Source organism: Pseudomonas sp. S2_B10 (assembly GCF_054668425.1).
In genome coordinates this window covers 1,088,827-1,143,825 of record NZ_CP162768.1, presented here as the reverse complement: position 1 = coordinate 1,143,825, position 54,999 = coordinate 1,088,827, and the positions used below count along the sequence as shown (strand labels likewise).

General features: G+C 60.1%; 57 protein-coding genes (2 of these 57 cut by a window edge). 27 read left to right on the top strand and 30 right to left on the bottom strand.

Annotated elements, in window-relative coordinates:
- Positions 1–149: the 3' portion of a GNAT family N-acetyltransferase gene (locus AB4O45_RS04980; RefSeq protein WP_016770879.1), read on the top strand. Its footprint begins 133 nt before the window's first position; 149 of the gene's 282 nt are visible here — the last part of the coding sequence; its start codon lies off the left edge, out of view; its stop codon occupies positions 147–149.
- 60 nt (positions 150–209) lie between these two features.
- Here the strand turns inward: AB4O45_RS04980 and AB4O45_RS04975 are convergent, their stop codons facing one another.
- Both AB4O45_RS04975 and AB4O45_RS04970 read right to left on the bottom strand, forming a co-directional pair.
- Positions 210–1,286: a 3-deoxy-7-phosphoheptulonate synthase gene (locus tag AB4O45_RS04975; protein ID WP_016770878.1), complete on the bottom strand. Its 1,077-nt coding sequence runs from the start codon at positions 1,284–1,286 to the stop codon at positions 210–212.
- Between the two features lie 129 nt (positions 1,287–1,415).
- Positions 1,416–1,859 (bottom strand): PilZ domain-containing protein, encoded by a 444-nt coding sequence (locus AB4O45_RS04970; protein WP_150637752.1) that lies wholly within the window; start codon positions 1,857–1,859, stop codon positions 1,416–1,418.
- On the opposite strand from AB4O45_RS04970, the gene AB4O45_RS04965 reads away from it, so the two are divergent.
- From AB4O45_RS04965 to cysB, 5 genes are all read left to right on the top strand, one after another.
- The gene (locus AB4O45_RS04965) at positions 1,858–2,244 is read left to right on the top strand and encodes a thioredoxin family protein (RefSeq protein ID WP_353187515.1); all 387 of its coding nucleotides are present in this window, start codon (positions 1,858–1,860) and stop codon (positions 2,242–2,244) included. The two genes, AB4O45_RS04970 and AB4O45_RS04965, sit on opposite strands and share 2 nt — an antisense overlap.
- Entirely contained in the window at positions 2,241–3,197 is a 957-nt protein-coding gene (locus AB4O45_RS04960) for a putative 2-dehydropantoate 2-reductase (protein WP_460094948.1), read from the top strand. Before AB4O45_RS04965 ends, AB4O45_RS04960 begins: the two co-directional genes overlap by 4 nt.
- Positions 3,198–3,219: 22 nt before the next feature.
- Positions 3,220–4,125, top strand: a complete 906-nt coding sequence (locus tag AB4O45_RS04955; protein ID WP_024013777.1) for a 5'-nucleotidase — start codon at positions 3,220–3,222, stop codon at positions 4,123–4,125.
- A gap of 97 nt (positions 4,126–4,222) precedes the next feature.
- Positions 4,223–4,726: a universal stress protein gene (locus AB4O45_RS04950; RefSeq protein ID WP_016770874.1), complete on the top strand. Its 504-nt coding sequence runs from the start codon at positions 4,223–4,225 to the stop codon at positions 4,724–4,726.
- Positions 4,727–4,839: 113 nt separating this feature from the next.
- Positions 4,840–5,814: an HTH-type transcriptional regulator CysB gene (gene cysB, locus AB4O45_RS04945; protein WP_423662694.1), complete on the top strand. Its 975-nt coding sequence runs from the start codon at positions 4,840–4,842 to the stop codon at positions 5,812–5,814.
- Positions 5,815–5,823: 9 nt separating this feature from the next.
- Here the strand turns inward: cysB and AB4O45_RS04940 are convergent, their stop codons facing one another.
- Entirely contained in the window at positions 5,824–6,306 is a 483-nt protein-coding gene (locus AB4O45_RS04940; RefSeq protein WP_041478411.1) for a GreA/GreB family elongation factor, read from the bottom strand.
- A gap of 2 nt (positions 6,307–6,308) precedes the next feature.
- Positions 6,309–6,722, bottom strand: coding sequence for a hypothetical protein (locus tag AB4O45_RS04935; protein ID WP_041478413.1), 414 nt, complete (start codon positions 6,720–6,722; stop codon positions 6,309–6,311).
- Between the two features lie 125 nt (positions 6,723–6,847).
- Here AB4O45_RS04935 and earP point away from each other — a divergent pair, with 125 nt between their 5' ends.
- Positions 6,848–7,990 carry an elongation factor P maturation arginine rhamnosyltransferase EarP gene (earP, locus tag AB4O45_RS04930; RefSeq protein WP_056788480.1) on the top strand — a complete coding sequence of 381 codons (1,143 nt, stop codon included), beginning with the start codon at positions 6,848–6,850 and terminating at the stop codon, positions 7,988–7,990.
- Positions 7,991–8,038: 48 nt separating this feature from the next.
- Positions 8,039–8,608, top strand: a complete 570-nt coding sequence (locus AB4O45_RS04925) for an elongation factor P (RefSeq protein WP_003226785.1) — start codon at positions 8,039–8,041, stop codon at positions 8,606–8,608.
- Between the two features lie 184 nt (positions 8,609–8,792).
- Here AB4O45_RS04925 and AB4O45_RS04920 read toward each other — a convergent pair whose 3' ends face one another.
- The 4 genes from AB4O45_RS04920 to AB4O45_RS04905 form a co-directional block, all read right to left on the bottom strand.
- Positions 8,793–9,803, bottom strand: coding sequence for an alpha/beta hydrolase (locus AB4O45_RS04920; protein ID WP_252886609.1), 1,011 nt, complete (start codon positions 9,801–9,803; stop codon positions 8,793–8,795).
- A gap of 37 nt (positions 9,804–9,840) precedes the next feature.
- A complete protein-coding gene (locus AB4O45_RS04915) occupies positions 9,841–10,260 on the bottom strand; it encodes an organic hydroperoxide resistance protein (protein WP_007940002.1) in 420 nt (139 codons plus the stop codon).
- A 328-nt stretch (positions 10,261–10,588) separates the two neighbouring features.
- Entirely contained in the window at positions 10,589–11,044 is a 456-nt protein-coding gene (locus AB4O45_RS04910) for a MarR family winged helix-turn-helix transcriptional regulator (RefSeq protein ID WP_042607887.1), read from the bottom strand.
- A gap of 75 nt (positions 11,045–11,119) precedes the next feature.
- A complete protein-coding gene (locus AB4O45_RS04905; protein ID WP_252886608.1) occupies positions 11,120–12,076 on the bottom strand; it encodes a LysR family transcriptional regulator in 957 nt (318 codons plus the stop codon).
- A 111-nt stretch (positions 12,077–12,187) separates the two neighbouring features.
- Between AB4O45_RS04905 and AB4O45_RS04900 the strand changes: the two genes are divergently transcribed.
- Positions 12,188–12,934 (top strand): sulfite exporter TauE/SafE family protein, encoded by a 747-nt coding sequence (locus tag AB4O45_RS04900; RefSeq protein WP_221264894.1) that lies wholly within the window; start codon positions 12,188–12,190, stop codon positions 12,932–12,934.
- On the opposite strand, the gene AB4O45_RS04895 is transcribed toward AB4O45_RS04900, so the two are convergent.
- Positions 12,924–13,778, bottom strand: coding sequence for a LysR substrate-binding domain-containing protein (locus tag AB4O45_RS04895; protein ID WP_174823892.1), 855 nt, complete (start codon positions 13,776–13,778; stop codon positions 12,924–12,926). The genes AB4O45_RS04900 and AB4O45_RS04895 overlap by 11 nt on opposite strands.
- Before the next feature lie 97 nt (positions 13,779–13,875).
- Between AB4O45_RS04895 and AB4O45_RS04890 the strand changes: the two genes are divergently transcribed.
- Together AB4O45_RS04890 and AB4O45_RS04885 are read left to right on the top strand one after the other, a co-directional pair.
- On the top strand, positions 13,876–14,097 hold the full coding sequence (locus tag AB4O45_RS04890) for a DUF1127 domain-containing protein (protein WP_024013770.1): 222 nt from the start codon (positions 13,876–13,878) through the stop codon (positions 14,095–14,097).
- 64 nt (positions 14,098–14,161) lie between these two features.
- Positions 14,162–15,388, top strand: a complete 1,227-nt coding sequence (locus AB4O45_RS04885) for a winged helix-turn-helix domain-containing protein (RefSeq protein ID WP_460161137.1) — start codon at positions 14,162–14,164, stop codon at positions 15,386–15,388.
- 89 nt (positions 15,389–15,477) lie between these two features.
- Here AB4O45_RS04885 and AB4O45_RS04880 read toward each other — a convergent pair whose 3' ends face one another.
- Positions 15,478–16,824 carry a class II 3-deoxy-7-phosphoheptulonate synthase gene (locus AB4O45_RS04880; RefSeq protein ID WP_095182202.1) on the bottom strand — a complete coding sequence of 449 codons (1,347 nt, stop codon included), beginning with the start codon at positions 16,822–16,824 and terminating at the stop codon, positions 15,478–15,480.
- A gap of 151 nt (positions 16,825–16,975) precedes the next feature.
- Between AB4O45_RS04880 and AB4O45_RS04875 the strand changes: the two genes are divergently transcribed.
- Complete coding sequence (locus tag AB4O45_RS04875) at positions 16,976–17,731, top strand: spermidine synthase (protein ID WP_056788491.1); 756 nt, start codon at positions 16,976–16,978, stop codon at positions 17,729–17,731.
- Between the two features lie 109 nt (positions 17,732–17,840).
- On the opposite strand, the gene AB4O45_RS04870 is transcribed toward AB4O45_RS04875, so the two are convergent.
- Positions 17,841–18,632 (bottom strand): crotonase/enoyl-CoA hydratase family protein, encoded by a 792-nt coding sequence (locus tag AB4O45_RS04870; RefSeq protein WP_056788494.1) that lies wholly within the window; start codon positions 18,630–18,632, stop codon positions 17,841–17,843.
- A 419-nt stretch (positions 18,633–19,051) separates the two neighbouring features.
- Between AB4O45_RS04870 and AB4O45_RS04865 the strand changes: the two genes are divergently transcribed.
- Positions 19,052–20,725: a DEAD/DEAH box helicase gene (locus AB4O45_RS04865; RefSeq protein ID WP_016770859.1), complete on the top strand. Its 1,674-nt coding sequence runs from the start codon at positions 19,052–19,054 to the stop codon at positions 20,723–20,725.
- A 116-nt stretch (positions 20,726–20,841) separates the two neighbouring features.
- On the opposite strand, the gene AB4O45_RS04860 is transcribed toward AB4O45_RS04865, so the two are convergent.
- Entirely contained in the window at positions 20,842–21,609 is a 768-nt protein-coding gene (locus AB4O45_RS04860) for a DODA-type extradiol aromatic ring-opening family dioxygenase (RefSeq protein WP_460161136.1), read from the bottom strand.
- 103 nt (positions 21,610–21,712) lie between these two features.
- Between AB4O45_RS04860 and AB4O45_RS04855 the strand changes: the two genes are divergently transcribed.
- Positions 21,713–22,366, top strand: coding sequence for a thiopurine S-methyltransferase (locus AB4O45_RS04855; protein WP_431078149.1), 654 nt, complete (start codon positions 21,713–21,715; stop codon positions 22,364–22,366).
- A 175-nt stretch (positions 22,367–22,541) separates the two neighbouring features.
- On the opposite strand, the gene htpX is transcribed toward AB4O45_RS04855, so the two are convergent.
- Entirely contained in the window at positions 22,542–23,429 is an 888-nt protein-coding gene (gene htpX / locus AB4O45_RS04850; RefSeq protein WP_007908619.1) for a protease HtpX, read from the bottom strand.
- A 302-nt stretch (positions 23,430–23,731) separates the two neighbouring features.
- A complete protein-coding gene (locus tag AB4O45_RS04845) occupies positions 23,732–24,943 on the bottom strand; it encodes a pyridoxal phosphate-dependent aminotransferase (RefSeq protein WP_016770856.1) in 1,212 nt (403 codons plus the stop codon).
- A gap of 224 nt (positions 24,944–25,167) precedes the next feature.
- Between AB4O45_RS04845 and msrB the strand changes: the two genes are divergently transcribed.
- The 3 genes from msrB (at position 25,168) to AB4O45_RS04830 (ending at position 26,605) form a co-directional block, all read left to right on the top strand.
- Complete coding sequence (gene msrB, locus AB4O45_RS04840; protein WP_353187508.1) at positions 25,168–25,563, top strand: peptide-methionine (R)-S-oxide reductase MsrB; 396 nt, start codon at positions 25,168–25,170, stop codon at positions 25,561–25,563.
- Between the two features lie 104 nt (positions 25,564–25,667).
- Positions 25,668–26,153, top strand: a complete 486-nt coding sequence (locus AB4O45_RS04835) for a glutathione peroxidase (RefSeq protein ID WP_016770854.1) — start codon at positions 25,668–25,670, stop codon at positions 26,151–26,153.
- On the top strand, positions 26,150–26,605 hold the full coding sequence (locus tag AB4O45_RS04830) for a MarR family winged helix-turn-helix transcriptional regulator (RefSeq protein ID WP_056788501.1): 456 nt from the start codon (positions 26,150–26,152) through the stop codon (positions 26,603–26,605). Before AB4O45_RS04835 ends, AB4O45_RS04830 begins: the two co-directional genes overlap by 4 nt.
- Here AB4O45_RS04830 and AB4O45_RS04825 read toward each other — a convergent pair.
- The gene (locus AB4O45_RS04825) at positions 26,592–28,913 is read right to left on the bottom strand and encodes a hybrid sensor histidine kinase/response regulator (RefSeq protein WP_460161135.1); all 2,322 of its coding nucleotides are present in this window, start codon (positions 28,911–28,913) and stop codon (positions 26,592–26,594) included. The two genes, AB4O45_RS04830 and AB4O45_RS04825, sit on opposite strands and share 14 nt — an antisense overlap.
- A 165-nt stretch (positions 28,914–29,078) precedes the next feature.
- On the opposite strand from AB4O45_RS04825, the gene AB4O45_RS04820 reads away from it, so the two are divergent.
- Together AB4O45_RS04820 and AB4O45_RS04815 are read left to right on the top strand one after the other, a co-directional pair.
- Positions 29,079–29,969 (top strand): ATP-binding protein, encoded by an 891-nt coding sequence (locus AB4O45_RS04820; protein ID WP_041478431.1) that lies wholly within the window; start codon positions 29,079–29,081, stop codon positions 29,967–29,969.
- A complete protein-coding gene (locus AB4O45_RS04815; RefSeq protein WP_016770850.1) occupies positions 29,966–30,448 on the top strand; it encodes a GAF domain-containing protein in 483 nt (160 codons plus the stop codon). The genes AB4O45_RS04820 and AB4O45_RS04815 overlap by 4 nt, the downstream gene beginning before the upstream one ends.
- Here AB4O45_RS04815 and AB4O45_RS04810 read toward each other — a convergent pair whose 3' ends face one another.
- The 8 genes from AB4O45_RS04810 to AB4O45_RS04775 all read right to left on the bottom strand — a co-directional run bounded on the left by AB4O45_RS04810 (position 30,449) and on the right by AB4O45_RS04775 (position 41,823).
- Complete coding sequence (locus AB4O45_RS04810; protein WP_460161134.1) at positions 30,449–33,394, bottom strand: HD domain-containing phosphohydrolase; 2,946 nt, start codon at positions 33,392–33,394, stop codon at positions 30,449–30,451. It lies immediately after the preceding gene.
- A 49-nt stretch (positions 33,395–33,443) separates the two neighbouring features.
- Positions 33,444–37,088 carry a transporter substrate-binding domain-containing protein gene (locus tag AB4O45_RS04805; RefSeq protein ID WP_460161133.1) on the bottom strand — a complete coding sequence of 1,215 codons (3,645 nt, stop codon included), beginning with the start codon at positions 37,086–37,088 and terminating at the stop codon, positions 33,444–33,446.
- 8 nt (positions 37,089–37,096) lie between these two features.
- The gene (locus tag AB4O45_RS04800; RefSeq protein ID WP_016770847.1) at positions 37,097–37,723 is read right to left on the bottom strand and encodes a response regulator transcription factor; all 627 of its coding nucleotides are present in this window, start codon (positions 37,721–37,723) and stop codon (positions 37,097–37,099) included.
- Positions 37,724–38,102: 379 nt separating this feature from the next.
- Positions 38,103–39,431 carry a deoxyguanosinetriphosphate triphosphohydrolase gene (locus tag AB4O45_RS04795; protein WP_016770846.1) on the bottom strand — a complete coding sequence of 443 codons (1,329 nt, stop codon included), beginning with the start codon at positions 39,429–39,431 and terminating at the stop codon, positions 38,103–38,105.
- 69 nt (positions 39,432–39,500) lie between these two features.
- Positions 39,501–40,664 (bottom strand): EAL domain-containing protein, encoded by a 1,164-nt coding sequence (locus AB4O45_RS04790; protein ID WP_041478435.1) that lies wholly within the window; start codon positions 40,662–40,664, stop codon positions 39,501–39,503.
- A 120-nt stretch (positions 40,665–40,784) separates the two neighbouring features.
- Positions 40,785–41,123, bottom strand: a complete 339-nt coding sequence (locus AB4O45_RS04785) for a hypothetical protein (RefSeq protein WP_016770844.1) — start codon at positions 41,121–41,123, stop codon at positions 40,785–40,787.
- Entirely contained in the window at positions 41,120–41,506 is a 387-nt protein-coding gene (locus AB4O45_RS04780) for a phage holin family protein (RefSeq protein WP_008079909.1), read from the bottom strand. The genes AB4O45_RS04785 and AB4O45_RS04780 overlap by 4 nt, the downstream gene beginning before the upstream one ends.
- Before the next feature lie 2 nt (positions 41,507–41,508).
- Positions 41,509–41,823 carry an ElaB/YgaM/YqjD family protein gene (locus AB4O45_RS04775; RefSeq protein WP_016770842.1) on the bottom strand — a complete coding sequence of 105 codons (315 nt, stop codon included), beginning with the start codon at positions 41,821–41,823 and terminating at the stop codon, positions 41,509–41,511.
- A gap of 300 nt (positions 41,824–42,123) precedes the next feature.
- Here AB4O45_RS04775 and AB4O45_RS04770 point away from each other — a divergent pair, with 300 nt between their 5' ends.
- A complete protein-coding gene (locus tag AB4O45_RS04770; protein ID WP_056788513.1) occupies positions 42,124–43,332 on the top strand; it encodes an ammonium transporter in 1,209 nt (402 codons plus the stop codon).
- On the opposite strand, the gene AB4O45_RS04765 is transcribed toward AB4O45_RS04770, so the two are convergent.
- Positions 43,329–45,041: a cation:proton antiporter gene (locus AB4O45_RS04765; protein WP_305381225.1), complete on the bottom strand. Its 1,713-nt coding sequence runs from the start codon at positions 45,039–45,041 to the stop codon at positions 43,329–43,331. The two genes, AB4O45_RS04770 and AB4O45_RS04765, sit on opposite strands and share 4 nt — an antisense overlap.
- Before the next feature lie 198 nt (positions 45,042–45,239).
- Here AB4O45_RS04765 and AB4O45_RS04760 point away from each other — a divergent pair, with 198 nt between their 5' ends.
- From AB4O45_RS04760 to AB4O45_RS04750, 3 genes are all read left to right on the top strand, one after another.
- Positions 45,240–45,476, top strand: a complete 237-nt coding sequence (locus tag AB4O45_RS04760) for a glutaredoxin family protein (RefSeq protein WP_016770838.1) — start codon at positions 45,240–45,242, stop codon at positions 45,474–45,476.
- A gap of 113 nt (positions 45,477–45,589) precedes the next feature.
- Positions 45,590–45,907: a hypothetical protein gene (locus AB4O45_RS04755; RefSeq protein WP_016770837.1), complete on the top strand. Its 318-nt coding sequence runs from the start codon at positions 45,590–45,592 to the stop codon at positions 45,905–45,907.
- A gap of 70 nt (positions 45,908–45,977) precedes the next feature.
- Positions 45,978–46,868 carry a pseudouridine synthase gene (locus AB4O45_RS04750; protein ID WP_305381223.1) on the top strand — a complete coding sequence of 297 codons (891 nt, stop codon included), beginning with the start codon at positions 45,978–45,980 and terminating at the stop codon, positions 46,866–46,868.
- An 82-nt stretch (positions 46,869–46,950) separates the two neighbouring features.
- Here AB4O45_RS04750 and AB4O45_RS04745 read toward each other — a convergent pair whose 3' ends face one another.
- Both AB4O45_RS04745 and mobA read right to left on the bottom strand, forming a co-directional pair.
- Entirely contained in the window at positions 46,951–47,172 is a 222-nt protein-coding gene (locus AB4O45_RS04745) for a YgdI/YgdR family lipoprotein (protein ID WP_016770600.1), read from the bottom strand.
- A 78-nt stretch (positions 47,173–47,250) separates the two neighbouring features.
- Positions 47,251–47,853: a molybdenum cofactor guanylyltransferase MobA gene (gene mobA / locus AB4O45_RS04740; RefSeq protein WP_041478442.1), complete on the bottom strand. Its 603-nt coding sequence runs from the start codon at positions 47,851–47,853 to the stop codon at positions 47,251–47,253.
- A gap of 81 nt (positions 47,854–47,934) precedes the next feature.
- Between mobA and moaB the strand changes: the two genes are divergently transcribed.
- Both moaB and AB4O45_RS04730 read left to right on the top strand, forming a co-directional pair.
- Positions 47,935–48,474, top strand: a complete 540-nt coding sequence (gene moaB / locus AB4O45_RS04735) for a molybdenum cofactor biosynthesis protein B (protein WP_016770598.1) — start codon at positions 47,935–47,937, stop codon at positions 48,472–48,474.
- The gene (locus AB4O45_RS04730) at positions 48,458–49,684 is read left to right on the top strand and encodes a molybdopterin molybdotransferase MoeA (protein WP_305381221.1); all 1,227 of its coding nucleotides are present in this window, start codon (positions 48,458–48,460) and stop codon (positions 49,682–49,684) included. The genes moaB and AB4O45_RS04730 overlap by 17 nt, the downstream gene beginning before the upstream one ends.
- A gap of 59 nt (positions 49,685–49,743) precedes the next feature.
- Here the strand turns inward: AB4O45_RS04730 and AB4O45_RS04725 are convergent, their stop codons facing one another.
- Positions 49,744–50,052 carry a hypothetical protein gene (locus AB4O45_RS04725; RefSeq protein WP_172834003.1) on the bottom strand — a complete coding sequence of 103 codons (309 nt, stop codon included), beginning with the start codon at positions 50,050–50,052 and terminating at the stop codon, positions 49,744–49,746.
- A gap of 315 nt (positions 50,053–50,367) precedes the next feature.
- Between AB4O45_RS04725 and yegS the strand changes: the two genes are divergently transcribed.
- Positions 50,368–51,285: a lipid kinase YegS gene (gene yegS / locus AB4O45_RS04720; protein ID WP_041478444.1), complete on the top strand. Its 918-nt coding sequence runs from the start codon at positions 50,368–50,370 to the stop codon at positions 51,283–51,285.
- Here the strand turns inward: yegS and AB4O45_RS04715 are convergent.
- The 3 genes from AB4O45_RS04715 to AB4O45_RS04705 form a co-directional block, all read right to left on the bottom strand.
- Entirely contained in the window at positions 51,269–51,928 is a 660-nt protein-coding gene (locus AB4O45_RS04715) for a response regulator (protein WP_041478445.1), read from the bottom strand. The two genes, yegS and AB4O45_RS04715, sit on opposite strands and share 17 nt — an antisense overlap.
- Positions 51,925–52,818: a sensor histidine kinase gene (locus tag AB4O45_RS04710; RefSeq protein ID WP_024013690.1), complete on the bottom strand. Its 894-nt coding sequence runs from the start codon at positions 52,816–52,818 to the stop codon at positions 51,925–51,927. The genes AB4O45_RS04715 and AB4O45_RS04710 overlap by 4 nt, the downstream gene beginning before the upstream one ends.
- Before the next feature lie 463 nt (positions 52,819–53,281).
- Positions 53,282–53,752 carry a hypothetical protein gene (locus tag AB4O45_RS04705; protein WP_150637816.1) on the bottom strand — a complete coding sequence of 157 codons (471 nt, stop codon included), beginning with the start codon at positions 53,750–53,752 and terminating at the stop codon, positions 53,282–53,284.
- Between the two features lie 454 nt (positions 53,753–54,206).
- Between AB4O45_RS04705 and AB4O45_RS04700 the strand changes: the two genes are divergently transcribed.
- On the top strand, positions 54,207–54,999 hold the 5' portion of the coding sequence (locus AB4O45_RS04700; RefSeq protein ID WP_150637783.1) for a chemotaxis protein CheV. 143 nt of this gene lie beyond the right edge of the window; only the first 793 of its 936 coding nucleotides appear in the window; it begins with the start codon at positions 54,207–54,209; the stop codon falls past the right edge of the window.

Genomic DNA, 54,999 nt, shown 5'->3' with positions numbered 1-54,999 from the left:
CCAATGCCCTGCGCGGCCGTGGCATTGCCGCAGCGCTGACCGAACGCGCGCTGCAATACGCCGAAGAAATGGGCTACACGGTGATCCCGTCATGCTCCTACGTCGAGCGCTATATGGAACGTCATCAGCGCCGCGCTGCGAAGATCTGAACCGCACACACAAAAACGCCGGACAATGTCCGGCGTTTTTTTATGCGCGTAAAACGCAGCTTACGTGCGCTGACGCTTCGGCAATACGTCCTTGAGCTTGGCGTGCATGCTGCGCAAGGTGTTTTCGGTGGCGGACCAATCGATGCAGGCATCGGTGATCGACACGCCGTATTGCAGGTCGGCGAGATCCTTTGGAATCGCCTGGCAGCCCCAGTTCAGGTGGCTTTCAACCATCAGGCCGATGATCGACTGGTTGCCTTCGAGGATCTGGTTGGCGACGTTCTCCATCACCAGCGGTTGCAGGGCCGGGTCCTTGTTGGAGTTGGCGTGGCTGCAGTCGACCATGATGTTCGGCTTGATCTTCGCCTTGTTCAGCGCCTGCTCGCAGAGCGCAACGCTGACCGAATCATAGTTCGGCTTGCCATTACCGCCGCGCAGCACCACGTGACCATAGGCGTTGCCCTTGGTGGTGACGATCGACACGCCACCTTCCTGGTTGATGCCGAGGAAACGGTGCGGGCTGGATACCGACTGCAAGGCGTTGATCGCCACGGTCAGGCCGCCGTCGGTGCCGTTCTTGAAGCCGACGGCCGAGGACAGGCCGGAAGCCATTTCGCGGTGAGTCTGCGATTCGGTGGTACGCGCGCCGATGGCCGACCAGCTGATCAGATCCTGCAGATACTGCGGGGAGATCGGGTCGAGGGCTTCGGTCGCGGTCGGCAGGCCTTTCTCGGCCAGGTCGAGCAGCAACTGACGACCGATGTGCAGACCGTCCTGGATCTTGAACGAGTCGTCCAGATACGGATCGTTGATCAGACCTTTCCAGCCGACAGTGGTACGCGGCTTCTCGAAATACACACGCATGACCAGATACAGGGTGTCGGAGACTTCCTCGGCGAGTACCTTGAGGCGATCGGCGTATTCGTGGGCAGCCTTGATGTCGTGAATCGAGCACGGGCCGATCACGACGAACAGACGGTGGTCGGTGCCATCGAGAATGTTGCGAATGACTTCGCGGCCCTTGGTGACGGTGCGCAGGGCGGCGTCGCTCAGGGGGATATCACGCTTGAGCTGATCGGGAGTGATCAGGGTCTCGTTAGAGGCGACGTTTAGGTCGTTGATCGGTAAATCAGCCATCGTTTACTCGTCAGGTCACGGGTGCCGGCCGCCAGCGATCCCCGCGCGGCGGAGCACAGCAGATTTAGCGCGTCGGGGGAGCCGAACCTTAGCGCGTCAGAGGCGGCTCGACAATGGGCAAACCGTGCTTTAGTCCAGCGCTGGCTGCGCAAAAGCCTTGCGCAGGTTGTCGTGGGAGAACTCTTCGGCATGCTCCTCGACCCATTGCAGGGCCAGCGCCTGACTATCCTGCAGATCGTCGTGGCTTTCCTGCATGCGCGAATAGCGTTCGATCTGACACACCTGCTCACCCATTCGCGCGCTGAACAGGGTCTGTTCGTCAGTGAAGGCGATGCCCACCAGATAGCCTTTTTTACGGCGCAGACACCAGGCCACGTAGCCCGGGCAACAGAAGTCGGCATTCAGCGTCGGCATGCGTACTTGCAGTGCAGTGCCGTGGCGCCAGGCGCGGTGGTAATTGCAAGCGATGCCGCCGAGGCTGATAGTGTGCAGCTGTTGTCTGGAAATGCATTCAGGCTTGAGTAACGTCAATTCAACCGGCACTTCGTCCGGATGAGGAATGAAACGTCCCATGAGCACAGACTCCCTGTGTCGGCCATCTGACATTGTTTCCCCCAGTATAGTGGTCGAATCCGAGCTGACTGACTTCGACGCCGACCAGCGGCTGCTGGCGATGCGCGGGGTTTCTCTGGTGATCTTTACCAGCGTCGGCTGCGCCAGTTGTCGTTATGCCCGCGAGGTGTTGCCGGGCATGCCGCTGGCGATCGATCGGCTGTGCTGGATTGACGCCGGCGACAATGGCGGGCTGGTCGAGCGTTATCAGGTGTTTCATTTGCCGGCGCTGTTTGTGGTGCGCGACGGCGAGTTCTTTGGCGCAGTGCACACTCGTCTGACGGTTGCCGAGGTCAATCAGGCTGTGGCGCAGGCGCTGGGTCGAATTGCAGAGGAGTTGCCATGAGCGAGACAGTCAGCAAACCGGTGGTGGGGATTATCGGCACCGGTGCAATCGGCGGATTCTACGGGGTGATGCTGGCGCGTGCCGGTTTCGACGTGCACTTTTTGTTGCGCAGCGAATTCTCGGCGGTGGCTGAGCGCGGTTTGCAGATCAACAGTGCGGTGCACGGGCCGTTGACGCTGAATCCGGCCAATGCCTATTCCGCTGCCGAAGACATGCCGCCCTGTGACTGGCTGCTGGTCGGCACCAAGACCACCAGCAACGCCGGTCTGGCCCCGGCGATCATTCAGGCCGCCAAGCCTGACGCCAAGGTGCTGTTGCTGCAGAACGGTCTGGATGTCGAAGACAGCCTGCGGCCACTGTTGCCGGATTCGCTGCATCTGCTCGGTGGTCTGTGCCTGATCTGCGTGCACCGCGAGGGGCCGGGGCAGATTACCCATCAGGCCCTTGGCGCGGTGAATGTCGGTTATCACAGCGGCTCGGCCATTGATGAAGTAGCGCGCATGGCGATCGTCGAGGAGGGCGCCGGACTGTTCCGTGCCGCCGGCATCGACTCGCAGGCGATGGCCAACCTGCATCAGGCGCGCTGGCAGAAACTGGTGTGGAATATTCCCTATAACGGACTTTCAGTATTGCTCGGCGCGGGAACGGAAGCGCTGATGGCCGATGCCGACAGCCGCCTGTCGATTCAGGCGTTGATGGCCGAAGTGGTGCTGGGCGCCAAGGCCTGTGGATACGAGATCCCGCCCGGCTATGCCGAGTACCTGTTCACCATGACGGAAAAAATGCCCGATTACTGGCCGAGCATGTACCACGACTTTGCACACAAACGCCCGCTGGAGCTGGAGGCGATTTACGCCCGGCCACTGGCGGCGGCGAAAGCGGCGGGCTGCGAGTTGCCGCGCATCGAGGCGCTGTATCGCCATTTGGGTTTTATCGACCGACGCAATACCTGAGTCGGTTGTTCTGGGGGAAGGCATGGCCAATAACATCGATGACAAACTGGTGCTGGCGATTTCCTCGCGCGCCTTGTTCGACCTGAGCGAAAGCCACAAGGTCTACCTGTCGAGCGGCGTCGAAGCCTATCGGCAATATCAGATCGAGCACGAGGACGAAATCCTCGCGCCGGGCGATGCGTTCCCGCTGGTGGAAAAACTCCTGAGCCTGAACAGCCGCCTCGGCCGCGCGCGGGTCGAGGTGATTCTGGTTTCCCGTAACAGCGCCGACACCGGGCTGCGCGTGTTCAATTCGATTCATCATTACGGTCTTGCTATTTCTCGTGCGGCGTTCGTCGGTGGGCGCAGTCCGTACCCTTATCTGAAAGCGTTTGGCTGCGACCTGTTTCTCTCGACCCACGCCGAAGACGTGCGTGCGGCGCTGGACGCCGGGTTCGCCGCCGCCACGATTCTGTCCGGTGGCGCGAGCCGTGCGGCCAGTGATGAATTACGTATTGCCTTCGACGGTGACGCGGTGATCTTTTCCGACGAGTCCGAGCGCGTCTATCAGTCCGGCGGCCTGGAAGCGTTTCAGGCCAAGGAACGCGAATCGGCACGCGAGCCATTGCGTGGTGGGCCGTTCAAGGGCTTCCTGGCAGCGCTCAATCTGTTGCAGCGCGAGTTTCCCGATGACGATTGCCCGATCCGCACGGCGCTGGTGACCGCCCGTTCGGCGCCGGCCCATGAGCGAGTGATTCGCACCTTGCGGGAATGGGATATCCGCCTCGATGAATCGCTGTTTCTCGGTGGCCTGACCAAATCGGCGTTCCTCGAAGCCTTCGCCGCTGACGTGTTCTTCGATGACCAGACCGGTCATTGCGAGCTGGCTCGCGAAGTGGTCGCCACCGGCCACGTGCCCCACGGCATCAGCAACGAACCGCCGATCTAGAGCCTTTTCATTCAGGACGTTGCGTCGCACGTCGTACTCGCCAAGGCACTGCTAAGCTGAATCAATCTCCGCCATCGTTGGCTCGCGAGGAGGTCCCATGATTCGCTCAATGCTGTATGCCACCGACCTCGGTCTGTACGCACCGTTCGTGATGCAGCATGCCCTGGCCTTGGCGCGCACCTTCAATGCCGATCTTTATGTAGTACACGCGGTGGAACCCATGGGCCTGTTCGCCGAGTCAGTGCTGCAAAGCTATCTCGACGAACAGGCATTGAACGAATTCCATAGTCAGGGTCTGAAAACAGTCATTGCCAATATCGAACAGCGGGTGCTCGACAGCTTTCGTGAAGAACTGGGGGACGACGGCGAACAGGATCTGCAGCGCATTCGCGCGGTGCGCGTGCTCCAGGGTGATCCGTCGCAGGTGATTCTCGACCAGGTGCACAAACTCTCGGTCGATCTGCTGATCGTCGGCAGTCACAGCCATGGTGTCGGTGCGGAAACACCGTTGGGGCGCACGGCGGCGCGGGTCCTGCAATTGGCCAAGGTGCCGGTCTATCTGGTGCCGCTGATGGAACGCCGGCGGCGTGAGGATCGCTGAAGCAGGAATAATGGCGTTTTGATAAAAAAGTTCTAGATTTATTCTTCGAACCATTAATATAGTTATATACCGTCGCTGATGCCCGTGGCGTCTACCTGCTTTGAGGGATTGATATGAAGCTTCAACAACTGCGCTACATCTGGGAAGTGGCGCACCACGACCTCAACGTTTCCGCTACCGCTCAAAGCCTGTACACCTCGCAACCGGGCATCAGTAAGCAGATCCGCCTGCTGGAAGACGAGCTGGGCGTCGAAGTCTTCGCCCGCAGCGGCAAGCACCTGACCCGCGTCACCCCGGCCGGCGAGCGCATCATCACCACCGCTGGCGAGATCCTGCGCAAAGTCGAAAGCATCAAGCAGATTGCCCAGGAATTCTCCAACGAGAAAAAGGGCACCCTGTCGATCGCCACCACCCACACCCAGGCGCGTTATGCGCTGCCGCCGGTGATCAGCAATTTCATCAAGCAATACCCGGACGTGGCCCTGCACATGCATCAGGGCTCGCCGATGCAGATCGCCGAAATGGCCGCTGACGGCACCGTCGATTTCGCCATTGCCACTGAAGCGCTGGAGCTGTTCGGCGATCTGGTGATGATGCCGTGCTACCGCTGGAACCGCTGCGTGGTCGTACCCCATGGCCACCCGCTGACCAAGCTGCCGAAGCTGACTCTCGAAGCGCTGGCCGAACACCCGATTGTTACTTACGTGTTCGGTTTCACCGGCCGTTCCAAGCTCGACGAAGCCTTCAGCCATCGTGGCCTGACGCCGAAAGTGGTGTTCACCGCTGCTGACGCCGACGTGATCAAAACCTACGTGCGTCTGGGGCTGGGCGTAGGCATCGTGGCTAAAATGGCCGTCGATACCAAACTCGATAACGACCTGGTGGTGCTGGATGCCAGCGAGCTGTTCGAGTCGAGCATCACCAAGATCGGTTTCCGTCGTGGCACCTTCCTGCGTGGCTTCATGTGCGACTTCATCGAGAAATTCGCCCCGCACCTGACCCGCGAAGTCATGGCCAAGGCCATTCAGTGCCACAACAAGCAAGAGCTCGAAGAGCTGTTCGACGGCGTCGAACTGCCCGTTCACTAAGCACCCGCTTCAGAGCACCTCGGTGACAGCAAACTGTTGCCGGGTGCCCGCCACCAGAATCTCCACCTGATCGCCCTCGAACTTGCCCAGCAGGCTTTTGCCCAGCGGCGAGCGCGGGGTGATGACGGTAACCGGCTGACCCACCACGTCGACTTTCAGCCCCGCCGCATCCGGCGCCAGAAACAGCCATTGCTCGCGACCCTTTTCGTCCTCCAGACCGAGCAGGGCGCCGACTTCGATGCCGCGATTTTCGTCGTAGGCACGCAACGTCAGGTTCTGGCACAGCGCCAGTGACTGACGAATCTCCTCAACCCGCTTCGCCTGACCCGCCGCCAGATATGACGCTTCCAGCCCCAGCGTGTCGTACTTGTTTTCGGCGATGTTTTCTTCGTGGGTCGCGGTTTCGTAAGCGGTTTGCGCAGCGCGTTCGGCGATGTCGAGGTCGATGCGCAGCTTGTCGAGAATCAACTGGTGGACGCTGTGTTTGTTCATGATCAATCGCAGAATTGCAAAACGTTGGCGCGGCTCTTTTCGGTCGGCGCGGTCTGGTCCTGCTGCAGCCAGAACTGGCATTTCGGGTTCGACGCATTGCGCGAATTGGCGCGCGCCTGGTCCAGTCGGGCCTGCTGTTCATTCTTGCGCAGGTTTTCTTCGTACTGTTGGAACAGCGGCGTTGGCGGCGGTGCGACGTCCGGCTGTGGCTCGACTGCAACTGGCGGATTGGCCAATTGCTGCACCGCTTGAGCCACCGGGGCCAATTGCTCGGGAAAGATGAAGCGCGATAGCAGCCAGCAGGTCAGCGCAATCGCCAGGAACCCCAGCCACAGGCCCAGCGCAATGCTGCCGGTCAGATGCAGCGCGCTAAGCTGAACAGGCAAGGGACGACGCGGATTCGGACGGTAGGGCATGGCGGCCTCCTGGCGGATGGTTGCGGGCAAGTGGCGATTGTCGCACGAAGATTAATCGCCGTCGGCTCTTCTGCGCGAGCGCATTTATGCGGACAATCGAGGTCTTTTGCCAACGGGAGAACGGCATGCCTGAAGCGAAACCCCGCTGGGACATTTTCTGCACCGTGGTCGATAACTTCGGTGACATCGGCGTGACCTGGCGCCTGGCCCGGCAACTGGTGGCCGAACATGCCTTGCCGGTGCGCCTGTGGGTGGATGATCTACGCGCGTTCGAGCGCCTCTGTCCTGAGATCGATGTCGATGTTGTGCAGCAATGGCAGCAGGGCGTCGAGGTGCGTCAGTGGCCGAGCGAATGGCCGCACGCCGAGGCGGCCGACGTAGTCATCGCCGCCTTCGCCTGTCAGTTGCCCACTGATTACATGGACAGCATGGCTGCGCGGGAAACGCCGCCGCTATGGCTCAACCTCGATTATCTCAGCGCCGAAGACTGGGTCACCGGCTGCCATGGCTTGCCGTCGGTGAAATACAAATCGGTGCAGAAGTTCTTCTTCTTTCCGGGCTTCAAGCCGGGCACCGGTGGCCTGCTGCGCGAATGCGGACTGCTCGAACAGCGTCGGCAGTTTCAGAAGGATCGGCCGGCTCAGCAACATTTCCTGCAAGACCTGGGTATTGATCCCGCGCCCGATGCGCAACTGATCTCGCTGTTTGCTTATGAAAATGCCGGGTTGGCCAGTTGGCTGGATGTGCTGGCGGCCGACGCACAGGCGACTCACCTGCTGGTACCGGAAGGGCGGATCCTCGGCGATGTGGCGCGCTGGCTGGGCGTGGAAACCTTGATGGTCGGTGCGATTCATGTGCGCGAGTCCCTGACCGTGCAAGTGCTGCCGTTCGTCCGTCAGGATCAATACGACCATCTGCTGTGGTGCTGCGATTTCAACGCGGTGCGCGGTGAAGACTCATTCGTGCGCGCGCAATGGGCGGGGCGGCCGATGCTCTGGCACATCTATCAGCAGGACGATGACATCCATCTGGACAAGCTCGACGCTTTCCTCGCGCTCTACACTCACGGCCTTTCCCCCGCTGCGGCGCAGGCGATGAACGGTCTGTGGCGAGCGTGGAGCGCCGGGCAACCGATCGGCGAGCACTGGCTGGCGGTGCGAAGTCATCGGCCGGAACTCGAGAAAAATGCCGAGGCATGGTGTCTGGAACAGGCCTTGCAGGCGGATCTTGCCACGGCGCTGGTACAGTTTTATGTAAATTGGATATGATACGCGGCCTAGATTTTTGTAAATCCCATCCAAATTCGGATATTCGCAATGAAAACTGGTAAAGAACTCAAACCCGGTACCGTGATCCGTATCGACAACGATCCTTGGCTGGTTCAGAAAGCTGAATTCACCAAGTCGGGCCGTAACAGCGCGATCATGAAGACCAAGCTGAAGAACCTGCTGACCGGTTACAAGACCGAAACCGTTTACGGTGCGGACGACAAACTGGACGACGTGATCCTGGATCGTAAAGAAGCCACCCTGTCGTTCATCAGCGGTGACACCTACACGTTCATGGACACCACTGACTACACCATGTACGAGCTGAACGCCGAAGACATCGAAAGCGTTCTGCCTTTCGTTGAAGAAGGCATGACCGACGTTTGCGAAGCCGTGTTCTTCGAAGAGCGTCTGGTTTCCGTAGAGCTGCCGACCACCATCGTGCGTCAGGTTGACTACACCGAAGGCTCCGCTCGCGGTGACACTTCCGGCAAGGTGATGAAGCCTGCCAAACTGAAGAACGGTACCGAGCTGTCGGTTGCCGACTTCATCGAAATCGGCGACATGATCGAGATCGATACCCGCGAAGGCGGTTCCTACAAAGGCCGTGCGAAATAAGCACTGCTTTTTGCGGAAAGAAAAAACCCGACCATTGAGTCGGGTTTTTTTGTGCCTGCGCTTTGAGTTTCACACCTGTCCCATGTGGGAGCGAGCCTGCTCGCGAATGCGGTGTGTCATTCAATGAAGCGCTGTCTGACGGGACGCTTTCGCGAGCAGGCTCGCTCCCACAATGGGACTGTGGTTATTTCAAGTGTTGCTTCAGTTCTTCAGACGCCTGCAACATCGCCGACCGCACCGCCGGTACATGGCTGACCACGTTGAGCAAACCGTAATCGTGAATCATGCCGTTGTAGCGCACCGACGTAACCGGTACTCCGGCTTCATCGAGTTTGCGTGCGTAAGCTTCACCTTCATCACGCAGCACGTCGGCGCTGGCAGTCTGCACCAGTGCAGGTGGCAGACCTTTGAGTTGCGCGGTGGTGGCGCGCAGCGGTGAAGCGTAGATCTCGTTACGCTGTTTGGCGTCGGTGGTGTAGTTGTCCCAGAACCACTTCATCATGTTGCGGGTGAGGAAGTGCCCTTCGGCGTACTGGTTGTACGAACCGGTGTCGAAGTTGGCATCGGTCACCGGCCACAGCAGTACCTGGAATTTGATCGCCGGGGTGCCCTTGTCCTTGGCCATCAGTGCAACCACTGCGGCCATGTTGCCGCCGACGCTGTTGCCGGCCACGGCCAGGCGCTTGCCATCGACGTTGATCTCTTTGCCGTGTTCCGCCACCCATTTGGTCGCAGCGTAGGCCTGGTTGATCGCCACCGGGTAATGCGCTTCCGGCGAAGGGGTGTAATTGACGAACACCGCCGCCGCACCCGAACCGACCACCAGATCGCGCACCAGACGTTCGTGAGTCGGGAAGTCCCCCAGCACCCAGCCGCCGCCGTGGAAGAACATGAACACCGGCAGCTCACCCTTGACCCCGGCCGGCCGGACGATGGTCAGGCTCAGCGGTTGACCATCGACCTGCACCGTTTTCTCGCTGACATCGGCTTTGGGCAACGTCAACTTGACCCCGGACTGCGCGCCGACCAGCACGGCGCGGGCATCCTTGGGCGACAGCTGCTCGATCGGCTTGCCGCTGCCTGAGTTCAGCGCATCGAGAAATGCCTGGGTGTTGTGTTCGACATCACCGGCGAAAGCGCTGTGTACCGACAGGGCGAGAAGGGTACCGGTCAAGACTTTGCTGAAAGTGTTCATGTTCATTTTTCCTTGTTCGGGCCGGGGGCTTGAGTGATTACACAGTCACGTGCAGACGGACATCGACGTTGCCACGGGTGGCGTTGGAGTACGGGCAGACCTGGTGAGCGGCGTCGACCAGCGACTGCGCATCGGCTTGTTCCAGACCTGGCAGGCTGATGTGCAAATCGATGTCCAGACCGAAACCGCCAGGGATCTGGCCGATGCCGACATGGGCGGTGATCGACGCGTCGTCGGGAATCTTGCGCTTGGTCTGGCTGGCGACGAATTTCAGTGCGCCGATGAAGCAGGCCGAGTAACCGGCAGCAAACAGTTGCTCAGGGTTGGTCGCCGCACCGCCAGCACCGCCAAGTTCTTTCGGAGTGGCCAGTTTGACGTCCAGTACGTTGTCGCTGGAGATCGCACGACCGTCACGGCCGCCAGTGGAAGTTGCGATTGCGGTGTAGAGAGTTTGCATGGTGTGAGCCTCATGGGTTGTGGTTATGTGCGCTAATTGTTTGCGCGCTAAGTAGGTGTGAAGAGAATGTATAGCGCTAATGTTTAGTGCGCAAGATAAATTTTTAATAAAAATCGCGTTCTGCTCAAGGGCATAGCGTGTAAGGGGCGGGTAAGGCCTGATTTAGAGCGCTTGACGAGGGAATTCAGGCGGGAAAAATATTTTTGTTGGCGCTGAAATCACTGTGGGAGCGAGCCTGCTCGCGAAGGCGGTGGAACATTCAACGACTCGCTGTCTGATCGGACGCTTTCGCGAGCAGGCTCGCTCCCACAGGGGAATGTAGCGGGGCTTAATTCAGGCTGTCTTGCAGATGTCCGCGCAGCGCTTGCAGCTCGGCCTGCAATTTCTGCAGACGTTCAAGGGTGAAGCCACTGGCGCCAAGAATGCACTGCGGCACGGTCTGCGCCTTGTCGCGCAAGGCTCGGCCCGCTGCGGTCAGTTCCACAATCACCACCCGCTCATCTTCGCGACTGCGGGTGCGGCTGAGCAGGCCTTCGGCTTCCAGACGCTTGAGCAATGGCGTCAGCGATCCCGGATCGGTCAGCAGGCGTGCGCTGATTTCTCCGACAGTCAGACCGTCCTTCTCCCACAGCACCATCATCGCCAGATATTGCGGATAGGTCAGGCCCAGCGCCTGCAACAGCGGCTTGTAGACCTTGGTCATCATCAGCGAGGTCGAGTGCAGGGCGAAGCACGCCTGATTGTCGAGCAGAAGGTCGTCGCAGTTGTCGCGTTCGGAAGTCATGTCAAAGCCTTGATCGTTGATCGTTTTTTAATCTAGCGCTCGAATCTTTAAGGCGCCAGATAAATATGTCCGGCCTCAGTGCCGGGCGAATTGCCGTTGCAACGCCAGATCCCACGGCGGCACCGGACTGAAGCGGGTTTTCAGATATTCCAGCAATAACCGACTGCGCGAATGGACCTGCTGTTCCATGCGCAGCGCGTAAATGCCGGTGGACTCCGGCGGCGGCAGGCCATTTTCGCAGAACAGTGGCACCAGTTCGCCACGCAGCAGGTATTCGCTGGCCAGCCAGGTCGGCAAGTGTGCGACGCCCAGACCCGCCGCCGCGCCACACGCCAGAGCTTCGGCATTGTTGGCGCTCAGGCGCACCCGCGATGGCCGGTGCAATTGCATTTGCCCGTCCACTTCGAATTTCCAGGCAAACGGCGGCGCAAGGCCCTCCCAGTCGAGCCCGTCGTGTTCACTCAACTGCTCCGGATGCTCGGGCACGCCACGCTGCTTCAAATAGTCAGGGCTGGCACAGGCCACGCGGACCATGCTCGCCAATGGCGTGGCGACCAGGCGCGAGTCAGCCAACTGGCCGGTACGCAGCACCAGATCGACCTTGCCCAGGCTGCTGCCGGCCATGTCGCTGAAGCTGTCGATCAGGTGCATCTGCACATCCAGTCCCGGATACAGCAGGAGAAAATCGGCAATCACCGGCGCCAGATGCCGGCGCCCGAAGGCTGCTGGCGCATCGATGCGGATCAGGCCTTCCGGTGCGCTGCTCAACGACACCGCTTCGGCACGTGCCAGTTGCAACTCGGCGATGATCCGTCGCGCCCGTTCGGCGAAGGCCAGGCCGGCCGAAGTCGGCAGCACGGCATGGGTGCTGCGTACGAACAGCTGACTGCCGACGGCACTTTCCAGGCTGTCGATGCGCCGGGCTACGGCGGAAGGTGTCAGCGGATGGCGGCGCGAAGCGGCAGAAAAGCTGCCACTCTCCAGCACATCGAGAAACAGGCCGAGCTGATCGGTCAATTGGTTGGGATTCATGGAAATCACGCTTGTGCAAAATCGGCATAGCCATTGTGCGTTGCTATGCGTTTCCCCGCTAGGCGCGAGTGCGTAGCATTGGCCGCCTGTCGTTAGAGGATTACCGTTGTGATGGATTTTCTGTTGTACCTGCTGTTCGGCGCCGCCCTTGGCACATTGGGCGGGATCTTTGGCATTGGCGGTGGCTTGATTGCGATTCCGTTGCTTGGCGTGTGGTTCGGGCTTGATCAGCAAATCGCCCAAGGCACGGCGCTGGTGATGGTTGTACCGAACGTGATGCTGGCGCTGTGGCGTTATCACCAGCGCAATCGCATCGAATTGCGCCATGCGCTGCCGCTGGCGGTGATGGGTTTCTGCTTTGCCTGGCTCGGCTCGATCTGGGCGGTGGGCATCGATGCGCAGACCATGCGCATCGGCTTTGTCGCCTTTCTGGTGGCGCTGTCGGCCTACAACCTGTTGAAGATGTTCGGCCCACGACCAGCGCCGACTGCCGAGATGCGCTATTCGTGGCCGTGGCTGGGCGTGCTCGGCGCCGCCTCGGGGACCATGGGCGGTCTGTTCGGCGTCGGCGGCGCCGTGGTCGCCACGCCGGTGTTGACCAGCCTGTTCGGCACCAGCCAAGTGGTTGCTCAGGGCTTGTCGCTGGCGCTGGCCCTGCCGAGCACTGGTGTAACTCTGGTGACCTACGCCGTGCACCATGAAGTCGACTGGATGATCGGTCTGCCTCTGGCGGTCGGTGGTCTGCTCAGCATCAGTTGGGGCGTGAAAGTTGCCCACGCCATGCCGGAAAAAATTCTGCGTGGGCTGTTTTGCGGCTTCCTCGTGCTGTGTGCGGTGATGCTCGCGTTTAAAGTTTGAAGCCCTCGACAATGTGTTCGGCCAGGCACTCGGTGATCGGCGACGGGTTGTTCAAGTTGCGGATCAGCATGATGCTCGCCTCGGGCAACAGCGGCAGATCTTCGGCGGCGCCAAGTATGCGCATGTCCGGGGTGATCAGGCTTTCCAGTTGCGCGGTGATCGCCAGCCCTGCGCTGACCACGGCCATCAGCGCCGACAGGCTGCTGCTGTTGTAGGCGATGCGGTAATCGCGGCCCATCGCGTCCAGCGCATTGCACGCCCACAGGCGGCAGAAACAATCACTGTTGAACATCGCCAGGGGCAGCGGCGTCTGTTCGTGGGCGCTGAAGTTCTGCGCCTCGGCCCAGACAAAGCGCTCCTTGCGCAGCAACTGGCCGATCTCGTTGCCCGGCTCACGGGTGACGATCGACAAATCCAGATCAGTGCGCTGCAACAGTTGTTTGGTCGATTCGCAATGCACCTCGATCTGGATCAGCGGATAGAACTGCGCAAACCGCGACAGGATTCCCGGCAGAAAACGCATCACATAATCATCCGGCGTACCGATGCGCACGGTGCCGACCATGTGCGGCTCGCGCAGGGTGTTGAACACCTCACTGTGCAGTTTGAGGATGCGCCGTGCATAACCGAGCAGCACCTGGCCTTCGGCCGTCAAGCGCACCTGGCGTCCATCGCGCTCGAACAGCTGGCGCTGCAACACGTCTTCTTCCAGGCGTTTCATCTGCATGCTCACCGCCGACTGGGTGCGGTTGACCATCTCGCCGGCACGGGTGAAACCGCCCTGATCGGCAATCGCGACGAAGGTGCGCAGGACATCGGTATCGATACTGGGGTAGGCGGACAATTGATGAATCTCCGTGATGCATGCCATCAGAAACATTCGTTGGATTGATCTTAGCGCTGGCGCGAGACTTGAGCCATCCACAGAAGGAGGCAATACGATGAAAGGTCAAAGAGAGTATGCAAGCGAAGAACAGCTGTCCGGCCACGGCCATATCGTGTCCGATCTGCTGCACAAATTCAGCCGCTGGTATGAGCTGCATCGTGAACGGGAAATGCTCGCCGGTCTGAGCGATGAGGCGCTGAAGGACATCGGCATCAGCCGCGCCGATGTCGAACACGAAACCGTGCGGCCGTTCTGGGACGACCCGATGCATAAATGATGAGGCTATCGCTACACAAACCCCTTTCAGGTGAGGTAGGTTGCGAGCAGACATGGAGAAATAAATGCCCGCGACAGTGTCCTTTTCCCTCAAACAGGCGCGACGTCTGGCGCTAGCTGCCCAAGGGTTCAACGGGCGCCAGCCGCCGAACGTCAATGCCAGTCATCTCAACCGACTGATCGAACGGCTGGGCCTGCTGCAAATCGATTCCGTCAATGCCGTGGTGCGCTCGCACTACCTGCCGCTGTTTTCCCGTCTCGGTTGCTATCCATCTGACTTGCTCGACCAGGCTGCCTGGAGTTCGGGCCGTCGGCGCACGCTGTTCGAATACTGGGGCCATGAAGCGTCGTTGCTGCCGCTGTCGATGTTTCCGTTGCTGCGCTGGCGCATGCAGCGGGCCAAGCGTGGCGAAGACATCTATCAGCAATTGGCGAGGTTTGGTCGCGAACAACAGGAAACCATCCGCCGCGTGCTGACTGCGGTTGAGGAGCGGGGCGCGCTTGGCGCCGGCAGTCTGTCGACCCGCGAAGACAAGGCCGGGCCATGGTGGGACTGGAGTGCCGAGAAACATGCGCTGGAATGGTTGTTCGCCGCCGGTGAGGTCACAGTGGCGGGGCGACGCGGTTTCGAGCGTTTGTACGATTTGCCCGAGCGGGTGATTCCGGCAGCGATTCTGCAGCAGCCCCAACCGGGTGAGGCCGAGGCGCAACGCAGTTTACTGTTGCATGCGGCGCAAGCGTTGGGCGTTGGTACGGAAAGAGACCTGCGTGATTACTTTCGCCTGAGCCCTGCGGATGCGCGGCCGCGTCTGGCTGAACTGGTTGAGGCGGGGCAATTGCAGATGTGCGAAGTCGCCGACTGGCGGCAGATCGCCTATTGCCTGCCGGAGCCCAAAGTGCCGCGCAAGGTCATTGCCAGTGCGCTGCTGTCGCCGTTCGACTCGCTGATCTGGGAGCGCAGCCGCACCGAGCGCCTGTTTGATTTCCGCTATCGCCTGGAAATCTACACACCGCAGCCCAAGCGCGTGTATGGCTATTACGTGCTGCCGTTTTTGCACAACGAGCGGATCGCCGCGCGGGTTGATCTGCGTGCCGAACGGGCGGCAGGGCAGTTGGCGGTGCATGCGGTGCATGAGGAAGAATCGGGACTGGACGAGGAGGGGATGCTGGCGCTGGCGCTGAATTTGCGGCGGATGGCGGGTTGGCTGGGTTTGGCGCGGGTGCAGTTGAATTGTCAGCGCGAGAGTGCGGGCCGGTTGCGGGGAGCATTGGCGCAGATGGAGGGGGCCTGAGCTGGCGCCTTCGCGAGCAGGCTCGCTCCCACAGGGAAACGCATTGCAAATGTGGGAGCGAGCCTGCTCGCGAAGGGAGGCGACGCGGTCTAACGGCGGACTTGCTTCAGGGTCTCGGCAATCAAAAACGCCAATTCCAGCGACTGATCGGCATTCATCCGTGGATCGCAGTGGGTGTGATAACGGTCGGACAAGCCATCCTCGGTAATCGGTCGGGCGCCGCCGATGCACTCGGTGACATTCTGCCCGGTCATCTCGATATGAATGCCGCCGGCATAACTGCCTTCCGCTTCGTGCACCTGGAAAAACTGCTTCACCTCGCCAAGGATCTGCGCGAAGTCACGGGTCTTGTAGCCGCTGCTGGCCTTGATGGTGTTGCCGTGCATCGGGTCGGAGCTCCACAGCACTTGCTTGCCTTCGCGCTGGACCGCGCGGATCAGTGCCGGTAGATGATCGCCGACCTTGTTCGCACCCATCCGCGCGATCAGGTTCAAACGCCCCGGATCGTTGTCCGGGTTGAGCACGTCGATCAGGCGGATAAGATCATCGGGGTCCATGCTCGGGCCGACCTTGACGCCGATCGGGTTGTTCACCCCGCGCAGGAATTCAACGTGCGCGCCGTCGAGCTGACGCGTGCGGTCGCCGATCCACAGCATGTGCGCCGAGCAATCGTAGTAATCGTTGGTCAGGCTGTCGCGGCGCACGAAGGCTTCTTCGTAGTTCAGCAGCAAGGCTTCGTGGGCGGTGAAGAAACTGGTTTCGCGCAGTTGCGGCGAGCTGTCCATGCCGCAGGCGCGCATGAATGCCAAAGTTTCATCGATGCGGTCGGCGAGATGGCTGTACTTCTCGGCCAGCGCCGAGTTGGCGATGAAATCCAGGTTCCACTTGTGCACTTGGTGCAGGTCGGCAAAACCGCCCTGAGCGAAAGCGCGTAACAGGTTCAAGGTCGCTGTGGACTGATGATAGGACTGCAGCAAACGCTCTGGATCCGGCACGCGGCTCTTTTCGTCGAAGCCGATGCCGTTGACGATGTCGCCGCGATAGGCCGGCAGGGTCACGCCGCCGATGGTTTCGTCGTTGGCCGAACGCGGCTTGGCGAACTGACCCGCCATGCGCCCGACCTTGACCACTGGGCAACCGGCAGCGAAGGTCATGACGATCGCCATCTGCAGCAACACTTTAAAGGTGTCGCGAATCTTCGCTGCGGAGAATTCAGCGAAGCTTTCCGCGCAATCGCCGCCCTGCAACAGAAACGCGCGACCCTGGGTAACTTCGGCGAACTGGCGGCGCAGCTCGCGCGCTTCGCCGGCGAACACCAGCGGCGGATAGCTGGCCAGGGTTTGCTCGACCTGGCGCAGGTGCGCGGCGTCGGGGTATTGCGGTTGTTGCTGGATCGGCAGGGCGCGCCAGCTGTCAGGGCTCCACGGTTGGCTCATCACGGTCTCGAAGTTCGTACGCAGGGAAGCGCCATGTTAGCAGCAATTAGTGCGTGACCTGCTCCCGCCCCATCGCCGACAATCGCCGCTTTGCCACGGCGCCACAGCGGTGCCATCGCGTCACCGCGCCCGGTGACCATCAGGAGACGAAATGACTGAGGAGCGCGTCGAGCATCTGCTCGCCGAAGTACAGGATGAGTTCGGCGTGATTCGCGTGCTGGAAGTGGCCGATTACCGCTTTCTCGAGTTCGGCGATGCGATCGAGCAGAGCTGCGTGTTCACTGCCGACCCGAGCTGGCTGGAGTACGACTACACCCGCGCCATGCTGATCGGTGCGCTGTGCCACGAGCAGCCGGAGAGCGCGCTGTTTCTCGGTTTGGGTGCGGGCACACTGACCCAGGCTTGCCTGAAGTTTCTGCCGCTCGAAGACGTCGAGGCCATCGAACTGCGCCCGGACGTGCCGCGCCTGGCCATTGAATACCTCGGTCTGGATGATGATCCGCGTTTGTACATCCGCGTCGGCGATGCGCTGGAATTGCTGCCGACTGCCGAGCCGGCGGATCTGATTTTCGTCGACCTCTATACCGATGTCGGCCCCGGGGTCGGGCATCTGGCCTGGAGTTTTCTCGGCGATTGTCAGAAGCGCCTGAATCCGGGCGGCTGGCTGGTGATCAACCAGTGGGCCACCGACGATGGCAAGCCACTGGGCGCGGCATTGTTGCGCGGCCTCTATCACCGGCATTACTGGGAATTGCCGGTGAAGGAGGGCAACGTGATTCTGATTATCCCGGCGGATCTCGATCAGGCGCTGGACATGCAGGCGCTGACCCAACGAGCCGAAGCGCTGGCGCCGCAGTTGGGGTACTCGTTGCAGTCGTTGATCAACGCGATTCGCCCGGCGACCTGAGCCGGCAGTACCGCCCCCTTCGCGAGCAGGCTCGCTCCCATATTTGAAATGCGTTCGACCTGTGGGAGCGAGCCTGCTCGCGAAAAGGCCCTGACAGGCAGCAGATTCTTCACACACCTTTGAAAATCCCTGGCCGCCGCTCCACCAGCGATCTCACCCCCTCCCTGGCATCTTCAGTGGCGAGCAACTTCTTCACCAGCGCCGGTAACGCCTGCGCCGCCGCTGTCTCACCCTCATAACGCGCCTGTCGCGCTGACATCAAGGTCGCCTGCACACCCAGCGGTGCTTGCCGGGCAATCCGTTCGGCCAGTTCGATCGCGCGGGGCAGCAAGTCTTCACTGGCCATCACTTCCTGGACCAAGCCCAGATGCAACGCATCGTGTGCATCAAACTCGTCGCCAGTGAGCAACCAGCGCATCGCATTGCCCCAGCCGGCAATCTGCTGGAAACGCAAAGTCGCCCCGCCAAACGGAAAAATCCCACGCTGCACTTCCATCTGCGCGAAGCGGGTATTGCTCGCGCACAGATTGATGTCCGCCGCCAGCATCAGCTCGATGCCGATAGTCAGGCAGTAACCCTGCGCGGCGACGATTACCGGCTTGCTCACCCGTGGCCCGACGAAAACGCCCCAGGGATCGCACCCGCCTGTCGGAACCTGCCAGCCTTCGGCCAGAGCCGCGCTGGCATTGACCAGATCAAGCCCGGCGGTGAAGTGCTCGCCGTGGCCGAACACCACGGCGACCCGCGCTTCGCGGTCGGCTTCGAACTCGCCGTAGGCCAGGCTCAGGTCGTTGAGCAGGTCGATATCGAAAGCGTTGCGCTTGGCCGCCCGATCGAGGCCGATCAAGTGCACATGACCACGACGTTCTCGGCTGACGCGGCCGGCGCAGGGCTGATTCATGGCTAAATCCTCAAGCGTGAAGGGCGGGTGCGCGGCGCTTTGCCGCAGGTCGGTGAACCGTTTAAGCGTCATCGCCCGCAGGGCCGGGCCTTTGCAAAATAGACCGTTGCGCGATTATCCGCAAAACCCCGTTACACGGCGGTGACACACGGATAAGGGCCACAAAAAAAGCTCCCTTTTCGGGCGAAATCCGGTATAGTGCGCGCCGGCCTTTAACCGGGCCGCGTTTAGGTAGCGCATTTCCCGAAGTCAGCTTCGGCTGCACGTCCGCATTGCGGGCTCTTCCTTGACGATTCATCTTCATTCATTCGTTTTCGCAAATCCCCGCCGACAAAGCTGCCAGGGCGACTCTTGAGTCTCAACACGGCATGCGCAGCTTTGGAGCATGGGTCTTTGCGGATGCACTTAGAGGCAGACCCATGACCCAGGAAACCGGCGGATTCGCCGCTTTTAATCTCAACCCGAATATTCTTGCAGCCGTCGCAGCGACTGGCTACGAAGAGCCTTCGGCGATTCAGCAGCAATCGATCCCGATCATCATGGCCGGCCAGGACATGATTGGCCAGGCGCAAACCGGTACCGGTAAAACCGCCGCGTTCGCACTGCCTATCCTGCACCGCATCGATCCTGCCAAGCGCGAACCGCAAGCCCTGATCCTGGCGCCAACCCGAGAGTTGGCGCTGCAAGTAGCAACCGCTTTTGAAACCTACGCCAAGCAAATGCCAGGCGTCACCGTCGTGGCTGTCTACGGCGGCGCGCCGATGGGCCCGCAACTCAAGGCAATCCGTAATGGCGCACAGATTGTTGTCGCTACTCCGGGTCGTCTGTGCGATCACTTGCGTCGCGACGAGAAAGTCCTGTCGACCGTGAACCATCTGGTTCTCGACGAAGCTGACGAAATGTTGAAGCTGGGCTTCATGGATGACCTGGAAGTCATCTTCAAGGCTCTGCCATCGACCCGCCAGACCGTGCTGTTCTCGGCGACCCTGCCGCAGTCGATCCGCGCCATTGCCGAACGCCATCTGCGCGATCCGCAACACGTCAAGATCCAGACCAAGACCCAGACCGTTACCGCGATCGAACAGGCTCACCTGTTGGTTCACGCTGACCAGAAAACCTCGGCCGTGCTCAGCCTGCTGGAAGTCGAAGACTTCGACGCCCTGATCATGTTCGTGCGCACCAAGCAAGCCACTCTGGACCTGGCCAGCGCCCTCGACGCCAAAGGCTACAAAGCCGCCGCGTTGAACGGTGACATCGCCCAGAACCAGCGTGAGCGCGTCATCGACTCGCTGAAAGATGGCCGTCTGGACATCGTTGTCGCCACCGACGTTGCTGCCCGTGGTCTGGACGTTCCGCGCATCACTCACGTGTTCAACGTTGACATGCCGTACGACCCGGAATCCTACGTGCACCGTATCGGCCGTACCGGCCGTGCCGGTCGCGAAGGTCGTGCACTGCTGCTGGTGACTCCACGTGAGCGCCGCATGCTGCAAGTGATCGAGCGCGTAACCGGTCAGAAAGTTGCCGAAGTGCGTCTGCCGGACGCTCAAGCCGTTCTCGATGCTCGCATCAAGAAACTGACCAACAGCCTGTCGCCGCTGGTTGCTGATGCCGAATCGACTCACGGTGAGCTGCTCGACCGCTTGACCGCCGACATCGGTTGCACCCCGCGTGCTCTGGCTGCTGCGCTGCTGCGCAAAGCCACCAATGGTCAAGCGCTGAACCTGGCCGCAATCGAGAAGGAACGTCCACTGGTGCCGAACAACGCACCGCGTGGCGACCGTCCTGAGCGTTCCGGTGATCGTCCTGATCGTGGTGACCGCGAGCGTCGTGCGCCAATGCCTTTGGGCGAAGGCCGTGCTCGTTGCCGTACCGCGCTGGGTGCGCGTGACGGTATCGCTGCGAAAAACCTGCTGGGCGCCATCCTCAACGAAGGCGGTCTGGCCCGTGAAGCGATCGGTCGCATCCAGGTGCGTGACAGCTTCAGCCTCGTCGAGCTGCCGGAAGAAGGTCTGGAAAAACTCCTGACCAAACTGAAGGACACTCGCGTGGCCGGTAAGCAGCTCAAGCTGCGTCGCTACCGCGAAGATTGATCCGCCCTCGGGCTGATTGATCGAACATAAAAAATCCCCGACTGGTTCGGGGATTTTTTTTGCCTGTTCATCGGGCGACACAACACCTTGTGGGAGCTGGCTTGCCAGCGATGACGTCAGCCGAAGCGATAAATATCCATACCCAGCGCCCCCATCGTGAAACCCTGATGCGCCACGCTGAAAACCCCGCCAGCACCGCGAGCAAAGAATAACGGCAACAAATGCTCATCACTCGGGTGACTACGCACGGCATTCGGCGCCTGCTGGCGATAATCATGCAGCGCCGTTTCATCGTCGGCCGCCAGCTTGTCGATCATCCAGTCACGAAAATCCCGCGCCCACGGTTCAATGCTTTCCGGGCCGGCATGCCAGTCCAGCTCGCGGAGGTTGTGGGTGATGCTGCCGGAGCCGATCAACAGAATGCCGTGTTCGCGCAGGCTCGCCAGTGCACGGCCAACTCGCGTCTGCAATGCCGGTCCGCCGCGACTCGGCAACGAGACTTGCACCACCGGAATATCGGCCTGCGGATACATCAAAGACAGTGGCACCCAAACACCATGATCGAACGGTCGTTGCGGATCGAGCCGAGCCGGCAATTCATGGGCGTTCAGCAGTTCAGCCACTTCGGCGGCCAGCTGCGCATTGCCCGGTGCCGGGTACTGCACTTCAAACAGCGCACGGGGGAAACCGCCGAAGTCGTGCCAGGTTTCCGGATGCGGGTGGCTGCTGACCAGCAGTTCCTGGCTTTCCCAGTGTGCAGAGACGATGACGATGGCTTTGGGACGCGGCAGTTCGGCGGCCAGTCGCGCCAGTGCCGGGCCGCTGGCACCGGGCTCCAGCGCCAGCATCGGTGAACCGTGGGAGATAAACAGGCTGGGCAACATGGACGGGCTCCTGAGCGCTAAGATGAACCATCTTCAGTCAGATCATCGATCTGAATCCAATATAAGTTTCTGCGGTTTTTCATCGGTTTTTCGGGAGTGATCCATGCAGCCTGAGTTTTGGTACAAGAAATGGGATTCGAACCAGATCGGCTTTCATCAGCCCGAGGCCAACCCGTATTTGCAGCGCTACTGGCCGGAGCTGGCGATTGCACCGTCGGCGCGTGTGCTGGTGCCGCTGTGCGGGAAGAGTCTGGATCTGCTCTGGCTTGCCGGGCAGGGACACCAGGTGATTGGGGTTGAGCTAGCGGAAAAGGCTGTCGAGGAGTTTTTCAGCGAACATCAGTTGCAACCGCAGATCAGCGAGCAGGGCGCATTCAAGGTTTATCGCAGTGTTGCGTTCGAATTGTGGTGCGGTGATTTTTTTGCGCTGACGGCCGAGGACGTCGCAGATTGTACTGCGCTGTATGACCGCGCCGCGCTGATTGCCTTGCCGGACGCGATGCGCCAGCGCTACGCGGCGCATTTGCAGCACTTGCTGGCGCCGGAGATGAAAGGGCTGGTGATTACCCTGGATTACGATCAGACGCAGATCCCGGGACCGCCGTTTGCGGTGAATGATGATGAGGCGCAGCGGTTGCTCGGCCAGGGTTGGCAGCTGGAGAAACTGGAAGAGCGAGATATTCTGGCTGAGAGCCCCAAGTTTCAGCAGGGCGGGGTTAAGTGGTTGGTGGAGCGGGTTTATCGGGTTTCTGCCTGATGGTTTTCTGTTAGCAGATCCGGCGTCTTCGCGAGCAGGCTCGCTCCCACAGGGGAATGCGTTTCAAAGGTGGGAGCGAGCCTGCTCGCGAATGGGACTTTGCTGACAACGCATGATCTGAAGATACAAAAAAAGGCCCGCATCACTGCGGGCCTTCTTTCTTATTGCGATCAAATCAACCGCGACGACGCAGTGCGTCAATACGCTCTTCCAGCGGCGGGTGGCTCATGAACATGCGGGCGAAGCCCTGTTTGATGCCACCGTTGATGCCGAAGGCGTTCAGGGTGTCGGGCATATGCACCGGCAGGCCCTGTTCGGCGCGCAGACGTTGCAGAGCACCAATCATCGCGCTGGTACCGGCCAGGCGGGCGCCGGCTTCGTCGGCACGGAATTCGCGCTTGCGCGAGAACCACATGACGATTGCGCTGGCGAGGATGCCCAGCACCAGTTCGGCGAAGATGGTCGCCACGTAATAGGCGATGCCCTGGCCTTCTTCGTTCTTGAAGATGACCTTGTCGACGAAGTTGCCGATGATCCGCGCGAAGAACATCACGAAGGTGTTCACCACGCCCTGGATCAGAGCCAGCGTGACCATGTCGCCGTTGGCGACGTGACCGATTTCGTGGGCCAGTACGGCTTTCACTTCATCGGGCGAGAATCGCTCGAGCAGGCCCTGGCTGACCGCGACCAGCGCGTCGTTCTTGTTCCAGCCGGTGGCGAAAGCATTCGCTTCGTAGGCCGGGAAAATCCCGACTTCAGGCATCTTGATCCCGGCTTCGCGGGACAATTGCTCGACCGTTTGCAGCAGCCATTGCTCATGACGAGTGCGTGGCTGGCTGATGATTTGCGTACCGGTGCTCATCTTCGCCATCCACTTGGAGATGAACAGCGAGAACAGCGAGCCGGCGAAACCAAAGACCGCACAGAAGACCAGCAGCTGACTGAGGTCGAGGTCGACCCCGTTGGCCGCCATGAACCCGTTGAAGCCGAACAGGCTCAGGGTGATGCTGGCTATCAGCACGACCGCCAGGTTAGTGGCCAAAAACAGCAGGATGCGCATCATGGTTGTAGAACTCTCCTCAAGCTAAAGATGTAGCGTACTGCGGGGTATATAAGGTGCGGCACCGGGCTATTCAACCGAGTGACTATTTCAAACTGTGTCCTACAGCGGTTTCTTGAGGAAAAAGAAAATTCCCACCCTCGATTCCGATACGGATGACACAGCCTTTCGCCCCGCCGCCATTAGGTCAGACACGTCTGTACGGCTCGCATCGCAAGTGTAGAAGGGCTGCAAAGGCGCGGAACAAAGATGTGTTGCTGAATCAGACAGTGCGCAACAGCCAATCCGTTGCGCACTGCTGGCCATTACTGGCGGTAGGACTTGAGGAAGTTGCCGATGCGGCCGATGGCCATTTCCAGATCATCGACGCGGGGCAGGGTGACCACGCGGAAGTGGTCCGGCCACGGCCAGTTGAATGCCGTGCCCTGGACCACCAGCAGTTTTTCGGAAAGCAGCAGGTCGAGAACGAATTTTTCGTCGTTGTGGATCGGGCAGACCTTCGGGTCGATTTTCGGGAACGCATACAACGCGCCCATTGGCTTCACGCAGCTGACGCCGGGAATATCGTTGAGCAACTCCCAAGTGCGATTGCGCTGCTCCAGCAGGCGACCCTGCGGCAGCACCAGATCGTTGATGCTCTGGTAGCCGCCCAGCGCGGTCTGGATTGCGTGCTGGCTCGGCACGTTGGCGCACAGGCGCATGTTGGCCAGCATGTCGATGCCTTCGATGTAGCTCTGCGCGTTGTGTTTCGGCCCGGAAATGGCAATCCAGCCGGAGCGGAAACCGGCCACGCGGTAGGATTTCGACAGGCCGTTGAAAGTCAGGCAGAGCAGGTCCGGGGCCAGCGAAGCGGTGCAGATGTGCACGGCGTCGTCATAAAGAATCTTGTCGTAGATCTCGTCGGAGAACACCACCAGATTGTGCGCCCGGGCGATTTCCAGCATGCCCAGCAACACTTCCTTCGAGTACACCGCACCGGTCGGGTTGTTCGGGTTGATGATCACCATGGCCTTGGTGTTCGGGGTGATCTTGGCCTTGATGTCGGCCAGATCCGGGAACCAGTCGGCGCCTTCGTCGCACAGATAATGCACAGCGTTACCGCCAGCGAGGCTGACGGCAGCGGTCCACAGCGGATAGTCCGGGGCTGGCACCAGCACTTCGTCGCCATTATTGAGCAGCGCCTGCAGCGACATCACGATCAGCTCGGAAACGCCGTTGCCCAAGTAGATGTCTTCGATGCCGACACCTTCAACCTGCTTCTGCTGGTAGTACTGCATCACCGCCTTGCGCGCGCTGAACAGGCCTTTGGAGTCGCTGTAACCTTGCGCGGTCGGCAGGTTGCGGATCACGTCCTGGAGGATTTCGTCCGGCGCTTCGAAACCAAACGGCGCCGGGTTGCCGATGTTCAGCTTGAGGATGCGCTGGCCTTCCTCTTCCAGTCGTTTGGCGTGCTTGAGCACTGGGCCGCGAATGTCGTAGCAGACGTTGGCGAGCTTGTTCGATTTGCTGAACTGCATGGCGATGTGATCCCGAAAATGAACGATCCAGGCGGCAAATGGACAACCGTACTGGGATTGCTGCGTCTTCGCACAGGCGGAGGTCTGGCGCTTTAGCGCTCAGAATCCGTTTGAATGCGCCCGGTCTGGCTGCCAGACTGGCGCGTGACGAGGCGCAATCATACGTGCCGCCCGATCCGTGGAAAAGGTACAGATCGGGCTTTTTCAGCCGCTGAGGTGTGATGATGGAAAAGTTGCAGAAAACCCTGGAAGAATGGCGTGCCATGCTCGACCCCGAGCAGTACAACGTCTGCCGCCTGAGTGACACCGAGCGTCCGTTCTCGGGCAAATACAACAACACCAAAACCGACGGTGTCTACCACTGTGTCTGCTGCAACGAGCCGCTGTTCGATTCCAAGACCAAATTCGACTCCGGCTGCGGCTGGCCGAGCTTTTACGCGCCGATCGGCGATAGCGCGATGGCTGAGATCCGCGACACCAGCCACGGCATGGTCCGCACCGAAGTGAAATGCGCGCGCTGCGATGCGCATCTGGGGCACGTGTTCCCGGATGGCCCGCCACCGACTGGCCTGCGTTATTGCATCAACTCGGTGTGCCTGAATCTCGAGCCCCGGGAATAACCGAAACAGGCGACATCGCGTCGCCTTTTTATCGGTCAATTAGATTGCGCACAATTCAATTGCTCGTTATGTTTGCGCTTTCCTGACCATTGCGGAGCCGACCTATGAGCGACAACCTGCTGAATATCCCCTGCACCACCATCAAGGGTGAGCAAAAGACCTTGGCCGATTTCGCCGGCAAAGCAGTGCTGGTGGTCAATACCGCGAGCAAGTGTGGCTTCACTCCGCAATACAAGGGCCTCGAAGAACTCTGGCAGACCTACAAAGACCAGGGGTTGGTGGTATTGGGTTTCCCCTGCAACCAGTTCGGCAAACAGGAGCCGGGCAATGAGGGCGCCATCAGCGAGTTCTGCGAGCTGAATTTCGGCGTCAGCTTCCCGCTGTTCAAGAAGATCGACGTCAACGGCGCCGATGCTCATCCGCTGTTCGTGCAGTTGAAGAAGCGCGCCCCGGGCCTGCTCGGCTCGCAGGGCATCAAGTGGAATTTCACCAAGTTCCTGATCGGCAAGGATGGCCAGTTGGTCAAGCGTTTCGCCCCGACGACCAAGCCGCAGGACCTGAGCGGCGAGATCGAAGCTCTACTGAAATGAGCCTGGCGGTTGATTCGCTGAAGCTCGACAGCCAGTTGTGCTTCAAACTGTACGCGGCCTCGCGGGCGGTGATTCGCGCCTACAAGCCGATGCTCGATCAGTTGGGCCTGACCTACCCGCAGTACCTGGCGATGCTGGTGCTGTGGGAATGGCAGGATGCTGCGCCGGAGCAACCGACGGTCAAGGCCTTGGGCGAACGCCTGGCCCTGGACTCGGGGACGTTGACGCCTTTGCTCAAACGTCTGGAGCAGAGCGATCTGGTCCAGCGTCGGCGCTCGGCGCGGGATGAACGCGAGATGCACCTGAGCCTGACGCCTGCCGGAACAGCACTGCGCGAGCAGGTCGGGCCACTCAAGGCGCGCCTGCTGTGCGACAGTGGCGTAGATCTCGACCGGCTCAATGATTTGCGCGCCGGCCTCGATCATTTGCTCGGGCAGATCAAAGGGCTTTAGTAGTCGGCATCCACTGATCAAGCAACGCGGCGAGTTCTTCGCGGCGAAACGGTTTGGCCAGATAGTCGCTCATGCCCGCCGCGCGGCAGCGTTCGCGTTCCTCGGACATGGCATTGGCGGTCAGCGCGACAATCGGCAGATTCGGCCAGCGCCCGCTCTGGCGAATCTGCCGACTGGCTTCATAGCCATCCATCACCGGCATGTTGCAATCCATCAGCACCAGATCGAAATCGGCAAACTCCAGTTGATCCAGCGCCTCGGCACCATGGCCCGCCACCACTACATCGCAGCCAAGCTTGCCGAGCATGCCTTTGGCGACCAGTTGATTTACCGGGTTGTCCTCGACCAGCAGCACCTTGCCCCGGCGCGCGGACGGCAAGGCATCCGCTTGTGCTTCGTTGAGGGTGGCGGCGTCCGGTTGCAGAATCCGTCGCAGATGCTGGTACAGCGCGTTGCGCGCCAGCGGCCGGGCTTGCTGCTGCAAGGGCGCGAGGGCGGCGGCTTCTTCGCTGGGCAGAAAACTGCCGTAAGCAGTCACCAGCAGAATCGGCGCGGTGATGCTCGGGCGCAGACCGAACAGGCATTCCGGGCAATCGGTGATCAGCACATCCGGATTCAGGCCCAGCAGCGAATCGTCAATAGTGCGCTGCGTGTATTCCAGGCCCCACACCGGCAACAGGCTTTTCAGCAATTCCGCCAGACCACTGCTGGCAGCGGTGATGGCGAGAACCTTGCCGCGTAACGGTATCGGCGGCAGCGCGCGGGTGTGAGAGGGCAGTGGCAGTTCGGCGCAGAACTGGCTGCCGAAGCCGCTTTCGGAGCTGATGGTCAGCCGACCCTGCATCGCTTCGCACAGGTTGTACGTCAGCGCCAGTCCCAGCCCGGTGCCGCCGTACTGACGGGTGATACCGGCGCCGGCCTGGGTGAACGGCTGGAAGATTTTCACCTGCGCTTCCTGGGCGATGCCTATGCCGGTGTCGCAGACTTCGATGCGCACGCCACCCTTGTACGCCGACAGACGCACATCGACCCGACCGAAGCGGGTGAATTTCAGCGCGTTGGACAGCAGGTTGCTGACGATCTGCCGCACCCGGGTCGGGTCGCCCAGCACCAGCGCCGGGAAGTGCGGCTCGATCAGACAGGTCAGCTCGACGCTTGGCGCGGCGTTCTGCGAGAGCAGGTTGGCGGTGTCTTCGATCAGCGAACCGAGGTCGAAGGGGATGTTTTCCAGCTCCAGTTGCCCAGCGTCGAATTTCGACAGGTCGAGAATATCGTTGAGCAGTTCCACCAGCACCTTGCCCGAGTCGTGGGCGATTGACAGTTGTTGCTGCTGCTCGGCGTTGAGCGGGCCATCCAGCGACAGCGCGATCATCCCCAGCAAACCGTTGAGTGGCGTGCGGATCTCATGGCTCATATTGGCCAGAAACGCCGAACGCGCTTCGGCCATGTCCAGCGCAGTGCGGCGGGCCACTTCCAGCTCTTCGTTGGATTGACTGAGGCGGGCGTTGATTGCCTTGAGTTCGGCGGTGCGCGCAGAGACGATGTCTTCCAGTTGCGCGAGGTATTCGGTCAGGCGGTTTTCCGCGGTGCGCCGTTGCTGGATTTCGGTGGCGATGTTCTCGAACTGCTGATTGGCGACCTTGACCAGCACGCCGATTTCATCGTTGCCGTGGCCGGCCGGGCACTCGAGCGTGGTCGGCTCGGCGCTGCGCGGGTCGCGACCGCTGAGCTCACGGATGACCCGCACCAACGGCTTGGTCAGCATCACGTAGAACAGCGCCAGGAGGATCCCGGTCAGCAGCAGGCTGCGGGCAAAACCGTTGAGCAGGGTGACTTCCGCGCGGCGCAGGAAGCGGCTGCCGAAGGCATAAGTGTCGACTTCCAATTTGAGAATGCCGAGGGATTCGTTGGGCAAGTGGTCGAGGTACAGACGATCTTCGAAATGACGCTTGGCGCCGAACAGGAAGTCGCTGATCAGCCGATAGCTGCTCTGCAGTTCCGGGCGTTTGACGCTGGCCAGCACGGTATCGTTGTTGTCGATCAGTTGCGCGGCGATGATCGCCGGCGAGCGCAGCAGGCCCAGGGTGAGCTCCTGCGCGAGCTCGGCGTCGATGTTATAGGCGATGCGCGAGGCCGGATTGTGGCTGATTTCCAGCAGCGCGAGGATTTCACGGTTGATGGAAGCGTCTTCGCTGGCATAATCGATGCCGATCTGCAGCAGACTGAGCAGGGTGCCCAGAATGAACCCGACCAGCACGGTAAGCCTGGCTTGCTTGTAAGACAGCCGGTGGGTGAATTTGATATCCATGGGTTGTTGAACCACTTCCGTTTCCCTTCGCTGCTCAAGCATAGTCGATCATGCAGGGATACCGAGGTTCCCGAATCGCCTTGTAACAAGGCTTGCTGAGGCGATTTTATCTGTGTGTCGTCGCTGGATCGTCATCATCACTGTGAAAGTGCCCGAGGAGAAGACGTGGATTCCCGATTGAATGCTTTTCTTGAACGCGCCGAGTCGGTTCTGGCGCGAATCGAACCACTGTTGCCGGCACCGCGCCCCGTCATTGACTGGAACACATGCCTGGCAGCGCGCTGGCAGCGTGACGGTCGCAGCGGTTACCTGTTGCCGCTGGAAGTCAGCCTCGACATGCGTCTGTCCGACCTGATCGGCGTCGACCGGCAGTTGGAGCAGTTGGGGCGCAACACACAACAATTTCTTGATGGCATGCCGGCCAACCACGCCTTGCTCTGGGGTTCACGCGGTACCGGCAAGTCTTCGCTGGTGCGTGCGTTGCTGGCCGAGCACGCCGGTGCCGGCCTGCGTCTGATCGAGATCGAACGCGATCACTTGGCTGACCTGCCACGCGTGGTCGAGCAAGTCGCCAAATTGCCGCAACGATTCGTGCTGTTCTGCGATGACCTGTCGTTCGAATCCGGCGAAGGCGACTACCGCGTGCTGAAAAGCGTGCTCGACGGTTCGCTCGAGCAGGCCCCCGACAATGTCTTGTTGTACGCCACTTCCAACCGCCGCCACCTGGTGCCGGAAAAGGAAAGCGACAACGAAAACTGGAAGCGCGTCGACGGCGAACTGCACCCGAGCGAAGCGGTGGAAGACAAGATCGCCCTGTCCGACCGTTTCGGTCTGTGGCTGTCGTTCTACCCGTTTACCCAGGAACATTTTCTCAACGTCGTCGAGCACTGGATCGGCCAGTTGGCCGCCAAGGCCGGCCTGAGCTGGCAGCGCGACGAAGCACTGGACATCCTCGCCGTGCGCTGGGCCACCGGCCGCGGTAATCGCAACGGACGTTGCGCGTATCAATTCGCCCGCTACTGGGTGGGACTGAAATTGCTGGAGCACAAGGCATGATTGATTTGCAACAAAGCGGCCAGGGCCTCGAGGGCTACGGTATGTTGGCCGCGCAACTGGAATCGCTACTGGCGGACGAACGCGACTTCATCGCCAATGCCGCGCAGTTTTCCGCGTTCCTGTTCAACCAGCTCGATGATTTGAACTGGGCCGGTTTCTACCTCAATCGTAACGAAGAGCTGGTGCTCGGCCCGTTTCAGGGCCAGATCGCTTGCGTGCGCATCCCGTTCGGGCGCGGTGTTTGCGGCGCCGCTGCTGCCAGTCTGCAAACCCAGCGCGTCGAGGATGTACATGCCTTCCCGGGCCACATTGCCTGCGACAGCGCTTCCAACAGCGAACTGGTAGTGCCTTTGGTCAAGGACGGTCGCCTGATCGGCGTGCTCGACCTCGACAGCCCGAAGCTGGCGCGTTTCGGCGCCGAAGATCAGGCCGGCATCGAGCAACTGGCGGCGATTTTCCTGCGCCTGACCGACTGCTGATCAACCGCTGAGGCCAGCCTTGTGCATCAGGCTGGCCGTGTCCACGCTGTCGATTTGCGCGGGATCGAGAAACCGCGTTGCGTACTGCATGTACACCCCTTCGTTGATGAACAGGCCGAACAGCGGCGCATCGATGTGCGCTTCACGGCACATGGTCGCCATGATCCCCAGAGCGTCGCTCAGCGACTTGGCTTTCTTGTAAGGGCGATCGGCGGCGGTCAGCGCTTCGAAAATATCGGCAATCGCCATCATCCTGGCCGGCAGGCTCATCTCCTCGCGTTTCAGCCGTTTCGGATACCCGGTGCCGTCCATTTTTTCGTGATGGCCGCCGGCGATCTCGGCAATGCTGTCCAGGTGACCGGGGAAAGGCAGGTGGCTGAGCATCATGATCGTCTGCACCATGTGATGGTTGATGATGTAGCGCTCTTCGCGGGTCAGCGTGCCGCGGGCGATCTTCAGGTTGTACAACTCGCCGCGGTTGTACTTGTACGCGGGCACATCGAGTTTGAAGCCCCAGGGGTTGTCCTCGGGGATCAGTTCGCTCTTGTCGCGTTCGATCAGATGCTCGGGTTTGTCGGCCAGCAGACTTTCACTGACGGGCAGCAGCGGCGCAGGGGTTTTCGCCTGGCGGCGGTTTTCTTCCCATGACACACCGAGGCGATCATCAAGTGTGCGCAGCCATCTGCGTTGCGCCACTCGCTCGAGGCGTTGCAGGTCGGCCTCGGCCATGGCCTCGCCACCGAGATTGCAGCGGGCGACAAAGGCGAAGTCGTTGTCGAGCATCAGCAACTCACTATCACGGTCGCGGGCCAGCGCCGCTTCGTCTGCACCGCTTGCCAGGGTCTGCCAGTAGTTGATCCACACGTCACGCTTGAGCACTTCGAAGCGGGTGCGGATTTCATGGATGCGGTCGTTGATGGTCTCGAGCTTGGTGGCTTTGTCGACCACGTATTCCGGCGTCGTGACCTTGCCGCAATCGTGCAACCACGCTGCGATGTGCAACGCCTCCCATTCATCCTCGCTCGGTTGGTAAGCGCTGAACGCCGGGTCCTGGCTTGCCGCAGCAGCCTGGGCGAGCATCAACGTCAGTTCCGGCACCCGCTGGCAATGGCCGCCGGTGTAGGGGCTCTTGGCGTCGATCGCGCTGGCCAGCAGTTGGATGAAGGCGTCGAGCAGTTGTTTCTGCCGCGCTTGCAGACGCTGACTTTCGATGCTCACCGCCGCCGCGCCGGACACTGCCTGCAAGAAGGCAATTCGGTCAGGCCGCAGCTTTTCCAGATCACTCGGCTCACCACTGTCATTGACCAGCAGAATCAGCAGGCCGATGGTTTCATCGTGCTGGTTGTGCAGGCGGATGCCGATCAGGTGAATGCGCGGTGATTCCATGGCCAAAAGGATTTTCTGCAAGTCGCCGGCCTGATCGAAGCCCAGATGGCTGACCGTATTGTTGGCGCTGGCCAGTTGCTCGAACCACGCCGGCCCGGTGTTTTTATGGAGCTCTCGTCCCTGAATGTCGAACGCCTCCAGCCTCTGCGGCACGCCATCAATCACCAGTCCATAAGGTTCCATGCGCGCGCCGTCGGCTTCGCGCAGGTAGATCAGACCGGCCTGGGCCTGAGCAATCTGTACGGTTTCGAACAGCACACGTTCGAGCAGCGGGGCAAACCGGGTTTCGGCGCACAGGCTGTCGGTGATGCGGAAGAAACTGCCCAGGGTTTCTTTCATCCGCGCCATCGACAGGCTTAATTGATCGACTTCCAGTACGGGCGAGCGGCGCGCCAGCGGAGAACTGAAGTCGAAGCTGCGGATCGCGTCGGCTTCCTTGACCAAGGCATGCAGCGGCTTGACCAGAATCCGCGAAATCACCCAGCCCAATGGCAGGCACAGCAACAGGATGGCCAGGGTGATCAGCGCGCCTTGCCAGCGCATCCGGAACGCATCCACCAGTAATTCGTCTTCCGGCACCAGCAGCGCCAGTTGCAGACCTTTCGGCCCGCCTTCCTCGATGCCGGTGCGTGCGACGATCCATTGCCGGTCGTTTACTTGCAGACGCTTGCCGATATTGTCGGAGCTGAGCAGCGCGTTCAGCTCAGGGCTGAGATCGGCCGCTCTGGCCAGACGCGCAGTGCGGTCATCGACGATCAGGCGATGGCTGTCGGGGTAGGCCACGGCGTTGCCGTCGGTGTCGTACAACGCGATCTCTGTCGAGGGCGTGACCCGGTGCTTGCCCAGGGCGGTCGACAGCGAAGCGAGGGTCAGGTCGGCGCCGATCACCGCGTTCTCGCCGCTGCGCCGGGCCAGCGTGGTGCCGACATTGTGGGTCGAGAAAAATACATAGGGCTCGGTGGTGATTTGCCCGGCCTGTTGCAGGGCGTCGCTGAACCAGGTCCGGCTGCGCGGATCGTACCGCTCTTGGGGATGCTCGCGGCGGTTGATCGGTGTCAGGGCCTGATCAAAGAACAATGATTGCGAGCGTATGGCGCCTTGTGGAGCATGCTCGATGCTCCAGACTTGATAGGCCGCCGCTTCCGGCGCCTGAAGCTGTGCCTTCAGAGCCGGAGTACGCAGCGCGCGCACCATGAAGAAATCGCCATTGGCGTAACCCAGATACAGCGACGCCAGCGCCGGGTTGTCGGTGAGCGACTGGCTGAAGGGTTTGAGCAAGGGCAGGCGTTGTTCCAGATCACTCGCGTGGGCCGCCGGGGTGTCCGCCAGCAGGCTCAACAGGTTGCGGATCGGCTGATAGGTTGCCTGCAGATCGAGGCGTACATCCTGCTCGATGCGGTCAAACAGCTTTTCGCTGCTCGACAGGATGATCTGCGTGGTCTGGTGGTAATTGAACAGGCCCAGCACCACGCCGGTGAGCAATAAAAGAAAGGTGAACATGACGCTGATGTGCACGTGCAGCGGCAACCGGCGTTGCTCGGGGCGCAGTGGGCTGTGCATTGCAGGCTCTCCATGAATGTTTAACTCACTGCTCAGCGTCCAAGCATAGTTAAGACTCGCTCACTGCGCCTTGATCGGCCAGGGACAATTGCTGCTGCAGGGCCTGCGCCAGTTCGAGCATCGCCTGGCTGGTTGCCGCCCAGCGACGGGCAATCTCCTGTGACGCGAGCGCTTGCTGGCAGGCGTCCTCGAGCTCATCGCAACATTCGATCAACCGCGAGGCCTGCGCGATGCGGGCTGCGCCCTTGATCTTGTGCGCAACCACTGCCAGCGCTTCGCGATCATCCTCGGGCGACAGCCTCAGCAGTTCTTCGCGGTCGAGACGGCTGCTCTTGAGCAGTTCCACCAGCATGCGCCGGGTTTGCCCGGGGTTGTTGCCGGTCAGCAGGCTCAGACTTTGCAGGTCGAAGACCGAGGCCGGTGATGCCGGCGTGATGCCGTCGATCCATTGTCCGAGCAAGGTCAGACTCAACGGTTTGAACAGGCAGTCGTCCATGCCGGCGAGCTTGCAGCGCTGGACTTCTTCGGGCTGGGCATTGGCGGTGAAACCCAGCACGGTGCACGGCGGGCGGTGGTTTTGCAGTTCAAGCTGACGAATCCCACGGGTCATGTCATAGCCGTTCATCAAGGGCATGTTGCAGTCGACGATCACCAGATCGAAATGATCGGCCTTCCACCGCTCGAGGCCGCTGCAGCCATCTTCGGCAATGCTGAAGCGATGACCGAGAAACTCCAGTTGCTGACACATGAGCAAACGGTTGGCCGGATGGTCGTCGACAACCAGGACATGTAACGGCGTTGTCGCAGGCTTGATCAACGGTTCGCTTTTCGGCGGATTCGCCTTCGCCGGCAGGCTGTCCAGCGGCAGCGATATGCAAACCTGAGTGCCGATGCCGGGCTGGCTGCTCAACTGCAGTTGTCCGCCCATCATTTCGCACAGGTTGCGACTGATGACCAGCCCGAGTCCGGCGCCGTTTTTTGCCTGCCTACTGCCGTTATCCGCCTGCGAGAAAGGTTCGAACAAGCGCTGTTGATCTTCGGCGCTGATGCCTGAGCCGCTGTCCTGCACGGTCAGCTGCATCAATGTTCGCCCAGCAGCGTCTGCCGGGATCAGGTCGAGGGTGATCCGCACGTGGCCGCTTTCGGTGAACTTGATGGCATTGCTGACCAGGTTGGACAGCACTTGCTTGAAGCGCAGCGGATCCAGGTGCACATCCACAGCCGGGTTCGGCGGGTTGAAGACGACTTGCAAGGCAAGGTTTTTCTGCCGCGCTAGGCCGTCGAAGATGCGCGCAACGGAGGTCACCGTGTCGACCAGATTGATCCACTCCGGGGACAGGCTCAGGCGCCCGGATTCGATACGGGCAATGTCGAGAATATCGCCGATCAGCCCGAGCAGATCCTTGGCCGAATGGTAGGCCGTGTCGATCGAAGCGCGATCGGGGTGTTGCGGATCGATGCGTCGCAGGGTCAGTTCGAGCATGCCGATCACGGCGTTCATCGGTGTACGGATCTCGTGGCTCATAGTTGCCAGGAAGGTACTTTTGGCCCGGTTCGCCTCGTCTGCCTGTTCTTTGGCCGCACGCAGTTTTTCAAACAATTGGCGGCGTTCACTGATATCGATCCAGCCGCCAATGATGCCCTGAACGGCACCGCTGGAGTCGCGGTAGGGAAGTATCCAGTGGTAAATCGTCAGGCGGCGGCTGCCGATGTGCAGAGGCCGGTCGAGTATCAAGGGAATGCCTTCGGCAATGACTCTCTGGTAATCGGCCTGGAACGCCTCGGCCTCGAACGCATTGCTCAGAGTGCCTTGCACGACGCCTTTGCCGATGATGTCCTCGCGTCTGGCGTTGAACGCTTCGAGATAACTGTCGTTGCAACTTTGCAGCAGACCCTGGCGATCTCGCACGTAGATCGGGTGTGGTGTGCCGTTGACCAGCGAGCGCATGAACTCCAGTTGATCGTTCAGCGCGCGTTCGGCGGCCTGACGTTGCTTGATCTGGTGGCGCATGTAGGCGTTCCAGGTCAGTAACAGCAGCAGGATCAGGCCGGCGGCCGCGACTACTTGATAGAACAGGCGCTGATAGTTTTGCCAGATGTTCTGGGAGGCGGTGGAGTAACCGCGCCAGCGACCGTTGATCACGCCGAGCTCCTCGGGAGCGATGCTCAGCAGCGCCTTGTTGATGATCGAGGCCAGTTCGGTGTTGTCACGGGCGGTCGCCAGCGAGAAGGCTGCCTGACTGGTGCCGATCGTGGTGGTGATTTGCAGTGGCCGATCGAATATGCGCGATGAGATGAAATAGTTGGCGATTACCAGCGAGTTCACCGCGCCGTCGACGTGATTGTCGGCCAGCATCGACACGGCGCTGAAGGTGTCGGGGGTTTCGATCAGTTCGATGCCCGGAAAATTCTCATGCAAGTAGGCGACCAGCGGATTGCCTTGGGCGATCGCCAGACGCTTGCCTTTGAGTTGGGCCAGGTTGGTCGGGCTGTCGGCGCTTTTGCGGGTCAGCAGCACGTAGGAATTTTCCAGATAGGGACGACTGAAACTCAGGTTTTTTTCACGTTCGGCGCTGGGCAGCAGGGCGGCAATCAGATCGGCTTTGTGATTGTCGATCTGCCTGATCATTTCCGCATCGTTACGGCTGCGCTGGATTTCGAAACGCAGGCCGGTACGCAAGCGGATCAGCTCGAGCAGGTCGGCACTGATGCCGCGGAAATTGCCGGCGCTGTCGAAGAAGGTCAACGGTGCGTACGCCTCATTGACCACTACGCTGACGACGGGATGCTGCTTGAGCCAGTTCTCCTCACGATCCGTCAGCTGGAGTTTACTGTCGGTGAGCAGCAGGTCGCTGCCGGCGCTCCAGCGTTTGGCGATGTCATCGCGCTGGCTGCGCGGGATCGCTGCTAGCACGGTGTCGATGATGCCCAGCAACTGCGGATTGCTGCGCCGCACGGCGAAGCTGAAGCCATGGGCTTCCTGCTTGCCGAAGTTGGCCATGCGGACGTTATTGAGATAGCCCTTGTTGATCATGTAATGGGTGGAGAGGGTGTCGCCGAGAAACACGTCGGCCTGGTCGAAGGCCACCGCGTTGATTGCGTTCTGATAGGACGGATAGCAGGTGATCAGCGCTTTGGGATACAGCGCCTTGATCTCCGGCAGCGGCAAATAGTGATACACCATGCTCAGGCGCAGGCCGGCGAGGCCTTCGGTTAGCGAGCGGGTTTCATCTTCGCGGGTCACCAGTACCGGCTGATCGACCGCGTAAGGTGTGGAGAGCGCGAGGTTGGCATTGCCTGCTTCGTAGCCGTTGGCTGTGCCAAGCAGGTCGATCTGGCCATCGATCAAGGCGCGAATGGCAGCCTCGCGCGAGGGAAAGCGTTGCACGCGAATCGGCAAACCGGTGGCTTGACCGAGAATCCCTGCGTAATCGGCGGTCAGTCCCTCGTAGTCCTGGCCACTGACGGTCATGTCGAATGGCGGGTAATCAGGTGCGGAGGTACCCAGTTTCAGTTCGCTGCGAGTCTGTAGCCATTGCCGTTGTGACGATTGCAGGACAATCCCGACAGCCTCGGTTGCCGAGCGGCTGAGCAACGCATAGTCGGGTGAGGGGCTTGGCGAGGCGAAGGCATTGGCGCTCAGATACAGAACGGCGCTCAAGGTGATCAGGTAGTCCTTCAGACGGCTGGGCATGTGGGGTCTCACACGAGTGCGTTGCGTTTGGCCATCTCGATAAGTTCTACAAGGGATCTGGCTTTGAGTTTTTGCATCAGGCGCTTTTTATAAGTGCTGACGGTCTTGTTGCTCAGAAACATGCCCTTGGCTATTTCCTTGTTGGTACGTCCCTGAGCAAATAACTGCAATACCATCAGTTCGCGGTCATTGACGGATTTGAACAGTTCAAGTTCAGCGTATCGAGTGTCGTCGGCGCGCACCGGATTAAGCGCTTGACTGGGAAAGTAGTTATAACCGGAAAGTACCGCTTTGATTGCGCTGACCAATTCGCTCAAGTCTTCCTGCTTGCAGACATATCCCGATGCACCGGATTGCATGCAGCGGATACCGAACAGCGTAGGACACTGCGCCGTCAGAATCAGAATCTTGAAATTGGAACCCATGGTGTTGAAGCGGGCCAGTACTTCGAGGCCGTCCAGCTTGGGAATGCTGATATCGAGAATGACCAGGTCGGGCATGCATTCACGGACCATCTGCATGGCATCGACACCGTTATCGGTCTCACCGACGACCTTGTAGCCTTCATGTTCCAGGAGCATTCGCACGGCGAGGCGGATGACCGGATGATCGTCCACAATAAAAACGGAGTTCATAAATAGAGTCCCATGCAAGCATGAATAAAGCGCGCACCTTAGCTCAGATGCATGAGCACTCGCATGGACTGGTAGTGTCGCGACTACGTTATCGGATTAATCCTACGCGTAATGAAGAAATGGACTACGTTGAAATTAGGATTGGCGTAAGGAACACGAGCGTTCAATTCGCCGAAGATGGAAATTATCCGAGAGCCAATATTGATCTCCAATTATTTACTGGTGTTTAAAGTTGTGTTTAACAAGTGCGGTTCGTTTTGGTTGGTTGCCTGGGTCAGCGCGATCCAGTCTGACCAGTTTAAAGAACGCGTATAACGTTCGTGGCGAAAACTCACCGGGCATCAGCCGGCCAGACCAATGGCCGGCTGATGCGGGACGATCAATGACTTGAGCGGCCGGTCATTTCCAGTGCCATGTCACTGGCGTAACTGTCGGTCATGCCGGCGATGAAATCGATCATGCGCAGAAACGAACTGTGCAGCGAACCTTGAGGGTCCGGCGCATTGTTGCCGAGCAAATCGAGAATACGCCGGCTCTTGAACGACGGCGTGCGGCCGTTGTGCTGCTCCAGCGCGGCACCGCAGAACGAATTGAGCAGAATCTCCAGCGTGGTATACGCGCCGATCTCATGCAGCGTCTTGCGCTTGTCCTGGAAGATCTTCTTGCGCGCGATGTCCTTGGCGTTCAACACGCAGCGCTTTGCCGGCCCGTGCATGTGTTCGACCAGATCGCCGTGCAGTGTGCCGGCGAGCAGGGCATCCTGCTGTTCGACAAATGCTCGCGCTGCCGCGTTGGTCAGGTGCTCGATGGCCTTGCCGCGCAGGATCGCCAGTTTGCGCCGCCGGGAATCCTGCGGGCCGAGCTGGCGATAGGTTTCCGGCAAATCGTCGCCGACCAGACCGAGCAGCAGTGACTCGACTTCGGCGTATTCGAGCAGCTCCATTTCCAGACCGTCTTCGAGATCGATCAGCGCATAGCAGATGTCATCGGCAGCCTCCATCAAGTACACCAATGGATGGCGTGCCCAGCGCTGGTCTTCGATTTGCGGGAGACCGAGTTTGTGCGCGATCTGTTCGAGCAGCGGCAGTTCGCTTTGGTAGCAGCCGAATTTGTGTTTCTTGTAGCCGAGGGAGTCGGCGTGGCGCGCGGTCCACGGGTACTTCAGATAGGTGCCCAGCGTCGCGTAAGTCAGGCGCGTGCCGCCATCGAACTGGTGATATTCCAGCTGCGTCAGCACGCGAAAGCCTTGAGCATTGCCTTCGAAATTGAGGAAATCACCACGCTCGGCCTCGCTCATGCCGTCCAGCCAGCCACGTCCGGCGGCTTGTTGAAACCAGTGGCGAATCGCGTCTTCGCCGGAATGGCCGAATGGCGGATTGCCGATGTCATGGGCCAGGCAGGCCGACTGCACGACCATGCCGAGGTCGGCCGGGTCGCACCAGTCTGGCAGCGCGCTGCGCAAGGTTTCACCGACACGCATGCCCAGCGAACGGCCGACACAACTGACTTCCAGCGAATGGGTCAGGCGCGTGTGAATGTGATCGTTGCTGGTGACCGGATGCACTTGGGTCTTGCGCCCGAGGCGGCGGAAGGCCCCGGAGAAAATGATGCGGTCATGGTCTTTGTGAAAAGGGCTGCGGCCGAGTTCTTGGGGGCTGTGCAGCGGCTTGCCGAGGCGTTCGCGGTTGAGCAGGGTTGGCCAATCCAAGGCTGAATCTCTCCGTCTGGTGACTGATCGCCCTAGCTTCCCGGTTCGGCTGCGCGCCTGCAAGCGGAACTACAGGCCTGCTGCGTCGATATCGATCAACAGCAAGCGTTCACCGTTATCGAAAAACTGCCCCGCAGTCAGGCAATACTGGTTGCTGGTGGCATCGCGATAGGTGTTCGACAGGGTCAGGCGGCGTTCTTCCCAGCCTTCGGCCAGCAGATGATAGAAATACGGTCGCCACGACCAGTTGTGCCCCAGATAGCGGTCATCGGCAAACCAGCCGTCATGGCGCCATTCGAGGTTGGGAGTCAGTTGCGTGCCGTGGCGGTCGCACTGATAAAAGCGCAGCAGCCAGGGAAACGCCTGCAATTGCGGCAACGCACTGAGCGGGGCGCGGGCCTGCGCCCATTGCTGCAGAATCGCCATCAGTTCGCTGAGCTGCTGACGCATTTGCATCAGCCGCCCGCGCTCGCTGAGTTTCTGCTTCACGTAGCGTTGCCGCAATTGCGCGAAATGCGCGACGAAGGCATCGGTAGCGAAGAATTCTTCTTGTGCTCGGGCGAAGAGAAATCCCTGCACATAGCGCGAGCCGCACTCCAGCGCGAAATTCAGCTGCGCTTCGGTTTCGACGCCTTCGGCGATGATCCAGCAGCCGGTTTTCTCGGCCATCTGGGCGAGAGCCTTGACCACATCGCTGCTCGGTCCGCCGAGGGCTGCAGCCTGAAACAGGCGCATATCGAGCTTGAGAATGTCCGGTTGCAGGGCCAGGACCCGATCCAGCTGCGAATAGCCTGCGCCGAAATCATCAATGGCGATTCTCGCCCCTGCGTCACGGTAGCGCCCGACCACGTGGGCCAGGCGTTCGCTGTTACCACCCAGTTCGGTGATTTCAAATACGATGCGCTGCGGATCAACCTCGTGTCGCGCCAGTTGTTTGAGACTTGGCAGCGCTTGATCGGCGCGCAGGCGGCTGATCCAGCGTGGCGACATGTTCAGGCTGAGAAACCACTCGGCCGGCGCTTCATGCAGGCGGCTGAGGGCGTGATCACGGATTTGCCGGTCGAGACGGCGCAAGGCAGTGGCCGGCGTGCGCGGATCGGCGAACAACGGTCCTACCGAGGTCAGTTGACCATCGCTCTGACGCAGGCGACCCAATGCTTCGACGCCTGCAATGCGGCCGGTGGCGGTATCGATGAAAGGCTGAAAACAGGCGAGCGGTTGCCCGTCGATCACGGCAAGTCCTTAATCTCGTTTTTGGTTTGGCCGCGCTTGCCGGATAGGCACGCGGGATGGAATCTCCCGATAAGGAGATTCATCCCGGCGCTACTGCAAGAATGTAGCCAGAAGGGCGATTCAGCGTTTGCCCGAGCTGTGCATGACCAGTCTGATCAGCGGCCCAAGCGTCGTGCCCAGACGCAGCAGTCGCGTCAAACCGCCACCACTGCTGCGTTTCGAGCCTTTGCCGGTGAGGAAACCCAGAAGCGTCACCGCCGCCACGCCCCACAACGGCGCATGCTTGATGCCGAAACCGTCCTGCACGTTCTGCTTCATGCCACGCATGCGCTGCAACGGTTGCAGCACTTGCGCGGTTTCGTGGCGGATTTCCTGACGGTGCATTTCCATGCGCAGACGGATCAGCGCCTTGCGCATTTCCCGGCGCGAGCTGTTGTGCGGAAGTTCAGGCAGGCTCATGGCAGCAGGCGCTCCCGGTCATTGGCCAGCTCTTCGAGCGTGCCGTGGAAAGGCGAGGACTCATCGAAAATCGCCGCTTTGAGGCGCAGACCGCAGAAGATCGACGCCAGCGTGTAAAACACGCACAGGCCGATGATCGCCGCCAGGCGGTAGGTGTCCCAGAAGATGATCATCACCAGCGTCGACAGACCTACCAGCAACAGCAGGGCAAAAACCAGCGCCAGGCCGGCGAACAGCAGCAGGCTGACAGTGCGTGATTTCTGCTCCTGCAGTTCGATGCCGAACAGTTCGACATGACTGTGCAGCAGGCCCAGAACGGCAGCGCCGAGGCGACGCGTGGAGGAGGCGGTGCCCGCAGTCGGGCCGGATTCACCGATCGACATGATCAGCGCCGAGTTGCCAGCAGGCCGATCAGAAAACCGACGCCGGCAGCGATGCCCACCGACTGCCATGGGTTGGCCGACACATAGTCTTCAGTAGCGGTTACGGCCGCCTGACCGCGCTCACGCAGGGTGTCTTCGGTCACCTTCAGGGTTTCCCGGGCACGCAGCAGGCTGTCATGAATCTGGGCACGCAGCTCATCGGCCTGATCACCCGCGAGGGTCTTGGTGTGTTCGAGCAAGCGTTCGGTGTCGGCGACCAGAGTCTGGAAGTCGTTCATCAGGATTTCTTGAGCAGTCTTTGCCTTGATGCTGGCCATGGGTGGATCTCCGTAGGTGGCTTTGAAGCGTTCGAGTATGAGCCTTGCGCGAAGGTTCAGTGCAAATGCCTGGTACAACTTTTGCTGTGTCGTGGTGCGCCGCTCGGCGTATGTGCGCTGTTGCCGGGCGTCCGAGCAGAAAACTCTAATTCATTTGCTCGCGGTTCGTGATCAGACATCGATATATGCGCCAAATCAGTTCATCAACCCTGCCGTTGGATATTTGATGAGTCGTAATTTGGTGCATGAAATGCACACATGAACCGCTTTGGTGCCTTTTAGCCTTGGGTCTGCCTCCTCATGGAAAATCTGCAAAGCGCTGTGGACACGCTGGTTCACAGCTCCAACACGTTGTTCATTCTGATCGGTGCGGTGATGGTACTGGCGATGCACGCCGGTTTCGCCTTTCTGGAGGTCGGCACGGTCCGGCAGAAGAACCAGGTCAACGCGCTGGCGAAAATCCTCAGCGATTTCGCCGTCTCGACCCTGGCCTATTTCTTTATAGGCTATTGGATCTCCTATGGCGTCACCTTCATGCAACCGGCGGCGGTGCTCACGGCTGACCATGGCTATGGACTGGTGAAGTTTTTCTTTCTGCTGACCTTCGCTGCCGCGATCCCGGCGATCATTTCCGGCGGCATTGCCGAACGCGCGCGGTTTGTCCCGCAGTTGTGCGCGACGGCGCTGATCGTGGCGTTTATCTATCCGTTCTTCGAAGGGCTGATCTGGAACGGCAACTTCGGTTTGCAAGGCTGGCTGGCGGCGCAGTTTGGCGCGGCATTCCATGATTTCGCCGGCTCGGTGGTGGTGCATGCCGTGGGCGGTTGGCTGGCGTTGGCCGCTGTTCTGCTGCTCGGCCCGCGCAATGGTCGCTATCGCGATGGGCGCCTGGTCGCGTTCGCGCCGTCGAGCATTCCGTTTCTCGCACTGGGCTCGTGGATCCTGATTGTCGGCTGGTTCGGCTTCAACGTGATGAGCGCGCAAACGCTGCAAGGCGTCAGTGGCCTGGTCGCGGTCAACTCGCTGATGGCCATGGTCGGCGGTACCGTCGCGGCGTTGATCGTTGGGCGCAATGACCCGGGCTTTCTGCATAACGGTCCGTTGGCGGGATTGGTGGCGGTTTGTGCCGGATCCGACCTGATGCATCCGGTCGGTGCGCTGGTAACGGGCGCGATTGCCGGAGCCTTGTTTGTCTGGTGCTTTACCGCTGCGCAAGTCAAATGGCGTATCGATGATGTCTTGGGTGTCTGGCCGTTGCATGGTTTGTGTGGCGTGTGGGGCGGGATTGCCTGCGGCATCTTCGGTCAGTCTGCGCTGGGTGGCCTGGGCGGCGTCAGCCTGATCAGCCAGTTGATCGGCACTGCGCTTGGCGTCGCGGTGGCGCTGGTCGGCGGCTTCGTCGTCTACGGCGCGATCAAGGCATTGCATGGGCTGCGCCTGAGTCAGGAACAAGAGTATTACGGCGCCGACCTGTCGCTGCACAAGATCGGCGCGGTGAGTCAGGACTAGATTTCCTCATCATTGGCTCCGGGATAGAAACCGTGGAGCAGGCGATAGCGATCGATACGCACTTGATCGACCTTCTCCTGCACTTTGTGCGCGGGCAGGCCAAGCATGATCAGCGCGTGTGAAGCGAGCATCAGGCTCGACTCCAGAAGCTCCGGCACCACCTCGGTGGCGCCGGCAGCTCTGAGTTCCGCCGATTGGCTGTCGTCACGGGTGCGTACCAGAATCGGCACCTGTCGGTTGAGGCGGCGGGCTTCACGCAGAATGCGCAACGCCACATCACTTTGATCCACGGCAATCACCAGCAGCCTGGCGCGCAACAGGCCGACGGCTGTAAGCAGATCGCCACGCGCCGAGTCGCCGTAATGCACGTCGCTTTCCGCGGATGCGGCTTCCTGCACCCGCACCGGATCGTTGTCCAGCGCAACATAGGCTTGCCCCGCATTGCCCATGAAGCGGCCGATGGATTGGCCGACGCGACCGTAGCCGCAGATCACCACGTGCTGGTCGAGGTCGGCGTTGAGCGCGCTGATCTGTTCGATCTGCGCTTCCTGATTGGGCTTGCGGTGCAGCACGGCCGCAATGCGCGGCGCCGCACGCAACAGCAGTGGCGTGAGCAGCATCGAACAGAACGTCGCCGCGAGCAGCAGCGCCCCCGGCTCGGCCGGCAACAGACTGTTCTGCTGCATCTGCGCCATCAAGGCAAAACAGAACTCCCCGCCCTGGGCCAGGGCCAGACCGCTGCGCCACGCGGTTTCGCTGTCACTGCCGCGCCACTTCACCAGCAGCGCGACCACGGTGCCCTTGATCAGCATCAGGCCAAGCGTCAGGCCGATGATCAACAGGCTGTGACTGACGAACAGTTGCAGGTCGATGAGCATGCCGATGCTGACGAAGAACACGCCGAGCAGAATGTCGCGAAAGGGCCGGATGTCAGCTTCGATCTGGTGCCGGTAATGGCTTTCCCCGAGCAACATGCCGGCAAGGAAAGCGCCGAGTGCAGGCGACAGCCCCAGCAAGTGCGTGAGCCAGGCAGTCAGCAGCACGATCACCAGCGCCAGCAGGACGAACAGCTCCGCCGAACGCGAGGCCGCCACTTCATGAAACAGCCGTGGCAATAACCAGCGACTGGCGAGCAGCAGGCCGAAGAACAGCACCAAGGTTTTGCCCAGGGTCAACGGCAAGGCCCAATACCAGGCCTGCTCGCTGGTGCCGGCGAAGACCGGAACCAGTGTCAGCAGCAATACCGCGACAACGTCCTGAAACAGCAGCACGCCGACCGCGTTCTGGCCGTGGCTGCTGAACACTTCACCAAGACTGCCCAGCTCCTTGGTCACGATCGCCGTGGATGACAGCGATAATCCGCCACCGAGCAACAGCGCCGGCATCAGCGGCATGCCCAGGCCCATCAACAGGGTGCCGAGCAGCGCTGCGCTGATCAGCACTTGCTGACTGCCGAGGCGAAACACCACCTGACGCAGCGCAATCATCTTCGACAGGGAGAACTCCAGGCCTAGCGAAAACAGCAGAAACACCACGCCCAGCTCGGCGACATCCGGCAGATGTTCGCTCTCGTTGACCCAGTCGAATGCGTTCGGCCCGACCAGTAATCCCACGCACAGGTAACCCAGCACCGGCGGCAGTCGCAGGCGCCGGAACAGGGCAATCACCACCAGGGATGAGGCGAGGATGATCAACAGATTTGCAAACACGGGACACTCCGCTGTCAGGGCGTTGGCCTCTGAAGCGTAGAGGCAAAAAGTCCGCGAGGATGACGCATTTGCAATTTGCGCTGAATGATTTGCGTCAGGATTTTGCGCCGGGAGCGTTGGGTCCTTTGAGCGGCGCTGGGTCGACGAGGGTTTAGTGGCGTCCTAGAATGGGCTCACTTGTTTTCCGGTAATGCCGTCATGCCTCCTGAATGTCAGCTGTTCGGCACCCTCGGGTGTCATCTGTGTGAAGTCGCCGAAGCCGAGCTGATGCCCTTCGTCGAGCATGGTCTGCTGGTTGAACTGGTGGACATTGCCGAAGACGAATCGTGGTTCGAAAAATACAGCTTGCGCATCCCGGTACTGCGGCGCGTTGACACTGGCGCGGAGCTGGATTGGCCGTTCAGTGGCGATGAAATCGCGGCGTTTTTACGATGATGAGCTTTACTACCGTTCTCCCGCTTGTCGCAGCAATACATCCTTGCGTTGGCGCTCGCTGACTTCTTCGGTTACTGTATGTCCATACAGCAATCGAGTCAGAGGGATGAACCGTGGTCAATGTCGAACAGTTGAAGAGCAGCGTTAACCGGATGTCGGTCGACGTGGTGCGCGAGGCCGTCCTCGAATTGCGCCTGGACGGGCTGGTCACGGAAGGCAAGACGCCGTTCAACAAGCTGCATTTCAACACCTGCTTTGCCGAAATCGAAGCCCTGTTTCAACGCGCCGGGTATCACAAGCAACTGGATGTGGTCGGTTATCAGGGCCTGCTGTATGCCTTGTACGATCCGGGTCGCTGGGAGGCGGTCGATGTGTTGCGCTGGCTGAAGGAGTTCACCGAAGCGGCGGCCCTCAAATCGATTCCGGCCTGATGAAACTGCGCTAGGTGGCTTTGCCTCACTGTTGGATAATGCCGGCCTGCATTGAGGATTTCTGTTTCGTATGACCAGCCCCGTATTTTCCGCTGCGCACAATCAGGCCAGCACCTTGTATTTGCCGCCCGGTCCCTGGCTGACGGTACTCGATTGCCTGTGCGAGCACTTCAGCGCTATCGGCCGCGAACAGTGGCTCGACCGGATTGCTCGCGGGCGGGTGCTGGATGCGCAGGGCCAGCCGATTGCGCTGGACTTGCCGTACAGGGAAGGTCTGCGCATTCACTACTTTCGCGAAGTGCCGGACGAGAAGCCGATCCCGGTGCTCGAGTCGATTCTCTACGCTGACGAACATCTGGTAGTGGCCGACAAACCTCATTTTCTGCCAGTCACCCCGGCCGGGGAATATGTCGAACAAACCCTGCTGCGCCGGCTGATCCGTCGGCTGGACAATCCGCATCTGGTGCCGCTGCACCGCATCGACCGGCACACGGCAGGTTTGGTGATCTTCTCGGCCAACCCGCAAACCCGCTCGGCCTATCAGTCGTTGTTCCCGACGCGGCAGATCGACAAGCGCTATGAAGCGATCGCCCCGGCGCTGCCCGAGCTGAATTTCCCTTTGGTGCACAAGAGCCGGTTGGTCGATGGCGAGCCGTTTTTCCGCATGCAAGAAGGGCCTGGCGCCAGCAATACCGAAACGGCGGTCGAGGTGCGTGAGAAAAATGGTGATCTGTGGCGCTATGGCCTGTATCCCGTGACGGGCAAGAAGCATCAGTTGCGGGTGCACATGACGTCGCTGGGAGCGAGTATTTGCAACGATCCGTTTTATCCGACTGTGTTGAAAGATGTCGAGGACGACTACGCCAATCCGTTGAAGCTGCTTGCGCAGGGCCTGCGCTTCATTGACCCGGTGACCGGGGAATTGCGGGAGTTCGAGAGTCGAATCACCTTGCAGTGGTAATGCTGAAACTGCTTTCCGAGCGCCCATGAAAAAGCCCGCATGACAATGCGGGCTTTTCTGTATCCGGTAACGACGCGGAGCCTTACAGCTCTTTAACGGTACGAACCTGATCCTTGTTGATGCGGGTCTCTTTGCCGTCCAGCTGCTGGAACTCGTAGAAGCCCGAATCATCATCGTATTTCGGGGTGTCGACGGCCTGGATTTCGCGACCGTCATTCAAGGTGATCACTGTCGGCGAGGAGCAACCGGCGAGGGTTGCCAGGCCCAGTGCGAGCATGAAAGTGGCGAGGGTCCGTTGAGTCATGAGTGTGTCTCCGAATGGGAAATCTTCTGGTTACTGAGCTTGAGACGTAAACAAGGCGTGAGAGTTCCTTGGATAGTGTCAGTCTGACACAGTGTTGTGCAGATGTAACAATTCGGGGGTGTTGAGGTTGGCCAGTCGCGGGTCGTTGTCAGGGCATTGCAATGCGACGGCGCCGAGACTGCGCATCACCCTGCCCGGGCTGCGCTCGCCTGCATTCCAGGCTGCTTCGAACGCTGGCAACAGCGCCACCGGAATCACGCACAACAGCGGTTCCCAGTGCTCGCCGTGGCGCAGCATTAAAGGTTTTTCACGTTGCAGATCGGCAGTGGTCAGCATGGCTTCCAGCAACGCCGTGTCGATTCGCGGCACATCGCATGGCAACACCAGCAAATGCGCATGGCGCGCCGCTTTCAGTCCAGCACGAATACCGGCCAGCGGCCCGGGGAAATCGCCTTCATCATCCATTACCAACTGATCGGCAAACCCGGCATAACGCTCGCGATTGCGGTTGCAAGAGATGATCAGGTCGTCGGTCAACGGCCGCACCTTGCGCTGCAGATGCGCGATCAAAGGCTCGCCCAGCCACTCGATGAGGCCCTTGTCCTGACCGCCCATGCGTTGACCGCGCCCACCGGCCAGAAGCAGGACGGAGCAGGGTGGCAACGGGTTGTTCGAGGGCATGACGACTCTCCAGAGGGGCGGCGGAAAAATGAGCCGCTGTGATATAACACCGGGCTGTTTCCCCTACAACTGGAAGAGCCTATGAAAGCCAAGGCTGATGTACCTTTCGTGCCGCTCAATATTGCGGTGCTGACTGTCAGCGACACCCGAACCCTGGAAACCGATACCTCCGGCCAGGTCTTCGTCGATCGCTTGATCGCGGCCGGTCACGCGCTGGCCGAGCGTGTTTTGCTTAAAGATGATCTCTACAAAATTCGCGCGCAAGTCGCCAATTGGATTGCCGACGATGTGGTCCAGGTTGTGCTGATCACCGGCGGCACTGGCTTTACCGGGCGTGACAGCACGCCGGAAGCGGTGGCTTGCCTGCTCGACAAACAGGTCGACGGATTCGGCGAACTGTTCCGCCAGATCTCCGTGGCCGATATCGGCACTTCGACCGTGCAGTCCCGGGCCTTGGCTGGTCTGGCCAACGGCACGCTGGTGTGCTGCCTGCCGGGTTCGACCAATGCAGTGCGCACCGGCTGGGACGGCATTCTCGCTGAGCAGCTGGACGCCCGTCATCGTCCGTGCAACTTCGTCACCCACCTGAAGCAGGCGGCGCCTTGTGAATCCCGTGGGTAAGCCGGGCAAGACCGGCAGTCTGCTGCCTGTCGAAACGGCGCTCGAGCGTTTGCTGGCCATGGCCGATGCGTCGCGCATTGTCGAGCGCGAATACTTGCCGCTGTCTCAAGTCGAAGGGCGGGTGCTGGCTGAAGATCTGATCTCGACGCTGGATCTGCCGCCGTGGCCGAACAGCGCCATGGACGGCTACGCCTTGAACCTGGCGGATTGGCAGGGCGAGCCGCTGCCGGTCAGCCAAAAAGTTTTTGCCGGGCAGTCTCCGCAGCCGTTGGAACCAGGCAGCTGCGCACGCATCTTTACCGGGGCACCGCTGCCGCCGGGCGCTGACTGTGTCGAGATGCAGGAAAATGCCGAAGTTCAGGCCGACGGCCGAGTGCGCTTTCTTGAGCCTTTGAAGGCCGGGCAGAACATTCGTCCGCAAGGGCAGGAAACCACGGTCGGCGAATTGGTACTGCAAGCTGGAACCCGGCTCGGACCGATTGAGCAAGGCCTGGCTGCTTCGCTTGGCTGTGCCGGGGTTAACGTCGTGCGCAAGCCGCGGGTGGCGGTTCTGTCCACTGGGGACGAGCTGGTTGAACCCGGTCAGGCATTGGGTCCGGGCCAGATCTACAACAGCAATCGCGTACTTCTGTGCAGCTGGTTGCAGCGTCTGGGCTGCGAAGTGATCGATGGCGGAATTCTTCTGGACGATCTGCCCGCGACGCGGGCGCGGCTGGGTGAGCTGCAAAATGTCGATCTGGTCCTCTCTACCGGCGGGGTCTCGGTCGGTGAAGCGGATTTCCTCGGCATTGCCTTGCGTGAAGAAGGCGAGCTGGACCTGTGGAAACTGGCGATCAAGCCCGGAAAACCATTGACGTTCGGTCATTTCCGCAACGTGCCGGTGATTGGCCTGCCCGGCAATCCCGCCTCTACGCTGGTGACGTTCGCCTTGCTGACGCGGCCTTATCTGTTGCGACGCCTGGGTGTGCAAGATGTCGAGCCGCTCAAGTTTGCAGTGCCAGCAGGCTTTGTCTGGCCGGTGGCCGGCAACCGTCGTGAATATCTGCGCGGGCGCTTGGAGCAGGGGCGGGCGATCATTTACCGCAACCAAAGTTCGGGTGTGCTGCGTAGCGCGGCGTGGGCCGACGGATTGGTGGAAGTCCGAGAAGGCCGCACGCTGAGCGAGGGTGATGAAGTGAGCTTCATTCCCCTCAGTGACCTTCTGGGGTAGACCATCTCGCCCATGCACGCGTCGGCTGATACGCACGGCGCGTGCAACGAATGATTCGGTCAGTTGCTGATCAATGTCACCAACTGGTCGAATCGGCTGTTGGCCACCCATCCCAGCAGTCCGAGGATGACAGCGGTGGCACCCGCCGAATACGCCAGACGGTGTTTGATCGTCCGGACATCATTGAGCACTTCGTCCATATCGCGGCGCATGTATTTGAAGTGAGTCTCCAGCTCGCTGACTCGGGGTTCCATATCAAACTCTCCAGGGGTCTTGGCGCTGTTACAGAAGTCTGGTTTCTTGCTGGCACGACTTTCGGCGAGAGCGGCGACCGGGCTCACCGGTGCCTTGGTTTCATGGTTGTGCATGGAAGTTCTCGCCGATCGTATCAACTGCACGCTTGCTGGTTTTGCCATTGCTCGATTCATGGAAATAAATCGGGGGGTATCCGTTCATTACCGGCACATCCTTGTGTTATTGGGTTGAAGGTTGATGCTGCTGGCACACGGTGACCCAATGGTCGGACGGGGTCAATTAAGCCGATTCCTCTTGTTTCGTAAGAAAAAATACCGCTGTGTAGGACGCCAGCAGTTGGACGAAGAATTAATTGCCAGCTCGGTGGCTTTTTTAAGGCGCACAGTGGTCAAGATGTTTCAATCGATTTCAATTCTTGGAGTGACGTTATGAGTGAACGCCGGGCACTGCTGATCTTGCATGGCAAACAGGCACTCAACGAGGATGTCCGCGCTGCCGTCGAAGCCAAGCGTGAGCAAGGCTGGGAGCTGGCTGTGCGAGTGACCTGGGAGGCCGGCGACGCCCAGCGTCTGGTCGAGGAAGCGTTGGCGGCCGGCTACAGCAAAATCATCGCCGGTGGCGGTGATGGCACGTTGCGCGATATTGCCGAGGCGCTGGCTCAGCATCCGCAAAAAGCCAGTCTTGTGTTGCTGCCGCTGGGAACCGCCAACGATTTCTCCCGCGCCGCCGGTATTTCCCTGGAGCCTGCCGAAGCCCTTGAGCTACTGGATGTTCAGCCCTCGGATATCGATCTGGGCGAAGTGGGCGGGCAGATTTTCCTGAACATGGCGACCGGCGGATTCGGCAGCCAGGTGACCGCCAATACTTCGGAAGATCTGAAGAAGGTCTTGGGCGGCGCCGCGTATCTGTTTACCGGCCTGACCCGGTTCAGCGAACTGCATGCCGCTTACGGCGAGTTGCAAGGCCCGGATTTCCATTGGCAGGGTGAGCTGCTGGCGCTGGGCATCGGTAACGGGCGGCAGGCGGGTGGCGGCCATGTGCTGTGCCCCGAGGCACAGGTCGATGATGGTTTGCTGGACATCAGTATCCTGCCGGCACCGCAAGAACTGGTCGGCACGCTGAAGAATCTGCTGAGCGAGGGCTTCGGCCTCGACAACATGTTCGTGCGGGCGCGATTGCCGTGGGTCGAGATCAAGGTCGCCGAAGGGCTGAGCATCAATCTCGACGGCGAGCCACTGGAAGGTGACAGTCTGCGTTTTGTTGCGAAACCCGCAGCGTTGCAGGTGCACTTGCCAAAGGACTCGCCGCTATTGAGTCAACTGACGCCAGTCAGTCATCAAGACTGATGATCTGCTCGCGCACGGCGAACAGCACCAGGCCCGCCACGTCATAGATCTGCAGGCGTTTCATGATCTGTGCGCGGTGGGTTTCCACGGTCTTGACGCTCAAGCCCAGGCCATTGGCGATTTCCCGGGTCGATTTGCCGCGCACGATCAGGCGAAGGATTTCCAGCTGGCGCGCGGTCAGATTGTGCGAATCGGCGATGTCCGGCTGGCTTTTCTGGTTGCGGGTCAGTGCCTGATTGATCACGGTGTGAGCGATGGCCGGGCTGAGATAGCGTTCGTTGTTGCGGAGGGCTTCCAGCGCGTGCTCGAGCTCGGTGGCCGTGGTGTCCTTGAGCAGGTAGCCATGGGCACCGGACTCCAGCGCCTGCATGATCAGCGCCGGGTCGGTGTGCATCGACAGAATCAGCACTTTGCTCTGCGGCCGCACACGCTTGAGGCGTTGCAGCGCTTCCAGGCCACCGGTTTCCCGCATCGAGATGTCCAGCAATACGATGTCGGGGCTCAGTTGCTCGACCATTTCGAGCAATTGCGAACCATCACTGGCTTCGCCGATTACCGCGTAACCGGGAATATCCAGAACCAGAGCACGCACGCCGGCTCTGATCAGCGAGTGGTCATCCACCAGAAGTAAGTTACAAGTCAACGCATAACCTTATTCGTACTGGCCCGTTCGAGCGCTCGCGGCGCCCACGGGAAAAGTGCTTCGATTCGAGTGCCTTTGCCCGGCTCGCTGATAACGCTCAATGTGCCGCCCAACTGTTCGATGCGCTCGGCCATTCCGGCCATGCCGCGTTGACCTTCTCTGGCCGGGTCGGCCGCCGGGGCAAAACCCAGGCCGTCATCACTGATCAATAGCGTCAGACCTTGCGGCAATCGCTGTACCCGAATCAACAGGTTTTTTGCCTGTGCGTGCCGGAGGATGTTGGTCACGGCTTCCTGGGCAATGCGAAACGCGGCGACGGCCATTTCCTCGGGGATGCCGTTGAGCCGCTGCTGGCAATCGAGACTCCAGTTGACCGGCGTGTTGGCCAGTGTCTTGAGCAAGTGCGCACGCAGGCTGGCTTCGAGGCCCAGACTGGTCAATTGACGTGGATTGAGAATCGCCGAGACGTCACGCACCTTGGTCAGGGTTTCATCCAGTGTGTCGCAGAGCACCTTGCATTGTTCCTGCAGATCCTCCGGCAGGCGGCGTTTGAGCCAGTCACTTTGCAGCTTGGCGGCAGTGAGCAACTGGCCGATATCGTCGTGCAATTCACGGCTGAGGCGATGACGCTCGTTTTCCTGGACTTGCAGAAGTCGATCAGCCAGCTCTTGTGGTTGAAACTTGATCGATTTGCGTGACAAGCGATATTGCACCCAGACGCACGCGGTGGCGGCGATGTCGAGCGCCAGCAATCCCAAAGGAAGGCGTGCGGAAACAACATACGCCAGCAGACTGCCCAAGGTCGCCAGAACACACAGAACAAGTGTGAAGCGCCGGGCGTTTTCCCGAGAAGGTGGCCATGTGATAAGTGACTTGAGACTGGCGTACATAACGGATGGAGCCAATGGATGTTCGCTGCGGGCAGACCGACCGGTGACTGGCGGATCTCTGTGTGGAAATACTGTCATTTATGTTATTGATTCAATCCGCATTCATTAAGCGATCATTGACTGGCAATAACATCGAAAAGGTAACACTGAAGTCAGTATGCCATTAACCGACAGGCAACTAACCGGCGGCATAATACCACTTAACATACCGTTGGTCGCGGTTGCTATATATGTCTATTCAGTCAGGAAATATCGGATCCTGGACGCAAGTTCCATATTGGAAAAAGCTGGAGTTGTTGTATTTGGGCCACTTCGATTTGCCTGGAAGTGTCGCTGGTTGCACACAGGGAAAACCCTGATGGCGGCACCTGGAAATTAACCGTTGGTCGGGCTGATTATTTGCCCCGGATTGTCGCTTTCAGGCACGAAGTATTCATTTACGACAATATCGCGACTTACCGGCTCAAGCCTGGCGCGCGGTAAAGGATGAAGAGAGCAAACGTTTGCTCACCCTCTTGGGCTCGAACGAGGTTTGGCCCATTTGTGCCGCGAAGGCCTCGAGCAGATCAGTCTGTTCGCTTTTATCCAGGGTCAGCTGCCCGGTCCTGGGATCGACCAGCTCGAGCTGCCACGCCATCAAGGTCAGGCAGTCACGTAACGCATCGAGGGCCTGCTCGTGCAGATCTACGTGATCCTGCTGCAAATTGAGCAGGCTGTAGATGTGCAGGGAAAACTCGGAGATCGCTTCCAGCGCCAGTGCTTCGGCCCGGCCGGCCAGCTTCAGCAGAGTGCCGAGCATGCAGTCGATGGCATCCTTGTCATTGCTGATCAGTTGCAGATGGCTCAGGCATTCTTCGGACTTGGCGAGAAGCGTTTCGGCCTCGACCAGAAATTCGGGGAAGCGTTGCGCCCAGTCTTTACGGTCGATTGGCATGTTCATCTCCACCACGTCGTGTTGGTTGACGGATGGCCGTGTGTGGCGACGATCGTGAATCGTCGGCAGATCGCGCCCGGCGGTGCAGGTGCACGGACCGAGGGGTTCCAGAGGGTGGGTTGCCACTGAATTGCGATCGCACACAATAGCCTGACTCCGTTCATGCAATGAGAATGGCGTCACAGTAATGGCTATTGGAAATGGCGAATATCAGGTTGGGCCTGATTGATCCTAGGGGAATCCCTTAGGCGCGGGAACCTAACGTGCAAACCGAGGTCGCGCCGCAATGAATCTAGCAGATGAAATCACGATTGCCAGTAAAGCATGATGTCAGTGTGACATCAATGGCCGTTTATGGCATTTTTAGCGGCGCGCTTTACAGCAATCAAGATTAGCTGAATGCAGCCGATAAACCCCCATAGTGAATTCATCAGAACAAGCCCAGGAGTCATTGATGGCCGGCATTCTCGACACGGTAGACCAACGCACGCAACTGGTGGGTGAGAATCGCCTGGAAATCCTCATGTTTCGCCTGGCCGGACGCCAGCTGTTCGCGATCAACGTGTTCAAGGTTCAGGAAGTGCTGCAACTGCCCAAGCTGACCCTGATGCCGCAGCGTCATCCCTTCGTCTGCGGCGTGGTCAATCTGCGTGGGCAGACATTGCCGGTGATCGACCTGTCGCAGGCAATCGGTATGCGCCCACTGGTGCCGGGCCCAAACAGCACGATCATCGTCACCGAATACAACCGTTCGGTGCAGGCCTTCCTCGTCGGCGGTGTCGACCGCATCGTCAACATGAACTGGGAAGCCATTCTGCCGCCGCCGACCAGTGCCGGCCGCCAGCATTATCTGACCGCGATCAGCAAGGTCGACGATCAACTGGTGGAGATCATCGACGTCGAGAAAGTCCTCGCTGAAATCGTCCCGTACAACGCCAAGGTCTCGCGCGAGAAACTCGACGATCCGGTACTCGAGCGCGCCCGTGGCCGCGAAGTGTTGCTGGTGGACGATTCCAACGTAGCGCTTTCGCAATTGCGCGATACCCTCGGCCAGCTCGGGGTGAAAATGCACATTGCCAGCGACGGTCTGAAAGCCTTGAACATGCTCAAGGCCTGGGCCGATAGCGGCGTGCACATGACCGATAAACTGCTGATGATTTTCACCGATGCGGAAATGCCGGAAATGGACGGCTATCGCCTGACCACGGAAATTCGCAACGACCCTCGCCTGCGTGGCTTGTACGTCG

What these genes read in the sequence shown, in the direction of transcription:
- AB4O45_RS04975 (WP_016770878.1), bottom strand. Translation starts at nt 1,286, where the DNA reads ATGGCTGATTTACCGATCAACGACCTAAACGTCGCCTCTAACGAGACC.
- AB4O45_RS04965 (WP_353187515.1), top strand. Translation starts at nt 1,858, where the DNA reads ATGAGCACAGACTCCCTGTGTCGGCCATCTGACATTGTTTCCCCCAGT.
- AB4O45_RS04970 (WP_150637752.1), bottom strand. Translation starts at nt 1,859, where the DNA reads ATGGGACGTTTCATTCCTCATCCGGACGAAGTGCCGGTTGAATTGACG.
- AB4O45_RS04960 (WP_460094948.1), top strand. Translation starts at nt 2,241, where the DNA reads ATGAGCGAGACAGTCAGCAAACCGGTGGTGGGGATTATCGGCACCGGT.
- AB4O45_RS04955 (WP_024013777.1), top strand. Translation starts at nt 3,220, where the DNA reads ATGGCCAATAACATCGATGACAAACTGGTGCTGGCGATTTCCTCGCGC.
- AB4O45_RS04950 (WP_016770874.1), top strand. Translation starts at nt 4,223, where the DNA reads ATGATTCGCTCAATGCTGTATGCCACCGACCTCGGTCTGTACGCACCG.
- cysB (WP_423662694.1), top strand. Translation starts at nt 4,840, where the DNA reads ATGAAGCTTCAACAACTGCGCTACATCTGGGAAGTGGCGCACCACGAC.
- AB4O45_RS04940 (WP_041478411.1), bottom strand. Translation starts at nt 6,306, where the DNA reads ATGAACAAACACAGCGTCCACCAGTTGATTCTCGACAAGCTGCGCATC.
- AB4O45_RS04935 (WP_041478413.1), bottom strand. Translation starts at nt 6,722, where the DNA reads ATGCCCTACCGTCCGAATCCGCGTCGTCCCTTGCCTGTTCAGCTTAGC.
- earP (WP_056788480.1), top strand. Translation starts at nt 6,848, where the DNA reads ATGCCTGAAGCGAAACCCCGCTGGGACATTTTCTGCACCGTGGTCGAT.
- AB4O45_RS04925 (WP_003226785.1), top strand. Translation starts at nt 8,039, where the DNA reads ATGAAAACTGGTAAAGAACTCAAACCCGGTACCGTGATCCGTATCGAC.
- AB4O45_RS04920 (WP_252886609.1), bottom strand. Translation starts at nt 9,803, where the DNA reads ATGAACACTTTCAGCAAAGTCTTGACCGGTACCCTTCTCGCCCTGTCG.
- AB4O45_RS04915 (WP_007940002.1), bottom strand. Translation starts at nt 10,260, where the DNA reads ATGCAAACTCTCTACACCGCAATCGCAACTTCCACTGGCGGCCGTGAC.
- AB4O45_RS04910 (WP_042607887.1), bottom strand. Translation starts at nt 11,044, where the DNA reads ATGACTTCCGAACGCGACAACTGCGACGACCTTCTGCTCGACAATCAG.
- AB4O45_RS04905 (WP_252886608.1), bottom strand. Translation starts at nt 12,076, where the DNA reads ATGAATCCCAACCAATTGACCGATCAGCTCGGCCTGTTTCTCGATGTG.
- AB4O45_RS04900 (WP_221264894.1), top strand. Translation starts at nt 12,188, where the DNA reads ATGGATTTTCTGTTGTACCTGCTGTTCGGCGCCGCCCTTGGCACATTG.
- AB4O45_RS04890 (WP_024013770.1), top strand. Translation starts at nt 13,876, where the DNA reads ATGAAAGGTCAAAGAGAGTATGCAAGCGAAGAACAGCTGTCCGGCCAC.
- AB4O45_RS04885 (WP_460161137.1), top strand. Translation starts at nt 14,162, where the DNA reads ATGCCCGCGACAGTGTCCTTTTCCCTCAAACAGGCGCGACGTCTGGCG.
- AB4O45_RS04880 (WP_095182202.1), bottom strand. Translation starts at nt 16,824, where the DNA reads ATGAGCCAACCGTGGAGCCCTGACAGCTGGCGCGCCCTGCCGATCCAG.
- AB4O45_RS04875 (WP_056788491.1), top strand. Translation starts at nt 16,976, where the DNA reads ATGACTGAGGAGCGCGTCGAGCATCTGCTCGCCGAAGTACAGGATGAG.
- AB4O45_RS04870 (WP_056788494.1), bottom strand. Translation starts at nt 18,632, where the DNA reads ATGAATCAGCCCTGCGCCGGCCGCGTCAGCCGAGAACGTCGTGGTCAT.
- AB4O45_RS04865 (WP_016770859.1), top strand. Translation starts at nt 19,052, where the DNA reads ATGACCCAGGAAACCGGCGGATTCGCCGCTTTTAATCTCAACCCGAAT.
- AB4O45_RS04860 (WP_460161136.1), bottom strand. Translation starts at nt 21,609, where the DNA reads ATGTTGCCCAGCCTGTTTATCTCCCACGGTTCACCGATGCTGGCGCTG.
- AB4O45_RS04855 (WP_431078149.1), top strand. Translation starts at nt 21,713, where the DNA reads ATGCAGCCTGAGTTTTGGTACAAGAAATGGGATTCGAACCAGATCGGC.
- htpX (WP_007908619.1), bottom strand. Translation starts at nt 23,429, where the DNA reads ATGATGCGCATCCTGCTGTTTTTGGCCACTAACCTGGCGGTCGTGCTG.
- AB4O45_RS04845 (WP_016770856.1), bottom strand. Translation starts at nt 24,943, where the DNA reads ATGCAGTTCAGCAAATCGAACAAGCTCGCCAACGTCTGCTACGACATT.
- msrB (WP_353187508.1), top strand. Translation starts at nt 25,168, where the DNA reads ATGGAAAAGTTGCAGAAAACCCTGGAAGAATGGCGTGCCATGCTCGAC.
- AB4O45_RS04835 (WP_016770854.1), top strand. Translation starts at nt 25,668, where the DNA reads ATGAGCGACAACCTGCTGAATATCCCCTGCACCACCATCAAGGGTGAG.
- AB4O45_RS04830 (WP_056788501.1), top strand. Translation starts at nt 26,150, where the DNA reads ATGAGCCTGGCGGTTGATTCGCTGAAGCTCGACAGCCAGTTGTGCTTC.
- AB4O45_RS04825 (WP_460161135.1), bottom strand. Translation starts at nt 28,913, where the DNA reads ATGGATATCAAATTCACCCACCGGCTGTCTTACAAGCAAGCCAGGCTT.
- AB4O45_RS04815 (WP_016770850.1), top strand. Translation starts at nt 29,966, where the DNA reads ATGATTGATTTGCAACAAAGCGGCCAGGGCCTCGAGGGCTACGGTATG.
- AB4O45_RS04810 (WP_460161134.1), bottom strand. Translation starts at nt 33,394, where the DNA reads ATGCACAGCCCACTGCGCCCCGAGCAACGCCGGTTGCCGCTGCACGTG.
- AB4O45_RS04805 (WP_460161133.1), bottom strand. Translation starts at nt 37,088, where the DNA reads ATGCCCAGCCGTCTGAAGGACTACCTGATCACCTTGAGCGCCGTTCTG.
- AB4O45_RS04800 (WP_016770847.1), bottom strand. Translation starts at nt 37,723, where the DNA reads ATGAACTCCGTTTTTATTGTGGACGATCATCCGGTCATCCGCCTCGCC.
- AB4O45_RS04785 (WP_016770844.1), bottom strand. Translation starts at nt 41,123, where the DNA reads ATGAGCCTGCCTGAACTTCCGCACAACAGCTCGCGCCGGGAAATGCGC.
- AB4O45_RS04780 (WP_008079909.1), bottom strand. Translation starts at nt 41,506, where the DNA reads ATGTCGATCGGTGAATCCGGCCCGACTGCGGGCACCGCCTCCTCCACG.
- AB4O45_RS04775 (WP_016770842.1), bottom strand. Translation starts at nt 41,823, where the DNA reads ATGGCCAGCATCAAGGCAAAGACTGCTCAAGAAATCCTGATGAACGAC.
- AB4O45_RS04770 (WP_056788513.1), top strand. Translation starts at nt 42,124, where the DNA reads ATGGAAAATCTGCAAAGCGCTGTGGACACGCTGGTTCACAGCTCCAAC.
- AB4O45_RS04760 (WP_016770838.1), top strand. Translation starts at nt 45,240, where the DNA reads ATGCCTCCTGAATGTCAGCTGTTCGGCACCCTCGGGTGTCATCTGTGT.
- AB4O45_RS04750 (WP_305381223.1), top strand. Translation starts at nt 45,978, where the DNA reads ATGACCAGCCCCGTATTTTCCGCTGCGCACAATCAGGCCAGCACCTTG.
- AB4O45_RS04745 (WP_016770600.1), bottom strand. Translation starts at nt 47,172, where the DNA reads ATGACTCAACGGACCCTCGCCACTTTCATGCTCGCACTGGGCCTGGCA.
- mobA (WP_041478442.1), bottom strand. Translation starts at nt 47,853, where the DNA reads ATGCCCTCGAACAACCCGTTGCCACCCTGCTCCGTCCTGCTTCTGGCC.
- moaB (WP_016770598.1), top strand. Translation starts at nt 47,935, where the DNA reads ATGAAAGCCAAGGCTGATGTACCTTTCGTGCCGCTCAATATTGCGGTG.
- AB4O45_RS04725 (WP_172834003.1), bottom strand. Translation starts at nt 50,052, where the DNA reads ATGCACAACCATGAAACCAAGGCACCGGTGAGCCCGGTCGCCGCTCTC.
- yegS (WP_041478444.1), top strand. Translation starts at nt 50,368, where the DNA reads ATGAGTGAACGCCGGGCACTGCTGATCTTGCATGGCAAACAGGCACTC.
- AB4O45_RS04710 (WP_024013690.1), bottom strand. Translation starts at nt 52,818, where the DNA reads ATGTACGCCAGTCTCAAGTCACTTATCACATGGCCACCTTCTCGGGAA.
- AB4O45_RS04705 (WP_150637816.1), bottom strand. Translation starts at nt 53,752, where the DNA reads ATGCCAATCGACCGTAAAGACTGGGCGCAACGCTTCCCCGAATTTCTG.